52 protein-coding genes and 1 pseudogene (2 of these 53 running past the window's edge) are annotated in these 57671 nt (G+C 59.1%); 30 read left to right on the plus strand and 23 right to left on the minus strand.

Translation table 11 applies throughout. The features are described from left to right. Positions 1-1225: the 5' portion of a sensor histidine kinase gene (locus AACY42_RS12275; protein WP_339479605.1), read on the minus strand. 53 nt of this gene lie to the left of the window's left edge; 1225 of the gene's 1278 nt are visible here — the first part of the coding sequence; its start codon is at positions 1223-1225; its stop codon lies beyond the left edge, outside the window. Between the two features lie 267 nt (positions 1226-1492). Between AACY42_RS12275 and AACY42_RS12280 the strand changes: the two genes are divergently transcribed. Further along, positions 1493-2986, plus strand: coding sequence for a YifB family Mg chelatase-like AAA ATPase (locus tag AACY42_RS12280; protein ID WP_339479607.1), 1494 nt, complete (start codon positions 1493-1495; stop codon positions 2984-2986). Positions 2987-2992: 6 nt separating this feature from the next. Here AACY42_RS12280 and AACY42_RS12285 read toward each other — a convergent pair whose 3' ends face one another. The 3 genes from AACY42_RS12285 to AACY42_RS12295 form a co-directional block, all read right to left on the minus strand. After that, positions 2993-4207: an aldose 1-epimerase family protein gene (locus AACY42_RS12285; RefSeq protein WP_339479609.1), complete on the minus strand. Its 1215-nt coding sequence runs from the start codon at positions 4205-4207 to the stop codon at positions 2993-2995. A 239-nt stretch (positions 4208-4446) separates the two neighbouring features. Beyond that, positions 4447-6423 (minus strand): methyl-accepting chemotaxis protein, encoded by a 1977-nt coding sequence (locus AACY42_RS12290; protein ID WP_339479611.1) that lies wholly within the window; start codon positions 6421-6423, stop codon positions 4447-4449. 183 nt (positions 6424-6606) lie between these two features. After that, complete coding sequence (locus AACY42_RS12295) at positions 6607-7527, minus strand: LysR substrate-binding domain-containing protein (protein ID WP_339479612.1); 921 nt, start codon at positions 7525-7527, stop codon at positions 6607-6609. Positions 7528-7685: 158 nt separating this feature from the next. Here AACY42_RS12295 and AACY42_RS12300 point away from each other — a divergent pair, with 158 nt between their 5' ends. Beyond that, complete coding sequence (locus AACY42_RS12300; protein ID WP_339479721.1) at positions 7686-9080, plus strand: NorM family multidrug efflux MATE transporter; 1395 nt, start codon at positions 7686-7688, stop codon at positions 9078-9080. Positions 9081-9185: 105 nt separating this feature from the next. On the opposite strand, the gene AACY42_RS12305 is transcribed toward AACY42_RS12300, so the two are convergent. Further along, positions 9186-10856 (minus strand): putative bifunctional diguanylate cyclase/phosphodiesterase, encoded by a 1671-nt coding sequence (locus AACY42_RS12305; protein WP_339479614.1) that lies wholly within the window; start codon positions 10854-10856, stop codon positions 9186-9188. Positions 10857-11128: 272 nt separating this feature from the next. Between AACY42_RS12305 and rep the strand changes: the two genes are divergently transcribed. Next, positions 11129-13138 carry a DNA helicase Rep gene (gene rep / locus AACY42_RS12310; RefSeq protein WP_339479615.1) on the plus strand — a complete coding sequence of 670 codons (2010 nt, stop codon included), beginning with the start codon at positions 11129-11131 and terminating at the stop codon, positions 13136-13138. Between the two features lie 67 nt (positions 13139-13205). After that, positions 13206-13778 (plus strand): xanthine phosphoribosyltransferase, encoded by a 573-nt coding sequence (locus AACY42_RS12315; protein ID WP_014340844.1) that lies wholly within the window; start codon positions 13206-13208, stop codon positions 13776-13778. Between the two features lie 120 nt (positions 13779-13898). Here AACY42_RS12315 and AACY42_RS12320 read toward each other — a convergent pair whose 3' ends face one another. After that, positions 13899-15821 carry an acetyl-CoA hydrolase/transferase C-terminal domain-containing protein gene (locus AACY42_RS12320; RefSeq protein WP_339479616.1) on the minus strand — a complete coding sequence of 641 codons (1923 nt, stop codon included), beginning with the start codon at positions 15819-15821 and terminating at the stop codon, positions 13899-13901. A gap of 742 nt (positions 15822-16563) precedes the next feature. Between AACY42_RS12320 and lanM the strand changes: the two genes are divergently transcribed. The 4 genes from lanM to AACY42_RS12340 all read left to right on the plus strand — a co-directional run bounded on the left by lanM (position 16564) and on the right by AACY42_RS12340 (position 21973). Next, positions 16564-19497: a type 2 lanthipeptide synthetase LanM gene (lanM, locus tag AACY42_RS12325; protein ID WP_339479617.1), complete on the plus strand. Its 2934-nt coding sequence runs from the start codon at positions 16564-16566 to the stop codon at positions 19495-19497. Positions 19498-19757: 260 nt separating this feature from the next. Then, positions 19758-20375, plus strand: a complete 618-nt coding sequence (locus AACY42_RS12330; RefSeq protein ID WP_339479618.1) for a hypothetical protein — start codon at positions 19758-19760, stop codon at positions 20373-20375. Continuing rightward, a complete protein-coding gene (locus AACY42_RS12335; RefSeq protein ID WP_339479619.1) occupies positions 20368-21246 on the plus strand; it encodes a hypothetical protein in 879 nt (292 codons plus the stop codon). The genes AACY42_RS12330 and AACY42_RS12335 overlap by 8 nt, the downstream gene beginning before the upstream one ends. Further along, the gene (locus AACY42_RS12340) at positions 21239-21973 is read left to right on the plus strand and encodes an AAA family ATPase (RefSeq protein ID WP_339479620.1); all 735 of its coding nucleotides are present in this window, start codon (positions 21239-21241) and stop codon (positions 21971-21973) included. The genes AACY42_RS12335 and AACY42_RS12340 overlap by 8 nt, the downstream gene beginning before the upstream one ends. Positions 21974-22042: 69 nt before the next feature. Here AACY42_RS12340 and AACY42_RS12345 read toward each other — a convergent pair whose 3' ends face one another. The 5 genes from AACY42_RS12345 to dadA all read right to left on the minus strand — a co-directional run bounded on the left by AACY42_RS12345 (position 22043) and on the right by dadA (position 26117). Further along, positions 22043-22456 (minus strand): c-type cytochrome, encoded by a 414-nt coding sequence (locus tag AACY42_RS12345; protein ID WP_339479723.1) that lies wholly within the window; start codon positions 22454-22456, stop codon positions 22043-22045. A gap of 183 nt (positions 22457-22639) precedes the next feature. After that, positions 22640-23188 carry a cupin domain-containing protein gene (locus tag AACY42_RS12350; RefSeq protein ID WP_003206841.1) on the minus strand — a complete coding sequence of 183 codons (549 nt, stop codon included), beginning with the start codon at positions 23186-23188 and terminating at the stop codon, positions 22640-22642. Positions 23189-23316: 128 nt separating this feature from the next. Next, positions 23317-24390, minus strand: coding sequence for an alanine racemase (gene alr / locus AACY42_RS12355; protein ID WP_339479621.1), 1074 nt, complete (start codon positions 24388-24390; stop codon positions 23317-23319). Positions 24391-24487: 97 nt separating this feature from the next. Continuing rightward, positions 24488-24841, minus strand: coding sequence for a RidA family protein (locus AACY42_RS12360; RefSeq protein WP_339479622.1), 354 nt, complete (start codon positions 24839-24841; stop codon positions 24488-24490). After that, positions 24813-26117 (minus strand): D-amino acid dehydrogenase, encoded by a 1305-nt coding sequence (gene dadA, locus AACY42_RS12365; protein ID WP_024618128.1) that lies wholly within the window; start codon positions 26115-26117, stop codon positions 24813-24815. Before dadA ends, AACY42_RS12360 begins: the two co-directional genes overlap by 29 nt. A gap of 155 nt (positions 26118-26272) precedes the next feature. Here dadA and AACY42_RS12370 point away from each other — a divergent pair, with 155 nt between their 5' ends. Then, positions 26273-26761 carry an Lrp/AsnC ligand binding domain-containing protein gene (locus AACY42_RS12370; RefSeq protein WP_003206849.1) on the plus strand — a complete coding sequence of 163 codons (489 nt, stop codon included), beginning with the start codon at positions 26273-26275 and terminating at the stop codon, positions 26759-26761. An 84-nt stretch (positions 26762-26845) separates the two neighbouring features. On the opposite strand, the gene AACY42_RS12375 is transcribed toward AACY42_RS12370, so the two are convergent. Next, positions 26846-27199: a YkgJ family cysteine cluster protein gene (locus AACY42_RS12375; protein WP_339479627.1), complete on the minus strand. Its 354-nt coding sequence runs from the start codon at positions 27197-27199 to the stop codon at positions 26846-26848. A 145-nt stretch (positions 27200-27344) separates the two neighbouring features. On the opposite strand from AACY42_RS12375, the gene AACY42_RS12380 reads away from it, so the two are divergent. Further along, positions 27345-28658: an NAD(P)/FAD-dependent oxidoreductase gene (locus tag AACY42_RS12380; RefSeq protein ID WP_339479628.1), complete on the plus strand. Its 1314-nt coding sequence runs from the start codon at positions 27345-27347 to the stop codon at positions 28656-28658. A 114-nt stretch (positions 28659-28772) separates the two neighbouring features. On the opposite strand, the gene AACY42_RS12385 is transcribed toward AACY42_RS12380, so the two are convergent. After that, complete coding sequence (locus tag AACY42_RS12385; RefSeq protein WP_339479630.1) at positions 28773-29018, minus strand: DUF1127 domain-containing protein; 246 nt, start codon at positions 29016-29018, stop codon at positions 28773-28775. A gap of 179 nt (positions 29019-29197) precedes the next feature. Between AACY42_RS12385 and AACY42_RS12390 the strand changes: the two genes are divergently transcribed. Together AACY42_RS12390 and AACY42_RS12395 are read left to right on the plus strand one after the other, a co-directional pair. Continuing rightward, positions 29198-30631 (plus strand): aminotransferase-like domain-containing protein, encoded by a 1434-nt coding sequence (locus tag AACY42_RS12390; protein ID WP_339479631.1) that lies wholly within the window; start codon positions 29198-29200, stop codon positions 30629-30631. A 61-nt stretch (positions 30632-30692) separates the two neighbouring features. After that, a complete protein-coding gene (locus AACY42_RS12395) occupies positions 30693-32258 on the plus strand; it encodes a phospholipase D family protein (protein ID WP_339479633.1) in 1566 nt (521 codons plus the stop codon). Between the two features lie 22 nt (positions 32259-32280). Here AACY42_RS12395 and AACY42_RS12400 read toward each other — a convergent pair whose 3' ends face one another. Both AACY42_RS12400 and AACY42_RS12405 read right to left on the minus strand, forming a co-directional pair. Further along, entirely contained in the window at positions 32281-33423 is a 1143-nt protein-coding gene (locus AACY42_RS12400) for an MFS transporter (RefSeq protein ID WP_339479634.1), read from the minus strand. A gap of 50 nt (positions 33424-33473) precedes the next feature. Continuing rightward, positions 33474-34967, minus strand: a complete 1494-nt coding sequence (locus AACY42_RS12405) for an aldehyde dehydrogenase (RefSeq protein WP_339479636.1) — start codon at positions 34965-34967, stop codon at positions 33474-33476. A gap of 233 nt (positions 34968-35200) precedes the next feature. Between AACY42_RS12405 and AACY42_RS12410 the strand changes: the two genes are divergently transcribed. Further along, positions 35201-35563: a cupin domain-containing protein gene (locus AACY42_RS12410; protein WP_339479638.1), complete on the plus strand. Its 363-nt coding sequence runs from the start codon at positions 35201-35203 to the stop codon at positions 35561-35563. 171 nt (positions 35564-35734) lie between these two features. Beyond that, positions 35735-35980, plus strand: a complete 246-nt coding sequence (locus tag AACY42_RS12415) for an I78 family peptidase inhibitor (RefSeq protein WP_339479640.1) — start codon at positions 35735-35737, stop codon at positions 35978-35980. A 75-nt stretch (positions 35981-36055) separates the two neighbouring features. On the opposite strand, the gene rpmG is transcribed toward AACY42_RS12415, so the two are convergent. Next, positions 36056-36211 carry a 50S ribosomal protein L33 gene (rpmG, locus tag AACY42_RS12420; RefSeq protein WP_003177274.1) on the minus strand — a complete coding sequence of 52 codons (156 nt, stop codon included), beginning with the start codon at positions 36209-36211 and terminating at the stop codon, positions 36056-36058. An 11-nt stretch (positions 36212-36222) separates the two neighbouring features. After that, on the minus strand, positions 36223-36456 hold the full coding sequence (gene rpmB, locus AACY42_RS12425; protein ID WP_003177273.1) for a 50S ribosomal protein L28: 234 nt from the start codon (positions 36454-36456) through the stop codon (positions 36223-36225). 437 nt (positions 36457-36893) lie between these two features. On the opposite strand from rpmB, the gene AACY42_RS12430 reads away from it, so the two are divergent. Continuing rightward, positions 36894-38480 carry an ABC transporter substrate-binding protein gene (locus AACY42_RS12430; protein WP_339479643.1) on the plus strand — a complete coding sequence of 529 codons (1587 nt, stop codon included), beginning with the start codon at positions 36894-36896 and terminating at the stop codon, positions 38478-38480. Positions 38481-38551: 71 nt separating this feature from the next. Here the strand turns inward: AACY42_RS12430 and radC are convergent, their stop codons facing one another. Beyond that, positions 38552-39226, minus strand: a complete 675-nt coding sequence (gene radC, locus AACY42_RS12435) for a RadC family protein (protein WP_339479645.1) — start codon at positions 39224-39226, stop codon at positions 38552-38554. 145 nt (positions 39227-39371) lie between these two features. On the opposite strand from radC, the gene coaBC reads away from it, so the two are divergent. From coaBC to argB, 4 genes and pseudogenes are all read left to right on the plus strand, one after another. Then, positions 39372-40580 (plus strand): bifunctional phosphopantothenoylcysteine decarboxylase/phosphopantothenate--cysteine ligase CoaBC, encoded by a 1209-nt coding sequence (gene coaBC / locus AACY42_RS12440; protein ID WP_003206865.1) that lies wholly within the window; start codon positions 39372-39374, stop codon positions 40578-40580. A gap of 4 nt (positions 40581-40584) precedes the next feature. Continuing rightward, entirely contained in the window at positions 40585-41040 is a 456-nt protein-coding gene (gene dut / locus AACY42_RS12445; protein WP_339479646.1) for a dUTP diphosphatase, read from the plus strand. Between the two features lie 252 nt (positions 41041-41292). Next, positions 41293-42696 (plus strand): annotated as a pseudogene (locus AACY42_RS12450) (phosphomannomutase/phosphoglucomutase); the annotation flags it as partial. Between the two features lie 28 nt (positions 42697-42724). Next, positions 42725-43630, plus strand: coding sequence for an acetylglutamate kinase (argB, locus tag AACY42_RS12455; RefSeq protein ID WP_339479648.1), 906 nt, complete (start codon positions 42725-42727; stop codon positions 43628-43630). Positions 43631-43838: 208 nt separating this feature from the next. Here argB and pyrE read toward each other — a convergent pair whose 3' ends face one another. Further along, on the minus strand, positions 43839-44483 hold the full coding sequence (gene pyrE / locus AACY42_RS12460; protein ID WP_339479650.1) for an orotate phosphoribosyltransferase: 645 nt from the start codon (positions 44481-44483) through the stop codon (positions 43839-43841). An 82-nt stretch (positions 44484-44565) separates the two neighbouring features. Here pyrE and AACY42_RS12465 point away from each other — a divergent pair, with 82 nt between their 5' ends. Beyond that, entirely contained in the window at positions 44566-45345 is a 780-nt protein-coding gene (locus AACY42_RS12465) for an exodeoxyribonuclease III (protein ID WP_013694557.1), read from the plus strand. 95 nt (positions 45346-45440) lie between these two features. Here AACY42_RS12465 and gltS read toward each other — a convergent pair whose 3' ends face one another. From gltS to rph, 3 genes are all read right to left on the minus strand, one after another. Continuing rightward, positions 45441-46649 (minus strand): sodium/glutamate symporter, encoded by a 1209-nt coding sequence (gltS, locus tag AACY42_RS12470; RefSeq protein ID WP_339479651.1) that lies wholly within the window; start codon positions 46647-46649, stop codon positions 45441-45443. Positions 46650-47011: 362 nt separating this feature from the next. Next, entirely contained in the window at positions 47012-47380 is a 369-nt protein-coding gene (locus tag AACY42_RS12475) for a DUF4870 domain-containing protein (RefSeq protein ID WP_339479653.1), read from the minus strand. A gap of 31 nt (positions 47381-47411) precedes the next feature. Next, positions 47412-48134 (minus strand): ribonuclease PH, encoded by a 723-nt coding sequence (gene rph, locus AACY42_RS12480; RefSeq protein WP_003177262.1) that lies wholly within the window; start codon positions 48132-48134, stop codon positions 47412-47414. A gap of 274 nt (positions 48135-48408) precedes the next feature. On the opposite strand from rph, the gene AACY42_RS12485 reads away from it, so the two are divergent. From AACY42_RS12485 to AACY42_RS12510, 6 genes are all read left to right on the plus strand, one after another. Further along, a complete protein-coding gene (locus AACY42_RS12485) occupies positions 48409-49272 on the plus strand; it encodes a YicC/YloC family endoribonuclease (protein WP_339479654.1) in 864 nt (287 codons plus the stop codon). A 12-nt stretch (positions 49273-49284) separates the two neighbouring features. Then, positions 49285-49905 carry a guanylate kinase gene (gmk, locus tag AACY42_RS12490; protein ID WP_053126561.1) on the plus strand — a complete coding sequence of 207 codons (621 nt, stop codon included), beginning with the start codon at positions 49285-49287 and terminating at the stop codon, positions 49903-49905. 167 nt (positions 49906-50072) lie between these two features. Then, on the plus strand, positions 50073-50336 hold the full coding sequence (gene rpoZ / locus AACY42_RS12495; protein ID WP_003177259.1) for a DNA-directed RNA polymerase subunit omega: 264 nt from the start codon (positions 50073-50075) through the stop codon (positions 50334-50336). Positions 50337-50396: 60 nt separating this feature from the next. After that, positions 50397-52502: a bifunctional GTP diphosphokinase/guanosine-3',5'-bis pyrophosphate 3'-pyrophosphohydrolase gene (spoT, locus tag AACY42_RS12500; RefSeq protein WP_339479657.1), complete on the plus strand. Its 2106-nt coding sequence runs from the start codon at positions 50397-50399 to the stop codon at positions 52500-52502. A gap of 36 nt (positions 52503-52538) precedes the next feature. Next, positions 52539-52919: a RidA family protein gene (locus AACY42_RS12505; RefSeq protein ID WP_003229509.1), complete on the plus strand. Its 381-nt coding sequence runs from the start codon at positions 52539-52541 to the stop codon at positions 52917-52919. Between the two features lie 55 nt (positions 52920-52974). Beyond that, positions 52975-53715 carry a hypothetical protein gene (locus AACY42_RS12510; RefSeq protein ID WP_339479660.1) on the plus strand — a complete coding sequence of 247 codons (741 nt, stop codon included), beginning with the start codon at positions 52975-52977 and terminating at the stop codon, positions 53713-53715. A gap of 73 nt (positions 53716-53788) precedes the next feature. On the opposite strand, the gene AACY42_RS12515 is transcribed toward AACY42_RS12510, so the two are convergent. Beyond that, positions 53789-54646 (minus strand): SDR family oxidoreductase, encoded by an 858-nt coding sequence (locus AACY42_RS12515; RefSeq protein ID WP_339479662.1) that lies wholly within the window; start codon positions 54644-54646, stop codon positions 53789-53791. A 187-nt stretch (positions 54647-54833) separates the two neighbouring features. On the opposite strand from AACY42_RS12515, the gene exbB reads away from it, so the two are divergent. The 4 genes from exbB to AACY42_RS12535 all read left to right on the plus strand — a co-directional run. After that, positions 54834-55805, plus strand: coding sequence for a tonB-system energizer ExbB (gene exbB, locus AACY42_RS12520; protein WP_339479664.1), 972 nt, complete (start codon positions 54834-54836; stop codon positions 55803-55805). A gap of 6 nt (positions 55806-55811) precedes the next feature. After that, positions 55812-56240, plus strand: a complete 429-nt coding sequence (gene exbD, locus AACY42_RS12525; protein ID WP_339479666.1) for a TonB system transport protein ExbD — start codon at positions 55812-55814, stop codon at positions 56238-56240. Beyond that, positions 56237-56989, plus strand: coding sequence for an energy transducer TonB (locus tag AACY42_RS12530; RefSeq protein WP_339479668.1), 753 nt, complete (start codon positions 56237-56239; stop codon positions 56987-56989). Before exbD ends, AACY42_RS12530 begins: the two co-directional genes overlap by 4 nt. A 345-nt stretch (positions 56990-57334) precedes the next feature. Continuing rightward, positions 57335-57671, plus strand: partial view of a hydrogen peroxide-inducible genes activator gene (locus AACY42_RS12535; RefSeq protein ID WP_339479669.1) — the 5' portion only. 584 nt of this gene lie beyond the right edge of the window; only the first 337 of its 921 coding nucleotides appear in the window; it begins with the start codon at positions 57335-57337; its stop codon lies beyond the right edge, outside the window.

A 57671-nucleotide genomic window follows, 5' to 3' on the forward strand; every position in this document is an offset into this window, starting at 1 on the left:
CCAGGATAAACAGCGCGCCCCTGCCCGGCCCGGCGCTCTGCACGGTCAGATCGCCGCCCATCTCGTGCGCAGCCAGAATGCAACTGTGCAGGCCAAAACCATGGCCTTCGGGGCGCGTGGTGAAGCCATGCTCGAACACCCGCGCAAGATTGTCCTGCGATATCCCCTCGCCATTGTCCTCGACCTCAACCCGCACGCGCCTGTCATTAACGGCCTTCAGGCGCAGAATGATCTGCGGCGGTCGGTTCGCACCCGCGTCCAGCGCCTGCTTGGCGTTGTTGATCAGATTGACCAGGATCTGTAGCACTCGGTGCTTGTCCAGCGGCATTTGCGGGATATCGCTGAACGCCTTGATCAGCGTGATGTGGTGACGGGCCAGGGACACATCGCAAATGCGCACGACATCCTCGAGCAGCTCTCGCAACGAGCCCAGCTCCAACACGCTGGCGTTGCCGGCATAGGATTGCTGGGTGGCGACGATTTCCTTGATGTGGTCGATTCTGCGGGTCAACTGCGCCAACTCGGCGATCATGCCCTGCTGCTCGACGGCCAACGCGTCGGCCAGCTTGTCGAGATAGTCGGGTAGCGCGCGACCTTTCGGGTCGCTGCTGATGAAGTCACCGAGGTCATCGGGATGCTCCTTCATCAACTGGGCGACCTTGGCCACCGCTGGCCCCTTGGAGGTGTGCACCTTCTCGTACAGGACCTGGGCTGACACATTGACGCTGTTGAGCACATTGCCCACGTTGTGCAGCACATTGGTGGCAATCTCCGCCATGCCGGCGCGGCGCGCGGTGGTGACCAGTTCGGCTTGCGCCTCGCGCAACTCGTCGTTGACCTTGGCCAACTGTTGCGGGCTGGGAATTCTCAGGGCCGTCGGCACCAACCGGACCAGCAGGATGGCGGTAATCACCGAGGCAATCGCAGTGATCACCTTGACCAGCGCCATCAGCCAGTAATAAGGCTGCCAGATGGTCAGGATTTCCATCACATGGCTGGTCCCGCAGGCCAGGATAAACACACCAAAAGCCGCCAGCATCCAGTCAAACGGCACGTCCTTGCGCTTGTGGATAAAGTACAGGAGCGTGAAGGGGATGGTGACATAGGACAGGGCGATCAAGCTGTCGGCGATCACGTTGGTCCACAGCAGATCCGGGCGCCACATGTAGCAATGTCCATGGGGCATGAAGCGCTTGTCGGTTAACAGAGCCAGCAGATCGTTCATGGCCACTTCCTCGTTGTGCCGTTGATACCGCCAAGTGCCGACTGGGCAAATCGCAGTCTAGCAGAGGGTCCTTCCCGGGCATTTTGGGTGGTCAGGTGAGGCGGCGATATCCGCTACCGCATCGCGCTTGGCCCCCCTCGGCTGCCACCCATTGTCGAAACATCCTGCCAAAAACTTCTCCCTTCAATTGCCGCGCCCAAGTTCATCCCCACGACTAACCTTCCAGAGCCGCAGGATGCGGCGCCCTATTCACTCAAGGAATGATTCATGTCGCTTGCCATCGTCCACAGCCGCGCCCAAGTAGGGGTCGAGGCTCCTGCCGTTACCGTTGAAGTCCACCTGGCCAATGGCTTGCCGTCGCTGACGATGGTTGGTCTGCCGGAGGCGGCGGTGAAGGAAAGCAAGGATCGAGTGCGCAGCGCGATCATCAATTCGGGGCTGAACTTCCCGGCTCGGCGCATCACCCTAAACCTGGCGCCAGCGGACCTGCCAAAGGACGGCGGACGCTTCGACCTGGCCATCGCCTTGGGGATCCTGTCGGCCAGCGTGCAGGTGCCAACCCTGACCCTGGACAACGTGGAATGCCTCGGTGAACTGGCATTGTCCGGCGCGGTACGACCGGTGCGCGGGGTATTGCCCGCGGCGCTGGCGGCGCGCAAGGCCGGGCGCATGCTGGTGGTGCCGCGGGCCAATGCCGAGGAGGCCTGCCTGGCCTCGGGGCTGAAGGTGATTGCCGTGGACCACCTGCTCGAAGCGGTGGCGCACTTCAATGGGCACACGCCGGTCGAGCCTTTCGTTTCCAATGGGCTGCTTTCGGCCAGCAAGCCCTATCCCGACTTGAACGAAGTACAAGGCCAGGCCGGGGCCAAGCGGGCCTTGCTGATTGCCGCCGCGGGGGCTCATAACCTGTTGTTCAGTGGGCCGCCGGGCACCGGCAAGACACTGCTGGCGAGCCGCCTGCCGGGGCTGTTGCCACCCCTGGCCGAGAGTGAGGCCCTGGAGGTCGCGGCCATTCAGTCGGTGGCCAGTTGCGTGCCGTTGAGCCATTGGCCGCAGCGTCCGTTTCGCCAGCCGCACCACTCGGCGTCCGGCCCGGCGCTGGTGGGTGGCGGGTCAAAACCGCAACCGGGGGAGATCACCCTCGCCCACCATGGCGTGCTGTTTCTGGATGAACTGCCGGAATTCGACCGTAGGGTACTGGAGGTCTTGAGAGAGCCGCTGGAGTCTGGGCACATCGTGGTTTCTCGCGCCCGTGACCGGGTGCGTTTTCCGGCTCGTTTCCAGTTAGTGGCAGCGATGAATCCCTGCCCCTGTGGATATCTTGGCGAACCCAGCGGCCGTTGCTGCTGTACACCGGACATGGTGCAGCGCTACCGCAACAAACTCTCCGGCCCGCTGCTGGACCGCATCGATCTGCACCTGACCGTCGCCCGGGAAGCCACGGCGTTGAACCCCAAGCGCGAAACCGGGGACGATACCGCCACGGTCGCCGAGCAGGTGGCCGAGGCCCGGGAGCGCCAGCACAAGCGCCAGGGCTGCGCCAACGCCTTCCTCGATCTGCCGGGGTTGCGTCAGCATTGCAAGTTATCCACAACCGATGAAACCTGGCTGGAAACCGCCTGCGAACGGCTGACCCTGTCGTTGCGCGCCGCCCACCGCTTGCTCAAGGTCGCCCGGACACTGGCAGACCTGGAGCAAGCGGGGTGCATCCGCCGCGAGCATCTGGCCGAAGCATTGCAGTATCGGCCGACTAGCCCCTGAACCGCCTTATGGTTTGCTCAGGTCCACCAACGGTGTTTCCCGGACTTCGGTTTTCTGACCGTTCTGAATGGCGTCGATGCGCTTGAGCGCCTTATCCACAGCGCCCTTGTCCGCCAACAGGCTGTAGTGGATCTGGAACTGCTTGTGCTCTTTCGGCGCAATGGTGGGGACCAGTCCCAGGGGGCGCTGATACCGGCGGTTATAGGAAAAACTGGTGCCTGGCTCCAACCCGGTCACGTAGCCCTGGCCTTGGGTGTCGGTGTTTTTCCACAGGGAGAACACCGGAAGCGTGCTGGTGTTGAAGCCCACCGACACACCGAGGCTACCGGCCTTGTTGTGCAGCACGGTGAGGGTGTCGCCCTTGGCGTCAGCGTATGGCACGACGTTATAGACGGTTTCGTCGTAATCCTTGGTGGGGCCCCGGTAGGTTTGCCAATCGGACAAATCACCCTTGGCCTTGTCGTTGAACGGCGAGATCTGCTTGACCGGTGCCGCGAAACGAGCGCCCTGCTCCAGGAACGGTGTACTGAAGTTGCTGTGGTAGAGCGCTTGGTATTCCTTCGGATAATCGCCGTTGTTGGTCAGCGTATCGCTGAGCGCGAACGTTACGCTGCCGGGCTCGGTGACCAGTTCGGTCTGCACCGAGAAATCGACCTTCTTGAACGCCTGCTCCTTCAACTCGCCCCGCAGGGTGATGGCGTAGGGTGGTTTTTCATCGATGTGCAAAGTGACTTTGTTGGCAGGAATGTTGGCAGCGCGACCATGCAGGGTCAGCAGCTCGCCATTGTCCATGCCGGGATGGCCGACCCATTCGTAGCCGCAGCGGGTGACCAGCTCGTTGAAGCCTTCGAGCCAACCCAAGCCGCCTCGGCCGTTGAGCTCGATGAACGCCGGGTTGACCACTTCCTTGACCGGAGAATCCCAACCCATGCGCACATCACCGACTGACGCCTGCAGCACATTCATGCCACGGGTCGGGACGACCGAAAGCTTCAGGGTGCCGTTGTCGATGTCGACCACACTGACGCCTTCCTGCCGACCACCGTGCAGGGTGCGCATCGTCACGGAAAAGGGCTTGTCGGTCTTCACGCCGAGTTGCTGGCTGGTGATTTGCCAGGGTTGGGCGGCTTTGTCCGTATCCAGCAGGACGTAATCCCAAGCCATCGCCTGGGAGGCAGCGCCCAAGGCGCCAAGGGTGATGAGGAGTTTGAGCGGAGTCATGGTCACGACCTTTATTGGAGTTGTGCGGTTTTTATAGACTTGAAGAAACGTTTCAGCAAGCTTAAAAACAGCAAATTCCCTAAAAAGGGAGTGACTCCAGAGTGGCAGCTTCTATGGGAGCGGGCTTGCTCGCGAAAGCGGTGGGTCAGTGGGCAGAGACGTGGCAGGAAAGCCGCCTTCGCGAGCAAGCCCACCACCCTAATCTCGGGGGGAGCTTGCAAGCGCAGGTCACAGAAGCCTCAGCGGAACCGATCAACCTCTTGGCGCAGGTCCTGGGCCAGTTTTTCCAGTTCCTTGGCGGTGAGTGCCAGGTTCGAGACTACTTGGCGCTGTTCGCTGTTGGCCATGGCGATGCTTTGCAGGTTGCTGCTGAGCAGGGTCGCGGTGCTGCTTTGTTCCTGGGTGGCGGTGGTGATCGCCGCAAACTGCTGGCCCGCCGAGCGGCTTTGCTCGTCGATGCGCGCCAGGGCCGTGGCCACGTTGGCGTTGCGCGACAGGCCTTCCTGCATTAACAGGTTGCCCTGCTCCATCGTGCTGATGGCATTGCCGGTTTCCTGCTGGATGCTGTTGATCATGCTGGAAATTTCGTCAGTGGCCTGGCGGGTGCGGGAAGCCAGACTGCGGACTTCATCGGCCACCACGGCGAAACCACGACCCTGCTCGCCTGCGCGGGCAGCTTCGATGGCGGCGTTCAAGGCTAGCAGGTTGGTCTGCTCGGCGATCGAGGTAATGACCCCCACGATGCCGCCGATCTCCTGGGAACGCTGGCCCAAGGTATTGATGACCGTGGCGGTGCTGTTCAGCGCGCCGGCAATTTGCTCCAGGGACGACGATGCTTCGTCCATCGAGGTCCGGCCAATGCGGGTTTGCTGGGCGTTTTCCTGGGCCAGGCGTTCGGTGTTGCCCATGTTGTCGGCAATGTTCAACGAGGTTGCGCTGAACTCCTCCACTGCGCCGGCCATGCTGGTGATTTCGCCGGATTGCTGCTCCATGCCTTCATACGCCCCGCCGGACAACCCGGACAGCGCCTGGGCACGGCTGTTGACCTCCTGGGAGGCCTTGCGGATGTGCTCGACCATGGTCGACAAGGCCTGGCTCATCTGGTTGAAAGCACGGGCCAACTGACCGATCTCATCATGGCTCGACACATTCAGGCGCACGCTCAGGTCGCCGGCGCCCAAGGCTTCGGCCTGGCGTACCAGGTCCCCAAGCGGCGCCAGTTTGCTGCGCAGCAACCACATTGCCGAGCCGACCGCCAACAACATCGCCAGCAGGCTGCCAATGGCCAATTGCGTACCGACGCTCCAGGTCACGGCGCGAATCTCGGTTTTCGGCATGCTCGCCACCACCGCCCACGGCCCATCTTCGAACGGTACGGCAACGCTGTAGAAATCTTCGGCGGTATCGCTCCAGAAGGCGCCCTTGCCCGGTTTCTTGACTAGGCCAACGATGGTCGCGCTCGCCTGGTCCAGTGCCTGCACGCCGGCCGGCGGCACCAGCCACTTGTTTTGTTCGTCCAGCAGGGCCAACGAACCGGTCTGGCCAATGCGGAAGCGCTTGAGGTTCTCGAACTGCGCGTTCTGCGCATCGGTGTAGTCGAAGCCTACGTACAGCACGGCAATGATCTTGCCGCTGCTGTCGCGTACGGGCGTGTACTGCGACATGTAGAAGCGTCCGAAAAGCAAGGCTCGGCCAATGTAGCTCTGCCCGCTGATCACCGGACCGTAGGCAGGCCCGGCGCGGTCGAGCACGGTACCAATGGCCCGCGTACCGTCCTGCTTGGCCAATGACGTGCTGACGCGGATAAAGTCGTCGCCGTTACGCACGAAGACCGTCGCCACCCCGGCGGTCATGTGCTTGAACTCATCAACTTCCTTGAAGTTGTTGTTCAACACTTCACTGCCCAGGCTCAAGCCTGGGGTTTGTACACCCGCCACCGTCACGGGCTGGTCTGGATGCACGTTCAGGCCAGCGCTGAAGCGCTGTTCGAACAGTCCGGCCAACCGCTGGGTGCTCTCACGCAGGGTGCTGTGGAAGGTATTGAGCTGATCGGCCATCAGGCGCGCTTCGCTGGCCAGGTGCTCTTCGCGGGTGATGAGGTTGGCAGCGTCCAGCGAACGTAGGGCGAAGACGGTACTGCCGGAGATCACGACCGCCAATATCACAGCGAGGGCAAGGCCTAGTTGTGAGGCGATCCGGGCACGGGGTTGAGACATGACGGCTCCTGGCCGAGAGACTGGATCATCCTGATCACGCTCGCACACTCGGCATCTTATTCGGTGAGGTAAGTTAGCCTTTCTGAACGAAGGTTCCATCTTCACGGCTTCGGCGGCAAAGCCAAATACTTGAGCGGCCTGGAAGGATTAATGTTAATTAGCCATCATTCCAACTGCAACGTTTCAGCCCAGACGCTGCACGTCGGGTAATTGCATGGCCTTCACCTCACCTTGGAGGAAGTCGCTGAGCCGGCGCAAACGTTCACCTCCCGGCCGGGTTTTCGGCCAGACCAGGTAATAGTGTTCACCGCTGGCGACAGCCGTCGGCCATGGTAGGCTCAGGCGTCCCTGGGCGACATCCTCGGCCACCATCAACAGGTCGCCCATGGAGATCCCATAGCCACGTGCCGCCGCGATCATGCCCAGCTCCAGGGTATCGAACACCTGCCCTCCCTTGAGCGAGACCTTGTCGGACAGCCCCATGCGTTGCAGCCAATTACGCCAGTCCCGGCGATCGGGCGTGGGGTGCAGCAGTTCGGTGCTGGCCAACCGCGCCACATCCCAAGGCTGATCATTCAACAGATTCGGCGCGCCCACCGGAATCAACTCCTCGGAAAACAGCAAACTGGCTTCCCAGTCCGCCGGAAAATGCCCGCTGCCCAGCAATACGGCGCAATCGAAAGGCTCGACGTTGAAGTCCACCGAGTCGATGTCCATCCAGGCACTGGTCAGTTGCACCTCGTTGCCGGGCTGCAAATGCCGGAAGCGACTCAAGCGCGCCAACAACCAGCGCATGGTCAGCGTGGAAGGCGCTTTCATGCGCAGAATGCCATCCTCGCCACACAAGGTGTGGCAGGCCCGCTCCAGCGCCATGAAGCCCTCACGTACGCCCGGCAACAGCAAGCGCGCCGCCTCGGTCAATTGCAGGTTGCGGCCGCTGCGCAGGAACAGCCGACAGGCAAAGTGATCTTCCAGCGTGCGAATGTGCCGGCTGACGGCGCTCTGGGTGATCGACAGCTCTTCAGCGGCCCGGGTGAACGAGCTGTAGCGCGCCGCGGCTTCGAATGCCCGCAGCGCATAAAGAGGAGGAAGACGACGGGGCATCGCAAAAGCTCCATGGCGTTATTTGCAAACCCTACCAGAAACACGTTCAGCATGAGTTTTAATCATGCCAGCGATCTTTTTTATCCCTTTGTGCAATCCGCCGAGAGCGCCGAGAATCGCTGCTTTACTGCCTTGTTTGAACATGGAGCGTGATGATCATGCGGCATCCGGTGCGTACCGAACTCTGGGCCATCCTGCGGCTGGCGGGGCCGTTGATTGCCTCGCAGTTGGCGCACATGCTGATGGTGCTCACCGACACCCTCATGATGGCGCGCCTGAGCCCCGAAGCCCTGGCCGGCGGCGGGCTCGGGGCGGCCACCTACTCGTTCGTGTCGATCTTCTGCATCGGCGTGATCGCCGCAGTCGGCACCCTGGTCGCGATCCGCCAGGGCGCAGGCGATGTCGAAGGCGCCACCCGGTTGACCCAAGCCGGGTTATGGCTGGCTTGGTTGATGGCGTTGATGGCCGGGTTGCTGCTGTGGAACCTCAAGCCGGTGCTGCTGATGTTTGGCCAGACCGAAACCAACGTGCTGTCCGCCGGACAGTTCCTGCTGGCGCTGCCATTCGCCCTGCCCGGCTACTTGAGCTTCATGGCCCTGCGCGGTTTCACCAGCGCCATCGGCCGGGCCACACCGGTCATGGTGATCAGTCTCGGCGGCACGGTGGCCAACTTCCTGCTCAACTACGCGCTCATCACCGGTATGTTCGGCCTGCCGAAACTCGGCTTGATGGGGATCGGCCTGGTCACGGCCATCGTCGCCAACTGCATGGCCCTGGCGCTGGCCTGGCATATTCATCGGCACCCGGCCTACCGCGCCTATCCATTGCTCGACGGCCTGTCGCGGCCCAATCGCCAATACCTCAAGGAACTGTGGCGCCTGGGCCTGCCGATTGGCGGCACCTACGCGGTGGAGGTCGGGCTGTTTGCGTTCGCCGCGCTGTGCATCGGCACCATGGGCAGCACGCCGTTGGCTGCCCACCAGATCGCGCTGCAAATCGTCTCGGTGGCGTTCATGGTGCCGGCCGGTATGTCCTACGCCATCACCATGCGCATCGGCCAGCACTATGGTGCCGGGCAACTGCTGATGGCGCGCCTGGCCGGTCGGGTTGGAATTGGCTTTGGCGCGGCCGTCATGCTGACGTTCGCCATGGTGTTCTGGTTGCTGCCCGATCAATTGATCGGCTTGTTCCTGGACCACGACGACCCGGCGTTTCGCGAGGTCATCAACCTGGCCGTCAGCCTGCTCGCGGTGGCGGCGTGGTTCGAACTGTTCGATGGCACGCAAACCATCGCCATGGGCTGCATTCGCGGCCTCAAGGACGCCAAGACCACCTTTCTGGTCGGCCTGGGTTGCTATTGGCTGGTCGGCGCGCCGGCGGCGTGGTGGATGGCCTTCCATCTGAACTGGGGGCCGACCGGCGTCTGGTGGGGCCTCGCCCTGGGGCTGGCCTGCGCGGCCGTGAGCCTGACGCTGGCGTTTGAATGGAAGATGACGCGGATGATTCGCAGTGAACCTGGGCTGAAGCGTTTGGAAAGCATCCAAGCCGACTGAGCTTCCCTATGTGTGGGGCTTGCTCGCGAAGGCGGTGTATCAGTCAGAAATATATCGACTGACCCACCGCCTTCGCGAGCAAGCCCGCTCCCACAGGGTTTTGAGTCAGCTGATTTCCAGCATCGACTGCTGATCACCCTCGAACGTCAAGTACTCAACCAACTCCGGCAACGGCAACGGCTTGCTGATCAGGAAACCCTGCACCTGGTCGCAACCGAAACCGCGTAGCAGGTCCAGTTGCTCCCGGGTTTCCACACCTTCGGCCACCACTTCCAGATTGAGGTTGTGCGCCAGGTTGATCATGGCGTGCACCAGTTTTCGGTTCTCTTCGCGCCGTTCCATGCCGCCGACGAAGCTCTTGTCGATCTTGAGCAAGGCGATCGGCAGGCTATTGAGGTGCACGAACGAAGAGAACCCGGTGCCGAAGTCGTCCAGGGAGAAGCGCACCCCCAGGCGACCCAGGGCATCCATGGTCTGCTTGACCATTTCGCTACGGCGCATGACGGCGGTTTCGGTGAGTTCAAACTCCAGCCATTGCGCCTCGACACCCCGCTCGGCAATCAGCCGGCTCAAGGTCGGCAATAACTGGCTGTCCTGGAACTGTCGGAACGACAGGTTGACCGCCATGTGCAACGGCGCCAGCCCCCGCTCGCGCAGGGCCTGCATGTCCCGCAGTGCCCGGGAAATCACCCAGTAGCCCAGCGGCACGATCAGGCCGCTCTGTTCGGCCAGCGGCACGAACTCACTCGGCGGCAGTAAGCCACGTTCGCCGTGACGCCAGCGTACCAGCGCTTCGAGGCCAACAATGTGGCCGCCATCGAGGTTCAGCCGTGGCTGGTAATGCAGCTCCAGCTCGTCGCGGCGCAATGCCCGGCGCAGTTCGCTTTCCAGGTCGGCGAGGCTGCGGGCGTTGCGATTGATGCGCTCGTTGAAGATATGAAAGGTACAACCCTGGGTACTCTTGGCCTGCTGCATGGCGATGTGGGCGTGCCACATCAGCGGATCGGCGCCGGCCTGGGCGCGAGCGTGGGCAACGCCCAGGCTGCAGCCAATCAGCAGGCTTTCACCGTCCACCCAATAGGGTTCGGCCAAGGCTTCGGTAATACGCTCGGCCATCCACTCGGCCCGCTGTGGCGCGCGGCGGGTGTCGATCAGCAGGGCGAATTCATCGCTGCCCAACCGCGCCAATTGATCGCCGGCCTCGAGCGAGCTTTTGAGCCGTGACACCACTTGCAGGATCAAGCGGTCACCGGCCTGGTGGCCGAGGGCGTCGTTGGCGTGACGGAAGTTGTCCAGGTCCAGGTGACCGAGCGCCAGGCCACGGCCGTCGTTTTCCGCCAGGCGCGCCGCCAACAGCGTCTGGAAACCCTGGCGATTGGCGATGCCCGTCAATGGGTCCTGTTCGGCGAGGCGCTGCAAGGTGTTTTCCAGCACGCCGCGTTCGCGCACATGGCGCAGGCAACGACGCAGGGTCGCACTGTCGAGGACATCACGCACCAACCAGTCGCTCACGCCGTCGGGGGCAACCGCCGGCTCGTGCTCAAGCAACAGGATCGTCGGCAGGCTGCAACGGCCCGGTGCCGGCTGCAACGCCGCAATGGTCAGTAACACCGCGTTGCGATTATCTTCGAACAGGCTGCTGACTGACTCCCAGCTCGGGGCGCTGATCAACACGACCGAGGGCCCCAAGGGCGCCAGGCACTCGCGCAATATTGCTGACCACGCAGGCTCTTGGGCCAATAACAGCAAACGCAAGGGTTCGACAGGCGTTGACAAGCTGACTCCCTAGACTCTGCAAGGTGGTGGCGCCGGGCATTATGACGTGCCAATGAGCAATGACCAATGCCAATGGTTCTCAAACACGCGGTTTCAGTGGTTTTTTTCCACTCCAAATCCCGCGCAGGACGCAATCGGCCCCACATCCTGCGTGAAAGTAACGGAAGCGGCAAATGACAATGCACTGTGCGTCACAAGTCGGACAGAGCAGCACAATTCTCAGAGCCTGTTAAAATGCCGGCCCATTTCGCAAACGACTCCCTGACTCTGTCATGTCCCGACTCAATCCCCGGCAGCAAGAAGCCGTGAACTATGTCGGCGGCCCTCTTTTGGTGCTCGCCGGTGCAGGCTCCGGCAAGACCAGCGTAATCACCCGAAAGATCGCGCACCTGATCCAGAATTGTGGCATCCGCGCCCAGTACATCGTCGCCATGACCTTCACCAACAAGGCCGCCCGGGAAATGAAAGAACGGGTCGGCGGCCTGCTGCGCGCCGGCGAAGGCCGCGGCCTGACGGTCTGCACCTTCCACAACCTGGGCCTGAACATCATCCGCAAGGAACACGCGCGGCTGGGCTACAAACCGGGCTTCTCGATTTTCGACGAGACCGACGTCAAGGCCCTGATGACTGACATCATGCAGAAGGAGTACTCGGGCGACGACGGCGTGGATGAGATCAAGAACATGATCGGCGCCTGGAAAAACGACCTGATCCTGCCGCCACAAGCCCTGGAAAACGCCCGCAACCCCAAGGAACAGACCGCCGCCATCGTCTACACCCACTACCAGCGCACGCTCAAGGCGTTCAACGCGGTGGACTTCGACGACCTGATCCTGTTGCCGGTCAAGCTGTTCCAGGACCACGCCGACATTCTCGAGAAATGGCAGAACAAGGTCCGCTACCTGCTCGTCGACGAATACCAGGACACCAACGCCAGCCAGTATTTGCTGGTGAAGCTGCTGATCGGTACGCGCAACCAGTTCACCGTGGTCGGCGACGACGACCAGTCGATCTATGCCTGGCGCGGCGCGCGGCCGGAAAACCTGATGTTGCTCAAGGAAGACTATCCGTCGCTCAAAGTGGTGATGCTGGAGCAGAACTACCGCTCCACCAGCCGCATCCTGCGCTGCGCCAACGTGTTGATCTCCAACAACCCCCACGAGTTCGAAAAGCAACTGTGGAGCGAGATGGGTCACGGCGACGAGATCCGCGTGATCCGTTGCCGCAACGAGGATGCCGAAGCCGAGCGCGTGGCCATGGAAATCCTCAGCTTGCACCTGCGCACCGACCGGCCGTACAGCGATTTTGCCATCCTGTACCGCGGCAACTACCAGGCCAAGCTGATCGAGCTGAAACTGCAGCATCACCAGATCCCTTATCGCCTGTCGGGGGGCAACAGCTTTTTCGGACGCCAGGAAGTGAAGGACCTGATGGCCTACTTCCGCCTGATCGTGAACCCGGACGATGACAACGCCTTCCTGCGGGTGATCAATGTGCCGCGCCGGGAAATCGGTTCGACCACCCTGGAAAAACTCGGCAACTACGCCACCGAACGCAAAATCTCGATGTACGCCGCCACCGACGAAATCGGCCTGGGCGAGCACCTGGACAGCCGCTTCACCGACCGGCTGGCGCGCTTCAAGCGCTTCATGGATAAGGTCCGCGAACAGTGCGCCGGGGAAGATCCGATTTCTGCGCTGCGCAGCATGGTAATGGACATCGACTACGAGAACTGGCTGCGCACCAACAGTTCCAGCGACAAGGCTGCCGACTACCGCATGAGCAACGTCTGGTTCCTGATCGAGGCGTTGAAGAACACCCTGGAAAAAGACGAAGACGGCGACATGACGGTCGAGGATGCCATCGGCAAACTCGTACTGCGCGACATGCTCGAGCGCCAGCAGGAAGAGGAGGACGGTGCCGAAGGTGTGCAGATGATGACGCTGCACGCCTCCAAGGGCCTGGAATTCCCCTATGTATTCATCATGGGCATGGAAGAAGAAATCCTGCCGCACCGCTCCAGCATCGAGGCCGACACCATCGAGGAAGAACGGCGCCTGGCCTATGTCGGGATTACCCGAGCCCGTCAGACGCTGGCCTTCACCTTCGCCGCCAAGCGCAAGCAATACGGCGAAGTGATCGACTGCGCCCCCAGCCGCTTTCTCGATGAACTGCCGCCGGACGACCTGGCCTGGGAAGGCAACGACGACACGCCGACAGAAGTCAAAGTCGTTCGCGGCAACAGTGCCCTGGCCGATATACGCGCGATGTTGAAGCGTTAGAATCGACTCCTTTTCACCACGCTTTTTACCCAATCCAGACGCCGAAGGCGTCACCAGAGGAGGCTTCATGGAAGCCCTGCACCAGAAAATCCGCGAGCAAGGCATCGTGCTTTCCGATCAGGTCCTGAAAGTCGACGCGTTCCTGAACCATCAGATCGACCCGCAGTTGATGAAGCTGATCGGCGACGAATTTGCCGCGTTGTTCAAGGACTCGGGCATCACCAAGATCGTCACCATCGAAGCCTCAGGGATTGCCCCGGCGATCATGACCGGGCTGAACCTGGGCGTACCGGTGATCTTCGCCCGCAAGCAACAGTCCCTGACCCTGACGGAAAACCTGCTGTCGGCCACCGTGTATTCGTTCACCAAGAAAACCGAAAGCACCGTCGCCATCAGCCCGCGGCACCTGACCAGCAGCGACCGGGTGCTGATCATCGATGACTTCCTGGCCAACGGCAAAGCCTCCCAGGCGCTGATCTCCATCATCAAGCAGGCCGGCGCGACCGTCGCCGGGCTGGGGATCGTGATTGAGAAGTCATTCCAGGGCGGTCGCGCGGAACTCGATGCCCAGGGCTACCGGGTTGAATCGTTGGCGCGGGTGCAGTCGCTGGCCGGTGGGGTTGTGACCTTCATCGACTGATCACTCATTCAACCCTGTGGGAGCGAGCCTGCTCGCGATAGCGGTCTGTCAGACACATTGGCGTAACAGACACTCCGCTATCGCGAGCAGGCTCGCTCCCACAGTGGAATGTGCACGCCGTTATGGCGCAGTCGCCTTGAGCCCCGCCAGCAGCAACCGCTGGCCCAACTCCTCCTTCAGCCCCTCAGGGCTGGCCAGCTGCATCCGCTCCAGGTGCCCGGCAAACTCCCAGGGCTCCGGCGCATCCAGGGCGGCCTTGCCCAGTTCCAGGATCTCGGTGAGCTTGAACTTGCTCTTGAGCCAGTTCAGTGCCCGCAGCAGGTCCCGCTCGACCTCATCGAAATCACACCCCAGCGGGTATTCGGGAAACAGAGCCGGATGCCGCGCCTGGATCGCCTGCAAGCGTTCCGATGTGTTGTCGGCGAACCGCGGATCGAGACGGAAGTTCTTCGGCAGCTTGCCGGCGCTTTGCGCCTGCTCGATCAGCCCGGGCTGGAAGCGTGAATCGCTGATATTCAGCAACGCCTCGATCACATCGGCGTCGGTCTTGCCTCGCAGGTCGGCGATGCCGTATTCGGTCACCACGATATCGCGCAAGTGCCGCGGAATCGTGCAATGGCCGTACTCCCAGACGATGTTCGAGCTGATCTCGCCCCCGGCCTCACGCCAACTGCGCAGCAGCAGGATTGAACGTCCGCCCTCCAGCGCATGGCCCTGGGCAACGAAGTTGTACTGCCCGCCCACGCCGCTGAGCACCCGCCCGTCTTCCAACTGATCGGACACTCCGGCCCCCATCAGGGTCATGGTGAAGACCGTGTTGATGAAACGGGCATCGAGGCGCTGCAGGCGCTTGAGTTGCTCCTGGCCGTGCAGCTCGTTGATGTAACTGATGCGGGTCATGTTGAATTCGCGGAGGCGGCTTTGCGGCAACTCGCGCAGGCGCTCGTAAAAACTGCGCGGGCCGAGGAAGAATCCGCCGTGTACGCAGATGCCATCGGGTTGCGCCGCCTCGTCGAGGGTCCCGGCGTTGGCCCGTTCCTGGGTCGGCTCGTCGGGGTAGACCTTGCGCCGGATGATCCCGGCCTCGGCCAGCACCAGCAAACCGTTGACGAACATTTCACTGCAACCGTACAGCCCTTTGGCAAACGGCTCGACCCCACCCTCGCGCTCGATCAGTTGCGCCCACTGGCTAAGGTTCAGGTCCGCCAGCAACGCCTGGTAACCGGCGTTATCAGCCTGACGCGCCAGCAGCGCCGCCGTCAATGCATCGCCCATGGCGCCGATGCCGATCTGCAGCGTCCCGCCATCGCGCACCAGGGTACTGGCGTGCAGGCCGATCAGATGGTCCTGCAAGCCCACCGGCATGTTCGGCGTGGAAAACAACGTGTGGCTGTCCTTCTCGTCGATCAACAGGTCGAAAGTGTCGATGCCGACTTCCGCGTCACCCGGCATGTACGGCAAATCGTTGTGCACCTGGCCGACCAGGAGGATGGTTTCTCCGGCGGCCCGGCGCTTGGCGATCATCGGCAGCAGGTCGAGGGTGATGTCCGGGTTGCAGCTCAGGCTCAGGCGATCCGGATGCTGTGGCTCGCTCGCCACCAATTGCGCCACCAGGTTCAAGCCGGCAGCGTTGATATCCCGGGCCGCGTGGCTGTAGTTGCTGCTGACATAGTTCTGCTGGGCCGACGCGCTGTGCAACAGGCTGCCGGGCTGCATGAAGAACTGCTCGACCCGTATGTTGGGTGGCAGGCTGTCCTGATGCAGGTCGGCCAGGTAATCCAGTTCGGGATAGTCGCCGAAGACTCGTTCGATAAAGGGCTCGAGGAAGCGCTTCTGCAGGCCATCGCCCAGTTTCGGCCGGCCCAGGCTCAGGGCCGTGTAGATGGTCAACTGTCGCTCGGGCAGTTGTGCGATGCGCCGGTACAGCGCGTTGGCGAACAGGTTGGGTTTGCCCAGCCCCAGAGGCATGCCCAGATGAATATGCGCGGGCAAGCGCTCGAGCACGTCATCCACCGCTTGTTCGATTGAACACAACTGCACCATCGCACCCTCCTGGACATTCCATGAATGTGGGTTGGACCGAGCTTGCCGGGTCTTGGTTGCGATGAACAGTGGGTAAAGAAGAAATTTATCAACTATTCAGATACTTGCATCGTTTCTTCATGAATCAACCTCAATTACCCCTTATATCCACTCAGAACTATCCTACGCCACATCCTACAAACACGCTTCAAACAAAGAAACCACCCACACATATAGATCATCAGACCCCACACTAAAATTACGAGCTTCATTCGACTATACCAGCCGCTTCCGATTGATCCCAATTTGATTGGGACTAATATCTATAATTAGAAATTCAGAACAATCTCCACACCGCAAAAGAGCCATGGAAAAAACTTGTCATCCCCAAACAGCTTAAAGCGAGGTTTTCATATGGATAGCTCCTAACGTCAATTGCCCAGCATGCCGACTCGCAACAACTAAACCGCGAATAAGAACGCGGTTCAGCCAAACCCAATAAGGATAATATTGAGGTGTACACATGCAAATTGACTTACAAGCGATTCAGAGCGCCCGGACAAATCTGTTCATTACTAGCGCTCCGATTTCGTCACTGGTAATTCAGGCCTATAGCAATCTGACTGCCGCATCGAGTGGTACTCGCCCCTGCACAAGCTGCTGCACTCAGTGTTGGAACCAATGCTGCTTTGCCACATACGGCTAATCGCTAAAGAGGTGGCCGACTCACTGTCGGCTACCTCCATACTCTTTTGGAACAATCATGACAAAACCTTTAGACTTCCTAAAAGCGCCCGCACTAGCGGACATGATCAAACTTCATACCGACTGTCCTGTCTGGCCGTATCTAGCATACTACATACAACAAAGCAAACAAGCATTTAAAGAAATTAATGGGCTGTCCGACAACGACAAATCGACAATCATTAATGGATTCCTTTGCAATCTAGCCTCCAGAATTACAGCAGCATCAAATAATGTTCTGTTCACTGAACGTGATATTTTTGAAAAAACCGTTCCTCTTGGGAAAATAACAGTTAGAGAACATTATGAAATTCTAAAAAAAACCGCACCTTACCTATTGAATATATTAACGGCCTATCCGGAACTGGATAGGTTATTAGAAAAAATGACAGACAATTTTATCGATCAAAGCTTTCGCCTAGCAAAAAACCTCTGCAACGACAAAAACTCCTTATGCAAAATAGTTAACATTCATCAGTTCCACACCTTGAAGCGATGTGATGTCTCGGAGGGCGAAACTCACAACGGATCCGCAACCGTATGCATATTGACGTTTTGTAACGGCGAACGAATAGTTTACAAGCCAAGAAACCTAGAGCTCGAATGTGCGGCGTCTACATTACTAAAAAATCTATCTGATAGCGCAGGTGAAGACTACGCCGACTGGACAATCCCTAGCTATATTGTTGGTTCAACACATGGATGGACACAGTATGTAGAACAACAGCCAGCCGACTCTGCAGATCACGTGACTCAATTCTATAAGAGGTCCGGTTTTTTACTTGGCTTCTGCACCGTATTTACTGCATCCGACATTACATCTGACAATCTTATCGCCCACGCAAATAGCCCAATCCCTATCGACTTGGAAACAATTTTTTATAACGTTCTTAATACTCCTAGCATACCCAAAGAAATACGATGGAATTCCACTCAGACCAGCATGCTCCCCAATTGGACTTGGAAGGGGACGGATGGGATAGGAGTGGACTTAAGTGCACTAGGAGGATTAAAGGAACAGTACGTAAGTTTAAACTTATATCAACACATAGAAGACAAACAAGGCAACGACAACTTTGGTATGGACGGAGTAAAAATCCTACCGGGAGAAAATGTGCTATATCGGAGTGGCGAGACCGTTAAACCGTGGGAGTATCAGGAGGAAATAATAGAAGGGTTCCAGTATTTTTTTCGCTTGGTAGCCGAGCACAAGGCGTCGATTATCGAAAAAATTAACAACCTCGCAAATCTGCCCTGTAGGTACGTACCTAGAGCGACAGCGACATATCATTACGCCATTCAATGCTCACTTCATGCATCGTTAATGAGCTCCACCGAAAACCGAAGAGCTTTTCTAAAAAAAATACTTGATAACGACACCGCACCGGCCATTGGCTTTTTGGACGCAGAAATACAAGCATGTTTAGATTTAGACATTCCATACGCAAAAAGCCAAGTTGGTAAACTTGAATTCACTGAGCCCTTTTACTCTGGCGAAGGGTATCTGAGTGATATCGATTATCTAGATGGATTATCCAATAGCATCGATTATCTGAAAAACCTATCAGAGGGTAGACAGGCTTTTGAGATCAGCTTAATAAAAAACACGTTGATCGCGATGCAAAACATGTACGAACATGATAAGAACCTCACTGATCATAAATTTCGCCAACATGACTGTCTGGATGAGGTAGACAATCACAGTTTAGGTTCGATACTACACACTGTCCAACAAGCACAAGATAAAAATATCGATTTTATAAAAAATCAGATCACAACCGAATTATCCTCCAATGGTTTATGGCTAGGATTTCACGCGTCACCGGGTGGGTATATAGAATACTCAGAACTAGGTGAAGACTATTATTACGGTTTAACCGGGATCCTCTATGGATGCACCCTGGCCAGTAAATGGGTAGCTATACCACAAGCAGTGATTCGCGCATTACTGGACCAAGTATATATAAGAGTTCACACAAAGCTTACCAACCCAGGCGCCCATCTAGGCGGATTCCACTTTGGTCTTTCGTCTGCGATCTTGCCATTGTATATCAGCCTCTCCTACCATAACGACAAACGATGCGAAGACTTATTACTCGGGTATAAAACTTACCTAAACTCTGTCCTCAATGAAAGTTGGTGGCAAAAATATTTCTGGGGAAATGACCTGCTTTCCGGGACATTTGGAACACTGACGGTGACCACCAAACTTTACGAACTCACCAACGATCCGGTTTTCTCCTCACTAAGCAAAAGACTTTACACCAAAATCGAATCTGAGTTAGGCACCATCAACGGGCGTAGGATAGTAACTTTCGACAAATCCATAACCACTCGCGATGACGGGTTACTCAGCGGCATATCTCACGGCGTTATGGGTTGCGCATATGCAATTTTTTACTTCAATAAAGCCATCATGAACAGCAAATCGACTCACTCGATCTTCTTAGATTTATTAAACTGGGAATTGTCTGAGTTCGATGTCGACATTGAAAACTGGAAAGACTACCGCAGAAGGTCTATTGACTCCTCACTTGGGGAGTTTGCTTGGAGCCATGGCCTACCTGGAAATTACCTAGCACTCCATTACTTCGCCTCCGAAGGCGTTGAGGACGCAGCCAATTTTTTAGCGAGGTATCCTACCGATAAAATATTTTCTTACGAAAATTTACTCAAGCGAAAACGCCCCATTAATGACTCTCTTTGTCATGGAGCATATGGGCTATTGAATTTAATAAAAAAATTAAATCCAGACACCCCACCTGATCATCGAATTTATATCTGGGCCAACGTACTAAATCTGGCAGAACATGATGTCCGCGAGTTAAGAACCAGATCGGCCGACCCTTTGGGTTTGTGGGTGGGGAAGGTAGGCTCACTACTGGGATCAATAGGGGTACTTAATAATGACTTTGAATTTCCATTTCTCGCCCACGAGATGAAGCACATATAACAATGATTTCAAATCTGAGGATAATTTTAATGGGGATGGCCGTTGCATTTACCAGCATCGCTTCCCCATATTTAATAGGCATGACAATCAACTCTTACACTAATTACGGAGAAATTAATAAGCTCGTTATTTTTGCGATCTGCTTGTTCATCGTAATGAGTCCATGCGCGAGATTAGCGTCAAACCTATACACCCAAAAACTTTCTGCACTTACTCGAAAACGGCTGAAATCCAGGCTAACAAACGTGATAATTCCCAATATGACTATTTCAAGCTATGGCGAAGCAATCGATTTGATCGACGGTGATGTGGAAGGCGCAATCTACTTGTATCACAACATTTACCTGGACATCACCCTAAACCTCGGAATCCTTCTACCCTCTCTCTTTATCATTTTCTCCTACAACTCCCTGATCATCATCGCACCACTGGCTGCAATTTTGTACATCATCATAATTAAATTATTTTTCCGAAAGTTATATTTACGTTCACATGAGGAATACGTCGAGACAAACACCCATCTAATTTGCAGTATCAGCACAGCGAAAAGTAGTGTTCCACGGTCAAACTTCGATGACCTTCAAAAAAACTGCAATACGATCAGGCTTCTTTCATTATTTGCTAAAGGCAAAATATCACTTCTTGAATTTTTCTCTAACCTCCATTATTTGCTTGGTATCATTTTATTATTTTACCTTGGATCTAGCCTTACCACTGAAGGCACGTTGCCTATCGGTGATTTCGTTTCAGCAGCTATCTATTTAGAGCGGGTGCTTCTGCCGACAGCCTCGCTCATCAGCATCTATTATGCTACCAGCGAGGCGCGCTATCGTCGGAAGCGGATTAACCAATGCCTGCAGGGAACGCTTGATGAGTAATATCCTAAGACGACACTTAACAATACTAACATTTGTCATCCTGTGCCTTATCTTATCGGTCGGTTGTCAACTGCTCATACCGCATATTATTTCGGAGGGAATATCAAAAATAGCTGATACGACTTACATCATGAACCTATTACAGAGCCTAGTATTTATTTTTATCGCAAAAGGCGTTTTGCAAGGAATCACAGATAGCCTTAACACCTACATTGAAACAACGTTGCGAATGGACCTAATCAAATACATTTATGAAAACCACAACCACACAACATACGGTGCTTTCATGACACGTATAACAGAGGATGCAGAACGTATAGCAGCAGCGATATCGAGTTCTCTTTACTTTCTTGGCTCTACTCTGTTGGCGCTGTCCACCTCTTATTTACTTATAGTCGAAACCCCTTACTTTCTATTACCTTTATCAATTATTTGGTCGATTACAGCATACCAATTAAAAAAACACTCATCAGCTACCGCCAGGTGCTACAAAACTGAAATAAATAAAGAAGAGCAGTATAAGCTGTCAACTCTAAAGCTAATCGAGCACTTTAGATCCATTTCGCGCAATGACATGCATGCGCGATACTATTTACACCTTGACGAAGCGATAGCGGCCCGCTATGAGTATCAAAAACTAAATTTGCTAATCTGCTTTGCCCCTGAATTCTTGATTGCCACCACCACTGTATTAATCATTGTATTTATTGCAATCGCCTCTCCCGAATTTTTTGGATCAAAATACATTTACTACCTTGGGTACTTAGGACTATTCTCAATGGCAAGTCGTCACTCCCTTGAAACTGCACTCTCTTTGATAGGGGTCAATGAATCCGTAAAACGAGTTTTCAAAGGTACAAAACATGAATAATTTTTATCTACGGGAAGTCCGCATAAAGCCCGGAGTCAGTACTCGCCCTTGTTTACGTAATTTATTTCCGATCACCTTTTCTCATCGTATAACAATAGTTATAGGTGAAAATGGGTGCGGAAAATCTACATTGCTAGAGGGCATTGCTGTCAAATTGGGATGCAATCCTGAGGGAGGAGGAAAGAACTTCATATTTAAAACAGAAGACACTCATTCTGACCTTCATCAAAAACTAATACTGTCGAAGGGACACATCAAGGAAAAAGACCTATTTTTTTATAGGGCAGAAACTTTCTATAATCTGAACACAGAAATCCGGCGCCTGGATGAAGAACGGAGTTTTGGACCTGAGATAAAGACTTATTATGGTGGCCAAGACTTACACACCATTTCTCACGGGGAAGCCATGGAAAAACTTTTTCAATGCAGATTCAATAATAAAGGGCTTTATATTCTCGACGAGCCTGAAGCTTCTTTATCCCCACAACGGCAGCTGGCTTTCATTCTGCGAATCTTTGAACTTGCCAACCAAGGAGCGCAGTTTATTATTGCAACCCATTCACCAATAATCATGTCAATGCCGGGATGCGAGCTACTTGAGATAGCTGATGGGACACTCAATAAAATACAACCGACTGAAACAAGCGCCTATAGCATCTATAAGTCGGTCTTGAATTCGTCAGGTGATTTTTTAAGAAAGCTGGTCTTTGCCAAGGAAGATAATTGAATGTGTTCGTGTTCAAATTCAGCCAGCCAAAAGCGGACCTTACGGCCCGCTTTAAACCTGATTGATTTTTTAAAGACCAGACATCTCTTTGATGGCGCCCTTGAGCTCTTCATCCGAGCAATCGGCGCAGGTGCCTTTTGGCGGCATGGCGTTGATGCCGGTAATGGCCTTGGCCAGGATGCCGTCGAGGCCGCCCTGGTGATCGGCGCGCTCTTTCCAGGCTGCCGTGTCACCGATTTTCGGCGCACCCAGCAGGCCGGGACCGTGGCAAGCATTGCAATGTTTGGCAATGATATCTTTCGACGCCTTGGCACCGCCAGCGCCGCCCGCGGCAGTGGCAACCTCCATACCTTTGCATTCTTTCCCCTGGACGCAGACCTGGCCAACGGGTTCGAGGCGCTTGGCGATTTCGTCGGTGGTCGCCGCTTGGGCACTGACTGCCCATAGGGCCAATACGGTTGCTGGTGCAGCCAGCATTTTCATAATTAGGTTCACGCGTACACCCTCAATGGTGGCTAGTCACGCCTGCGGCCACGGTTTGCAGGCGGGCGCAAGTATAGCGGTAAGCCCGTCACACTGAAACAACCCCAAAGTCGCAAGGGTCTTGTTTGCAGTGACAACGCATTCCCTGGGCGCCTTTGCCGTGCGGGGCCGGCGCCGTTTTTTCTAGAAATTGGCCGGTGTGGCTGCGCTGATCAGTCGCGCCGGCACGTCGAACGGATTACGGAAACGGTGGGGCTTGGTGCTTTCGAAATAGTAGCTGTCGCCAGCCTCGAGCACGAAGGTTTCGACGCCAACTACCAATTCCAGCCGCCCTTCCACCAGGATTCCGGTTTCCTCGCCCTCATGGGTGAGCATCTCTTCACCGGTATCGGCACCCGGCGGATAGATCTCGTTGAGGAAGGCGATCGCCCGGCTCGGATGCGCCCGGCCCACCAGCTTCATGGTCACGGCACCGTCGGAGATGTCGATCAGTTCGTTGGCTTTGTAGACGATCTGGGTCGGTTTCTCCTGAAGAATTTCCTCGGAGAAAAACTCGACCATGGACATGGGAATCCCGCCAAGGACCTTGCGCAGCGAGCTGATCGAGGGGCTGACGCTGTTCTTCTCGATCATCGAAATAGTGCTGTTGGTGACGCCCGCGCGCTTGGCGAGTTCACGCTGGGAAAGGCCTTTGAGTTTACGAATGGATTGCAGTCGTTCACCGACGTCCAATGCTGGAGCCTCCAGGGAATCAGGTTGTGAGGAAAGTGACCGTTATCATGGCGACAGCGTTCAGTATTTACAACACTTTGACCCGAATCCTGTGCGGTGAAGCGACTTTCGGTCGTTGGCGCCGTGCATCAATGCCCGGAATAGAGCCGTGGCACCCGCCGCAGGTTGCAGAAAATCTGATAGGGGATCGTGTCGGCGGCCTTGGCAACGTCGCTGGCAAGGATGTGCTTGCCCCACAACTCAACGGTCGAGCCGAGCCCGGCCTGGGGGACATCGGTCAAGTCGACACACAGCATGTCCATCGACACGCGTCCGACCAGTTGGCTGCGCTGCCCATCCACCAGCACCGGTGTACCGGTGGGCGCCTGGCGTGGGTAGCCGTCGGCATACCCCATGGCGACCACGCCGACCCGGGTCGGTTGCGTGGTCATAAAACGGGCACCGTAGCCCACCGGTTCGCCGGCGGGCAATTCGCGCACGCTGATGATCTTCGACTCCAGGGTCATCACCGCTTGCAGGCGCGAGGCGGCGGCGTTGGGCTCATCAAAGGGCGTGGCCCCGTAGAGCATGATGCCAGGGCGTACCCAGTCGCTGGGTATCTGCGGCCACCCCAGCACGGCGGGTGAGTTTCGCAGGCTGATCTGCGCCACCAGGCCCTGGCGGGCTTTGTCGAAGGTCGCCAGTTGCTCGGTGCTGCTGGGGTCGTGCAGTTCATCGGCACGGGCGAAGTGGCTCATCAAGACGATCTTCGCCACTTTGCCGCTGGCCAGCAGGCGACGGTAGGCCGCCTGGTAATCCGCCGGATGCAGGCCGACCCGGTGCATGCCGGAATCGAGCTTGAGCCAGACAGTGATCGGCTGGCTCAGCGCGGCTTTTTCAATCGCTTCGAGCTGCCACAACGAATGCACCACGCACCAGAAATCATGCTCGACGATCAACGGCAGCTCACTGACCTCGAAAAAACCCTCCAGCAGCAGGATCGGCCCACGGATCCCGGCGGCCCGCAGTTCCAAGGCCTCTTCGATGCAGGCAACGGCGAACCCGTCCGCCGCGTCCTGCAGCGCCTCGGCGCAACGCACTGCGCCGTGCCCATAGGCGTCGGCCTTGATCACCGCAAGGGCCTTGGCCCCCGTGACTTCGCGGGCCAATTGGTAGTTGTGACGCAGGGCTTGGAGATCGATCAGGGCACGGGCAGGACGCATGGCGGCGGACTTCTAGGCGGTCATGAATAAAAAACCGGTGCTGGCTGACAGCATGAACCACCAACAGCACCGGGAGAGGGATCGTTTGGGCCGATATTTAAGGCAGCGCGGCCACGACGGACAGCTCCACCAGGATCTCCGGCTCGCACAGCTTGGCTTGCACTGTGGCACGGGCCGGGGCGACGCCCATGGGCAACCAGTTGTCCCAGACAGCGTTCATGCCTTCGAAGTGGGCCTCGATGTCCTTCAGGTAGATCGTCACCGACAGCAAACGATTCTTGTCGGTTCCGGCCATGTCCAGCAATCGCTCGATATTGACCAGGCTTTCGCGGGTCTGCTGCTCAATGCCGGCGGTCATGTCGTCGCCGACCTGCCCGGCCAAGTAAACGGTGCCGTTGTGCACGACAACCTGGCTCATGCGGTCATTGGTGAGCTGGCGCTGGATTGACATGTTTTGCGGACTCCTGGTGTTTGCTGCCATAACGGGAAATATCGAGGCCTTCGGCGCTGATCTGGGGTTTTTTCTTCGCCATCAGATCGGCCAACAGGCGACCGGAACCACAAGCCATGGTCCATCCGAGGGTGCCGTGGCCGGTGTTCAGGAACAGATTCTTGAAGGGCGTGGCCCCCACGATTGGCGTGCCGTCCGGGGTGGTCGGGCGCAAGCCGGTCCAGAAGCTGGCCTGGGCCAGGTCGCCGCCCTGAGGATAAAGGTCGTTGACGATCATCTCCAGGGTTTCGCGCCGACGCGGATTGAGGGACAGGTCAAAACCGGCGATTTCCGCCATGCCGCCCACCCGAATGCGGTTGTCGAACCGGGTGATCGCGACCTTGTAGGTTTCGTCGAGAATGGTCGAAGTCGGCGCCATCGCCGGGTTGGTGATCGGCACGGTCAGGGAGTAGCCCTTGAGCGGATACACCGGTGCACGAATCCCGAGGGGCTTGAGCAGTTGCGGCGAATAGCTGCCCAGGGCGAGGACGTAGCGGTCGGCGGTTTCCAGCTTACCGTCGATCCAGACACCGTTGATGCGGTCACCGGCGAAGTCCAGGCGCTGGATATCCTGGCCGAAGCGGAATTGCACACCGAGCTTCTCGGCCATTTCCGCCAGGCGCGTGGTAAACATCTGGCAGTCACCAGTCTGGTCGTTGGGCAGGCGCAAGGCGCCAGCCAGAATGTCGGTGACATTGGCCAAGGCTGGTTCAACCCGGGCAATGCCCTCGCGGTCGAGCACTTCGAACGGCACACCCGACTCTTTCAACACCGCGATGTCTTTTGCCGCGCCATCGAGCTGGGCCTGGGTGCGGAACAGTTGGGTGGTCCCCAGGCTACGGCCCTCGTAGGCAATGCCGGTTTCGGCGCGCAGCTCGTCGAGGCAGTCACGGCTGTACTCGGACAGGCGCACCATGCGCTCCTTGTTGATGGCATAGCGGCTGGCGGTGCAGTTGCGCAGCATCTGTGCCATCCACAGGTATTGGTCAATGTCGGCAGTGGCCTTGATCGCCAGCGGCGCATGCCGCTGCAGCAGCCACTTGATGGCCTTGAGCGGTACGCCCGGTGCCGCCCACGGCGAGGCATAACCCGGCGACACCTGGCCGGCGTTGGCGAAACTGGTTTCCATGGCAGGCGCCGGCTGACGGTCGACCACCACCACTTCAAACCCGGCACGGGCCAGATAATAAGCACTGACGGTACCGATGACGCCGCTACCCAAGACCAGAACGCGCATGTTGTTGCCCTCATCGCGGATAACCGCTGACGTTTGTTGTACATAGCTTTGATGGGGGCAGTGTAAAAAAGATTAGCCAGTGCTTTTCACTATATAAACACCTATATTTGGCGAGAATTCTCGGCAAAAACCCTTTTCACGGAGGCGCATCACCTGTGCGTACCAACACTCAGACCAAACGTGAGCTGGACAAGATCGACCGCAACATCCTGCGCATTCTCCAAGCGGATGGGCGGATTTCCTTCACGGAACTGGGGGAAAAGGTTGGACTCTCCACGACGCCCTGCACCGAGCGGGTGCGGCGCCTGGAGCGCGAGGGCATCATCATGGGCTACAACGCCCGGCTCAATCCGCAGCACCTGAAGGGGAGCCTGCTGGTGTTTGTCGAGATCAGCCTCGACTACAAATCCGGCGACACATTCGAAGAGTTCCGACGCGCCGTGCTGAAACTGCCTCACGTGTTGGAATGTCACCTGGTGTCAGGGGACTTCGACTACCTGGTGAAAGCACGGATTTCCGAGATGGCGTCATACCGCAAGCTGCTGGGGGACATCCTGCTCAAACTGCCCCATGTGCGCGAATCCAAGAGCTATATCGTGATGGAAGAGGTGAAGGAGAGCTTGAACCTGCCGATTCCAGACTGAGCCTGGATCCACCTTCCTTGAACAAGCAGAGATCCATTGTGCGCGAGCTTGCTCGCGAAGGCCGCGACTCGGTATCCCTATCTGCTAGACCAACACCTGCCGAGTGCTGGCCATGTACTCATGAATCTGCTTCTCGACCCGCGGATGAATCAGTTCCACCGGCCGCCGTCCATTGGGACACGGTAACGTCGCGGTGGTGCCGAACAGCCGGCAGATCAGCGGGCGCTCGTCGTAGACGGTGCAACCGTTGGGCCCCAGGTGCACGCAGTCGAGCGCGTCCATGGCCGCGTCCTGTTCGGCGCGGGTCTTGCGGGGCAAGCGGGCCATTTCCTCGGGCGAGGTGGTCACCGGACCGCAGCAGTCATGGCAGCCCGGCACGCACTCGAACGAGGGAATCTGCTGGCGTAGCGTGCGGATTGTTTGACTGTTGCAACTCATTGGGGCGATTACCGAAGGAGACGGCCCAGGATTCTGCCTTAAAAGCCGCGCACCAGACAGCACTCGCCGACCGGTGTTGCCCAGCGGGGAATCCCCGGCTTATGCTCCGTAAGATTTCTCAAACACAAGAATCAGGATTACGCACATGAACGCCCGTGTTCAGCAACCTGTCCCGAGCCACGCGCACGCCGCCTCTTATTACGCCGCCAGCAGCCTGCCGCAACCGGACCATCCGCTGCTGCAGGGTGAATTGCTGGCGGATGTCTGCGTGGTCGGCGGCGGGTTCTCCGGGTTGAACACGGCGATCGAACTGGCCGAGCGCGGCATGAGTGTGGTGCTGCTGGAAGCGCACCGGATCGGCTGGGGCGCAAGCGGCCGCAACGGCGGCCAATTGATTCGTGGCGTCGGTCATGGCCTCGACCAGTTTGCACCGATCATCGGCGCCGACGGCGTGCGCCAGATGAAGCTCATGGGCCTCGAGGCCGTGGAAATCGTCCGACAGCGCGTCGAACGCTTTCAGATCCCGTGCGACCTCACCTGGGGTTACTGCGACCTCGCCAACAAGCCCAGCGACCTGGAAGGCTTCGCCGAAGACGCCGAAGAACTGCGCAGCCTGGGTTATCGCCACCCGACCCGACTGCTGCAAGCCAACGAAATGCACAGCGTCGTGGGTTCGGACCGTTACGTCGGTGGGTTGATCGACATGGGCTCGGGCCATCTGCATCCACTGAACCTGGCCGTGGGCGAAGCTGCCGCCGCGCAGCAACTGGGGGTCAGGCTATTCGAGCAATCGGCGGTCACACGTATCGACTACGGTCCTGAAGTGAAGGTGCACACCCAACAGGGCTCGGTCCGTGCCAAGACGCTGGTGCTGGGCTGCAACGCCTACCTCAATGGACTCAATCCGCAACTGGGCGGCAAAGTGTTGCCCGCCGGCAGCTACATCATCGCCACCGAACCTTTGAGCCAGGCCCAGGCACAGGCGCTGTTGCCGCAGAACATGGCGGTCTGCGATCAACGCGTGGCCCTGGATTACTACCGGCTTTCGGCGGATCGACGCTTGCTGTTTGGCGGGGCCTGTCACTATTCCGGCCGTGACCCACAGGACATCGGCGCCTACATGCGTCCAAAGATGCTCAAGGTCTTCCCGCAGTTGGCGGATGTGAAAATCGATTATCAGTGGGGCGGGATGATTGGCATTGGCGCCAACCGTTTGCCGCAGATCGGCCGGCTCAAGGATCAGCCCAACGTCTATTACGCCCAAGCCTATTCCGGCCATGGGGTGAACGCCACGCACCTGGCCGGCAAATTGTTGGCCGAAGCGATCAGCGGGCAGCACAGCAGCGGTTTCGATCTGTTCGCCCAGGTTCCGCACATGACGTTCCCTGGCGGCAAGCACCTGCGCTCGCCGCTATTGGCGCTGGGAATGTTGTGGCATCGCTTGAAAGAGTTGGTCTAAAGAGCTTCAACACCACTGACAACACGATCGCGGGCAAGCCTTGCTCCCACAGGTCACCTTCAATCTGTGGGAGCAAGGCTTGCCCGCAACCGCAGCCTCAGGAACCACACCGTTTCAAAGCCGCCAGAACGGCTTGAGCCCCTCCTCCCGCGCCTGCTCCCGACTCAGCCCAATATCACGCAACTGTTCGGGTGTAAGGTCCAACAAGGCTTGGCGTGTATGCAGACGAAGCCAGAACAGGGCCCAACGGCTCAGGCCGGATGGCGGATTGCGCAACATCGCGCTGCGCAGCCCCTTCTCCTGCCCTGCCGCCAGTTCCTGACTGTGTAACGTCAGCCGCACATCGCTCAAGCCGTTCATTTTGATCGCTCCTGTTTACTTGGGTAGCCAGAGGTTTCATGATGCGCGGACGGCCAAAAGCAATACAGATTCAACTAATTCATTTTATAAGCATACAGATTCGGTATTTCCGCGACTGAATCGTCATTTTCCACCCCAACTGTATCGGTTGCAGTGGTCCATCTCATCGGGAGCGCACCATGACCCTCTACGTGAACCTCGCCGAATTGCTCGGCACCCGCATCGAACAGGGCTTCTACCGCCCCGGCGACCGGCTGCCATCAGTGCGGGCATTGAGCACGGAACATGGGGTCAGCCTGAGTACGGTGCAGCAGGCCTATCGCGTGCTGGAAGACAGCGGGCTGGCGATGCCGAGACCCAAGTCCGGCTATTTCGTACCCGTGAGCCGAGCATTGCCCGACCTGCCGGTGGTAGGCCGTCCGGCCCAGCGCCCAGTGGATATTTCCCAGTGGGACCAGGTGCTGGAGCTGATCCGCGCGGTACCGCGCCCGGACGTGGTGCAACTGGGACGCGGCATGCCCGATATCCATTCGCCGACCATGAAACCGCTACTGCGCAGCCTGGCGCAGATCAGCCGCCGACAAGACATGCCCGGTCTGTATTACGACAACATCTACGGCAACCTCGCGCTGCGTGAGCAGATCGCCCGGCTGTCGCTGGACTCCGGCTGTCAACTGGGCTCCAACGATTTGATCGTCACCACCGGCTGTCACGAGGCCCTCTCGGTCAGCATCCGCGCCACCTGCGAACAAGGCGATATCGTCGCGGTGGACTCACCCAGTTTTCACGGGGCCATGCAAACCCTCAAGGGCCTGGGCATGAAGGCGTTGGAAATCCCCACCGACCCGCTCACCGGCATCAGTCTGGATGCACTGGAACTGGCGCTGGAGCAATGGCCCATCAAGGCCATACAGTTGACCCCCAGCTGCAATAACCCGCTGGGCTACATCATGCCCGACGCCAATAAACGCGCCCTGCTGAACCTGGCACAACGCTTCGACGTGGCGATCATCGAAGATGATGTGTATGGCGAGTTGGCCTACACGTACCCTCGCCCGCGCACCATCAAGTCCTTCGATGAAGACGGCCGTGTCCTGCTCTGTAGTTCATTTTCCAAGACCCTGGCTCCCGGCCTGCGCATTGGCTGGGTCGCGCCAGGCCGGTATCTGGAGCGGGTGCTGCACATGAAATACATCAGCACCGGCTCCACCGCGCCACAACCACAGATCGCCATTGCCGAATTTCTCAAGGGCGGGCATTTCGAACCCCATTTGCGCCGGATGCGTACGCAATACCAGCGCAATCGCGACGTAATGATTGATTGGGTCAGCCGCTATTTTCCGCCGGGCACCCGAGCCAGTCGCCCGCGGGGCAGCTTCATGTTGTGGGTCGAGTTGCCAGAAGGCTTCGACACGCTGAAGCTCAATCGGGCCCTGCTCGACCAAGGCGTGCAGGTCGCCGTTGGCAGCATCTTTTCGGCATCGGGCAAGTACCGCAACTGCCTGCGAATGAACTACGCTGCCAAGCCAACGCCCCAGATCGAAGAGGCCGTACGCAAGGTCGGAACCGCCGCTATGGCATTGTTGAACGAAACCCAGCGCGACGTCGTCTGAACTTTACCCAGGGAAGCAGCACCCAACAGCCGATCAACGTGAACAAGCGGAACGATTCTACGTGAGATCCAGACCGATCCTGCCTGCGCTGCTGTTAGTCATCTCACTGCTGAGCGGCTGCGCCAGTCTTGATGTCACTCGCGAGCCCTCCCAAGCCTTACCGGCCGCCGAATCTTCGTTCGGCCGCTCGGTCCAGGCTCAAGCTGCCGCCCATGAAGGGCGCTCGGGCTTTCGGCTGCTGTCGGACAGCACCGACGCGTTCATTGCCCGGGCCGAGTTGATCCGCCACGCCCAAGGCAGCCTGGACTTGCAGTACTACATCGTCCACGACGGCATCAGCACGCGGATGCTGGTGGATGAATTGCTCAAGGCCGCCGACCGGGGCGTGCGCGTGCGCATCCTGCTGGACGACACCACCAGCGATGGCCAGGATCAGATCATCGCGACCCTCGCCGCTCATCCGCAGATCCAGATTCGCCTGTTCAACCCGCTGCACCTGGGACGCGCCACTGGCGTGACCCGCAGCCTCGGGCGCCTGCTCAACCTGTCACAGCAACACCGCCGGATGCACAACAAGTTGTGGCTGGCGGACAACAGCATGGCCATCGTCGGCGGCCGTAACCTGGGCGACGAGTATTTCGACGCCGAACCCAACCTGAACTTCACCGACATCGACCTGCTCGGTGTCGGCCCGGTGGCCGAACAATTGGGGCACAGCTTCGACCAATATTGGAACAGCGCTCTGAGCAAACCCATCGAACAGTTCCTGTCCCATCGCCCCACACCCAAGGACCTGGCCAACAACCGCCAGCGCCTGCAAGAGTCCCTGGAGCAGACCCAAAAGGAGAATCACGCGCTCTACCAGCAGTTGACCGCCTACAAGACCCAACCGCGCCTGGACACTTGGCGCGATCAGTTGATCTGGGCCTGGAACAAGGCGCTGTGGGACGCGCCCAGCAAAGTCCTGGCCAAGGATGAGCCGGACCCGCAGCTGTTGCTGACTACACAACTGGCCCCCGAGCTGACGGGCGTCAGCAAAGAGCTGATCATGATTTCCGCCTACTTCGTCCCCGGCCAACCAGGTTTGGTGTACCTGACCAGTCGCGCCGATGCCGGTGTGTCGGTGAGCCTGCTGACCAACTCCCTGGAAGCCACCGACGTGCCCGCCGTGCATGGCGGCTATGCGCCGTACCGCAAGGCCCTGCTGCAACATGGTGTACGGCTGTTCGAACTTCGCCGACAACCGGGCGACACCGGCAGCAGCCCTCACCTGTTCTACAGTAAGTCCTACGGCGAATCGGACTCCAGCCTGCACAGCAAGGCGATCATCTTCGACCAGCAGAAATCGTTCATCGGCTCGTTCAATTTCGACCCGCGCTCGGTGCTGTGGAACACCGAAGTCGGCGTGCTGGTGGACAGCCCCGAACTCGCCAGCCAAGTGCGCGAACTGGCCTTACAGGGCATGGCGCCGGCCCTGAGCTATCAGGCCAGACTGGAGGATGGAACGCTTGTATGGACCACCGAAGACAACGGGCAGACGCACGATCTAGACCGCGAGCCGGGCAGTTGGTGGCGCCGGTTCAATGCCTGGTTCAGCACGATGATCGGGCTGGAGCAAATGTTGTAAGCCTGCACAAACCGTCGCGGGCTCAGGCTGTTTGTGTCGCTCCGAACGCCCCTTGGCGCAACAGCAGGATCACTAGACCAAACGCCCCTGCGGCCATGAACAAAGGCAACGCATGCCCGCTGATCCACTGGCTGCCCGCTCCCGCCGCCAGTGGGCCGATCAGGCAACCAAGGCCCCACAGTTGCGCGACATGGGCGTTGGCCCGCACCAGCGCATCGTCGCGGTAACGCTCGCCGATCAGGATCAACGACAACGTGAACAAACCGCCGGCACTGGCACCGAACAGCACCCACAGCGGCCAGATCAACAGGGTATCGATCAACAGCGCAACCGCCAGGCTCGATAACATCAGCGCCACCGCACAGCCCGTCAACAGCGCCCGGCGAGACACGCGATCAGCCAGAGCGCCGATGGGCAACTGCAACAAGGCATCACCGACCACCACGGTGCTGACCATCGCCAGCGCTATGTCGGCAGTGAAACCCTGACGCAGGCAATACACCGGCAGCAGCGTGAGAATCATGGCCTCGAACGCGGCGAACAACGAAACCGCCCAGGCAATCGCCGGCAAACCTCGGCAAAACGTCCACAAATCGCCGAACGTGACGCTGCCGGCCTCGCTGCTCGGCGCACCGCTACGGCCCAGCAACAGCAGGGGTGCGATCAGCAGCAGGCCGACGCCGACCCAGAATCCATAGTCATGATCAGTCCCCAGCGCGCCCAGCAGCAGCGGGCCGGACAACTGGCTCAGGGCGTAACTGCTGCCGTACAGCGCCACCAGTCGGCCACGCCATTTCTCAATGACCAACTGATTGATCCAGCTTTCACCGAGAATGAACACCAAGGTCAGGACCACACCAATGACCAGGCGCAGCAGCAACCAGACAGGATAGCTGGGCAACAGCGCCAGCAACCCGATGGACACTGCGCCACCCCACAGGCACAGGCGCATCAACGCCGCCGTGCCGAACCGCGCCGCCAACCGGCTCGACACCTTGGCTCCGAGCAACACCCCCACGGCCGGCATGGCGGCCATCACGCCAATGGCGAACGAGCCATAGCCCCAACCCTCCAGGCGCAGCGACACCAGCGGCATACTCACGCCCAAGGCCAGGCCGACACTCAGGACAGACGCCAACACGGCGAAATAGGTCGCCCAACGCATTTCCACGCTCCTGTGGAGGGCTATCAATCTCAGCCATCCCACAAAAGGGATCAGAGCTTGATCCAGGTCGACTTCAGCTCGGTGTATTTGTCGAACGCATGCAACGACTTGTCGCGACCATTGCCCGATTGCTTGAAGCCACCGAACGGCGCGGTCATGTCGCCGCCGTCGTACTGGTTGACCCATACGCTGCCGGCACGTAGCGCCTTGGCGGTCAGGTGGGCCTTGGAGATGTCCTTGGTCCATACCGCTGCAGCCAGGCCGTACGGTGTGTCATTGGCGATCTCGATAGCCTGCTCGGCAGTGTCGAAAGCGATGACTGATAACACCGGGCCGAAAATCTCTTCCTGGGCAATTTTCATCGCGTTGCTCACGCCATCGAAAATCGTCGGCTCGACGTACGTACCGCCTGTTTCCTCAAGGATGCGCTTGCCGCCGGCCACCAGTTTGGCGCCGTCGCTGTGCCCGGCCTCGATGTAGGACAGCACGGTGTTCATCTGCTGGGTATCGACCAGAGCGCCGACATTGCTGGCCGGGTCCAGGGGGTTGCCAGGTTTCCAACCCTTTAGGGCTTCGATCACCAGTGGCAGGAACGTGTCCTTGATAGAGCGCTCCACCAACAACCGCGAGCCGGCGGTGCAGACTTCGCCTTGGTTGAAGGCAATGGCGCTGGCGGCGGATTCGGCGGCGGCTTGCAGGTCCGGGGCATCGGCGAACACGATGTTCGGGCTCTTGCCGCCAGCTTCCAGCCAGATACGCTTCATGTTGGATTCGCCGGAGTAAATCATCAGTTGCTTGGCGATTTTGGTAGAACCGGTGAACACCAGCGTATCGACGTCCATATGCAGGGCCAGGGCCTTGCCGACAGTGTGGCCGTAGCCTGGCAGCACGTTCAGCACGCCTTTGGGAATGCCAGCCTCGATCGCCAGTGCGGCGATACGGATGGCCGTCAGCGGAGATTTTTCCGACGGCTTGAGCACCACCGAGTTACCGGTGGACAGCGCCGGGCCGAGCTTCCAGCAGGCCATCATCAACGGGAAGTTCCAGGGCACGATAGCGCCCACGACACCCACCGGCTCGCGGGTCACCAGGCCCAACTGGTCGTGGGGGGTGGCCGCCACTTCGTCGTAGAGTTTGTCGATGGCTTCGCCGCTCCAGCTCAAGGCTTGGGCCGCGCCGGGAACGTCAATGTTCAGGGAATCACTGATCGGCTTGCCCATGTCCAGGGTTTCAAGCAGGGCCAGTTCTTCGGCGTGCTCCTTGAGCAGGCCGGCAAAACGAATCATGGTGGCTTTGCGCTTGCTGGGTGCCAGGCGTGACCAAACGCCAGAATTGAAGATGGCGCGAGCGTTTTCGACCGCACGCTGGGCGTCGGCGACGTCACAGCTGGCGACCTTGCCCAGCAGGCGGCCATCGACCGGACTGAGGCAATCGAAGGTTTCGCCGGACACCGCATCGGTGTACTCGCCGTTGATGAAGGCGCGGCCTTCGATCTTCAGGTCGCGGGCGCGTTGTTCCCAGTCAGCACGAGTCAGGGTGGTCATGCGTGTGTCCTCCTCTTATTGAGTACGAGCGCCGCGCAATGCGCAGCGCTCAAAAGAATTCTGCCCGGCCAGTCTGTTTGCGACGCTATTTTCGACACGGGCACCCGCCACCCTAAACCAGCGGCCGGGCAAGTTTCAATATATTTGACACAACGCCGGCAAACGGCCTTGCGATGTTCGTTTTAATAAACATAGACTCGAAACCTTCCAAGCGATTACTGGGGATCACCCGCATGAGCATTCAGGACATTGTCGATTTCAGCCAGACCAACACCACCGCCGAACGCTATCGCCCGGACCCGGCCAAGGTGTTCAAGGGCGACCCCGAACAAACTGTGTTCAACCACTACAGCAGCCCCTGCGGGCAAATGAATGCTGGCGTATGGGAAGGCGCCGTCGGCCAGTGGACGGTCAACTACACCGAGCATGAATACTGCGAGATCGTTCAGGGCGTTTCCGTGCTGCGGGACAACGATGGCAATGCCAAGACCCTGCGGACCGGCGACCGCTTTGTGATCCCGGCCGGGTTCCAGGGCACCTGGGAAGTGCTGGAGCCGTGCCGCAAGATTTACGTGGTGTTTGAAGCGCGAGCCTGAGCTGCACCGTAAAAGACAGTGACACTTAATCGTTGGTCAACGGCTGCGGCAACGATTAAAACGCTTCACAGGCACCACGCAATTTATCGTCGCCGCGGCACGCGCAGGATGCGCGACCAACCCGACCGGTGAGTGCCTGAACTTCAATAGATATCAGCAAGGAGGCTAAAAATGCCGAACCAAAACAACACCGTTGTCGTGCCCACGCCACACGATCAATGCGACATCGCTGTCGCCCAGTACACCATTGGCCAAAAATACACCCCCGAGCTGCGTGAAGAAGTTCGCGCCCTGGCCAACGGGGCCCAGGTTCGCGCCGCAGGCCCAAAACACCCTACAACCTACGACCTGCGCCCGCGACGCATCAACCTTCTAACCGATGACAATGGAATTATCGTCGGCGTTAAATGCGGTTGATCCACAAGACAAACGCAAACAAAAAAGGGCCCGTATCTCACGATACGGGCCCTTTTTTGTAAGAGGGAAAATCAATTACTTGATTTTGCCTTCCTTGTAGATCACGTGCTTGCGAACAACCGGATCATATTTCTTGATCTCGATTTTGTCCGGGGTAGTACGCTTGTTCTTGTCGGTAGTGTAGAAGTGACCAGTACCGGCGCTCGAGATCAAACGAATCAATTCACGCATGATTAGCTCCCTTAAACCTTGCCATCGCGACGAAGTTCGGCCAGCACGACACTGATGCCACGCTTGTCGATGATACGCATGCCCTTGGCAGATACGCGCAGACGCACAAAACGTTTCTCTTCTTCAACCCAGAAGCGGTGATGCTGCAGGTTCGGCAGGAAACGACGACGGGTTTTGTTGTTTGCGTGGGAAATGTTATTCCCAGTCACCGGACCCTTACCGGTAACTTGACAGACTCTCGACATGCCTCAGCCCTCTAAAACCACATGCCCAACCCGGCATGGGTTGGCCGCTTAATCTCTCAGTCATTTGGCGCTAGGCGCCGCGTTTCTTTAAGGGTCTTACCGGCTACACCTACAGTGAAGGAACCGGGCCCCTAGAAAAGAGCGCTGCTTTATACCAGAAAGACCACAGTGCAACAACAGCAGATGTGATTTGCCTTCAGGGCGAATCACCGACCAGCCGCCCCGGACGGCGGGCGCAAAGGCTGGCACAGCCCCTTACCGCTCGTCGCTGCACGCAGTTTTTTTTTGCCCGCGGCGACTTTTAGCCCATCCACGCGCCGTCGCAGAGTGCCGGAAAATGCAAAAAGGGGATAGTCATTTAGCGGCGAGCCCACTAGGGTAGGCCTTTTCCAGACTGCACTCGCAGATGGGCCTTCGACTTGCACAGGAAACCGACCATGCGCCTCGCTGCCCTACCATTGTTGCTCGCCCCTCTGCTGATCACCCCACAGGCCTTGGCCGCCGCTCTGAGCGTCTGTACCGAAGCCAGCCCGGAAGGGTTCGATGTCGTCCAATACAACTCCCTGACGACCACCAACGCCTCCGCCGACGTGCTGATGAACCGCCTGGTGGACTTCAACACCACCAGCGGCAAAGTGGTGCCCAGCCTGGCCGAGCACTGGGAAGTCTCCACCGATGGCCTGGCCTACGTGTTCAAACTGCGGCCACAGGTCAAGTTTCACCACACCGACTACTTCACGCCGCGCCGCGACCTGACTGCCGAGGACGTGAAGTTCAGCTTCGAACGCATGCTCGACCCCGCGAACCCATGGCACAAGGTTGCACAAAGCGGCTTTCCCCACGCCCAATCCATGCAATTGCCAGCGCTGATCAAAAAAATCGACGCGCTGGACCCGCTGACCGTGCGTTTCACCCTCGATCACGCCGACTCGACCTTCCTGGCGACGTTGAGCATGGGCTTTGCCTCCATTTATTCGGCCGAATACGCCGATCAGTTGCTCAAGGCCGGCACGCCGGGAAAACTCAACAGCCTGCCAATCGGCACCGGTCCGTTCATTTTCAACAGATTCCAGAAAGATGCTTCGATTCGCTACAAGGCCAACGCTGATTATTTTGACGGCAAGCCCCAAGTGGATCCCTTGATCTTCGCCATCACGCCGGACGCCAACGTGCGCCTGCAGAAGCTGCGTCGCAACGAATGCCAGATCGCCCTGTCGCCCAAGCCGCAGGACGTACAAGCCGCCAAGCAAGAACCTAGGTTGAAGGTCGAGCAGACCGACGCCTTCATGACCGCGTTCGTGGCGATCAACAGCCAGCATCCGCCGCTGGACAAGCCTGAGGTGCGCCAAGCCATCAACCTGGCCTTCGACAAGGCCAGCTACCTGAAGGCTGTCTTCGAAGGCACCGCCGAAGCCGCCAATGGCCCCTACCCGCCCAACACCTGGAGCTACGCCAAAAGTCTGCCCGGCTACGCCCATGACTTGGCCAAAGCCCGCGACCTGCTGGCCAAGGCCGGCTTGAAGGAAGGCTTCCAGACCACCATCTGGACCCGCCCCTCCGGCAGCCTGCTGAACCCCAACCCCAGCCTCGGCGCACAACTGCTGCAGTCCGACCTGGCGCAACTCGGCATCCAGGCCGAGATCCGGGTGATCGAATGGGGCGAACTGATCCGTCGCGCCAAGGCCGGCGAACATGATTTGCTGTTCATGGGCTGGGCCGGCGACAACGGCGACCCGGACAACTTCCTCACGCCACAGTTTTCCTGCGCGGCGGTCAAGTCCGGCACCAACTTCGCCCGCTACTGCAGCCCCGACCTGGACAAACTGATCACCGCCGGCAAGACCACTGGCGAACAAGGTGTGCGTACCAAGCTCTATGAACAGGCCCAGGCCCAGATCCAGCAACAGGCCCTGTGGCTGCCCCTGGCCCACCCGACCGCGTTCGCCCTGACCCGCAAGGAGGTGCAGGGTTACTCGGTCAGCCCGTTTGGGCGCCAGGATTACTCCAAAGTCAGCCTCAAATAACCCCAGCCCCACAGAGCCTCCCCTGCGGGAGCAACGTTTGCTCCCGCAGAATTATTTCAGCCTGACTTTGCCTACATCCACCCACGCTCCGCCATCGACAACGGCTCCCCATCGCCAACGATGAAATGATCGAGCACCCGCACATCGATCAACTCCAGCGCCTCCTGAAGCCGCTCAGTGAGCACCCGGTCGGCCTGGCTGGGCTCGGTGTTGCCGGAGGGGTGGTTGTGGCACAGGATCAGCGCGGCGGCGTTGTGGGCCAAGGCCCTTTTGACCACCTGCCGGGGATGAACACTGGCGCTGTCGATGGAGCCGCGAAACAGCGCCTCGAAGGTCAGTACCTGGTGCTTGGAATTGAGAAACAGGCAACCGAACACCTCGTGGGGCTCGTGACGCAGCATCGATTTCAGGTACTCACGAACCGCCAGCGGGTTTTCCAGCGCGGGTTTTTCCCGTGCCCGTTCAGCCAAGTGCCGACGGCTCATTTCCTGAACCGCTTGCAACTGGGCAAACTTCGCCGGCCCGAGCCCCATATGATTACTGAATGTGATCTGATCAGCTTCAAGCAGCGCGCGCAGGCTGCCAAATTGCATCAATAGTTGTCGCGCCAGATCCACCGCGCTTTTGCCCGACACGCCGGTTCGTAAAAAAATCGCCAGCAGCTCGGCGTCCGATAGACTCCCCGCCCCTAGCGCCAATAACCGCTCCCGTGGCCGCTCGGCCGCGGGCCAATCGCGAATACTCATGACATCTCCCTGATTGTGGGCGCCGCTGTTCCGTAGCGGTCGCTGTGATATCGTAGCCCATCTTTTTTGCAGGCGATTTGCACCCTGGCAGGCTGCTGCCAAGGGGTTCGCCCTGCACTGACCACTGAAATCGAAAGGCAGGCCTATGCAGCGGCTGTATCGGAAACGCATCGTTCTGGGCGTCGGCGGCGGCATTGCCGCCTACAAGAGCGCCGAGCTGGTTCGCAGGCTTATCGACCAGGGCGCGGAAGTACGGGTCGTCATGACCCGCGGTGGCAGCGAGTTCATTACCCCGCTGACCATGCAAGCCCTGTCCGGACACCCGGTCCACCTGGATTTGCTCGACCCGGCGGCCGAAGCCGCGATGGGCCATATCGAACTGGCCAAGTGGGCCGATCTGGTGCTGATCGCCCCAGCCACTGCCGACTTGATCGCCCGCTTGGCCCAAGGCATCGCCGACGACCTGCTGACCACCCTGGTGCTCGCCACCGACGCGGTGGTCGCCGTGGCGCCAGCCATGAACCAGGCCATGTGGCGCGACCCGGCCACCCAGGCCAACCTGCAATTGCTGGAGAGCCGCGCCCTGAAAGTCTTCGGCCCGGCCTCCGGCAGCCAGGCCTGCGGCGATGTCGGCATGGGCCGCATGCTCGAAGCAACCGACCTGGCCCAGTGCGCCGCCGACTGCTTCCAGCGCCAAGCCCTGACCGGCAAGCACGTGCTGATCACCGCCGGACCGACCCAGGAAAACATCGACCCGGTGCGCTACATCACCAACCACAGCTCCGGGAAAATGGGCTTCGCCCTGGCCGAAGCCGCCGTGGAAGCCGGCGCCCGGGTGACGCTGATCACCGGTCCCGTGCACTTGCCGACACCGGACAGGGTCACGCGCATCGACGTGGTCAGCGCCCGGGACATGCTCGCAGCCTGCGAAGCGGCGATCCCCTGCGACCTGTTCATCGCCTCGGCGGCGGTGGCGGACTACCGCCCCGAAGTCGTCGCCCCGCAAAAATTGAAGAAAGACCCTACAAGCGGCGACGGCCTGCTACTGCAAATGGTGCGCAACCCGGACATCCTGGCCAGCATTGCCACCCGTCCCGACCGCCCGTTCAGTGTCGGCTTTGCCGCCGAGACCGAACACCTGCTCGATTACGCCGCACGCAAGCTCAAGGACAAAAACCTCGACTTGATCGTCGCCAACGACGTGGCCAACCCGAGCATCGGCTTCAACAGCGAAGAAAACGCCTGCAGTGTGATCGACCGCCAGTTGCACGCCACACTTTTTGCCCAGACCAGCAAGAGCAAGATTGCCCGCCAGCTGATCACTTTTATCGCCGAACGTCTGAACCAGGTTTAATGTCATGCACGCCCTACAAGCCAAGATCCTCGATCCACGCATCGGTAACGAATTTCCGCTGCCGCAATACGCCACAACGGGCTCCGCCGGCCTCGACCTGCGGGCAATGCTCAAGCAGGACACAATCCTGGAGCCGTGCCAGACCCTGCTGATTCCTACCGGTCTGTCGGTGTACATCGGCGATCCGGGCCTGGCGGCGCTGATCCTGCCGCGCTCGGGCCTGGGTCACAAGCACGGCATCGTGCTGGGCAACCTGGTGGGCCTGATCGACTCCGACTACCAGGGCGAACTGATGGTGTCGTGCTGGAACCGCAGCCAAACGGCCTTCAAAATTGCCGTGGGCGACCGCATCGCGCAGTTGGTGCTGGTGCCGGTGGTCCAGGCCCACTTCGAACTGGTCGAAACGTTCGACGAAAGCCAGCGCGGCGCGGGTGGTTTCGGGCATTCCGGCAGCCATTGACCGGTGGTTTTCGGGCCGGGCGCGCTGCCCGGCCTGTTTGTGAAGCGTGTGTTTCAGGACAAAAAATGCGCGATGGCTTTCTGCTAGGTTTCCCACCCGGAATCAGTGTATTAGGCGAGCGCGGCCGGGGTAACGCTGTCTCATGGCACTTTCCCACCACGAACTCTCTGTCAAAAACGCCGTCATACCCTTCAGCTTGAGCCCGCCGATGCTAACCGTCGGCCTGTCCAGTCACTTTCCTGATAGAGCGCCCCGCCCATGAACACCCCAGCCGCAATCGCCCCGATCTTCCCTGACAGCATCTTCCGCGCCTACGACATCCGTGGCGTGGTACCGGAAACCCTCACCGCCGAAACCGCCTACTGGATCGGCCGCGCCATCGGCTCCCAAAGCCTGGCCCAGGGCGAACCGAATGTGTGCGTCGGCCGTGATGGCCGCTTGTCGGGTCCTGAGCTGGTCGCACAGTTGATCAAAGGCGTTGCCGACAGTGGCTGCCACGTCAGCGACGTGGGCCTGGTGCCGACCCCGGCGCTGTACTACGCCGCCAACGTGCTGGCCGGCAAATCCGGGGTAATGCTCACCGGCAGCCACAACCCGTCGAACTACAACGGCTTCAAGATCGTCATCGCCGGCGATACCCTCGCCAACGAGCAGATCCAGGCCCTGCACACCCGCCTCAAGACCAACGACCTGAGCAGCGGCCAGGGCAGCGTGACCAAGGTCGATATCCTCGAGCGCTACAACGACGAGATCGTCAAGGACGTGAAACTCGAACGTCGCCTGAAAGTGGTGGTCGATTGCGGCAACGGCGCGGCTGGCGTGATCGCCCCGCAACTGATCGAAGCCCTGAACTGCGAAGTCATCCCGCTGTTCTGCGACGTGGACGGCAACTTCCCCAACCACCACCCGGACCCGGGCAAGCTGGAAAACCTCGAAGACCTAATCGCCAAGGTCAAGGAAACCAACGCCGACCTGGGCCTGGCCTTCGATGGCGACGGCGACCGCGTGGGCGTGGTGACCAATACCGGCAGCGTGGTGTTCCCGGACCGCCTGCTGATGCTGTTCGCCAAGGATGTGGTGGCGCGCAACCCGGATGCCGAGATCATTTTTGACGTCAAGTGCACCCGTCGCCTGGTGCCGCTGATCAAGGAATATGGCGGTCGCCCGCTGATGTGGAAAACCGGTCATTCGTTGATCAAGAAAAAAATGAAACAAAGCGGCGCCCTGCTGGCCGGCGAAATGAGCGGCCACATCTTCTTCAAGGAACGCTGGTTCGGTTTTGACGACGGCATCTACAGCGCCGCGCGCCTGCTGGAAATCCTCAGCAAGGAGAAATCCACCGCCGAAGAGCTGTTTGCAACCTTCCCGAACGATATTTCTACGCCAGAAATCAATATCCATGTGACCGAAGAGAGCAAATTCAGCATCATTGATGCACTGCACGACGCTCAATGGGGCGACGGCGCCGAACTGACCACCATCGATGGTGTGCGGGTCGACTATCCCCACGGCTGGGGCCTGGTTCGCGCATCCAACACCACACCGGTGCTGGTACTGCGTTTCGAGGCCGACAACGAGGCCGAACTGCAGCGCATCAAGGATGTGTTCCACACCCAACTCAAACGTGTTGCACCTGATCTCCAACTACCGTTTTGATTTTTTTCAAGCACTACCGGAGCCCTGAATGACCCTCGAACGCGAAGCCGCCGCCAACACCGCCAAGGTCCTGTCCGAAGCGTTGCCTTATATCCGACGCTACGTCGGCAAGACCCTGGTGATCAAATACGGCGGCAACGCGATGGAAAGCGAGGAGCTCAAGACCGGCTTCGCCCGCGACATCGTGCTGATGAAGGCCGTGGGCATCAACCCGGTGGTCGTACACGGTGGTGGCCCGCAAATCGGTGACCTGCTCAAGCGCCTGTCGATCGAAAGCCACTTCATCGATGGCATGCGCGTGACCGACGCGCAGACCATGGACGTGGTGGAAATGGTCCTGGGCGGCCAGGTCAACAAGGACATCGTCAACCTGATCAACCGTCATGGCGGCAGCGCCATCGGCCTGACAGGCAAGGACGCCGAGCTGATCCGGGCGAAGAAACTCACCGTCACCCGCCAGACACCGGAGATGACCCAGCCGGAAATCATCGACATCGGTCATGTGGGCGAAGTGGTCGGCATCAACACCGACCTGCTGAACCTGCTGGTCAAGAGCGACTTCATTCCGGTCATCGCCCCCATCGGCGTGGGCGCCAACGGTGAGTCGTACAACATCAACGCCGACTTGGTGGCGGGCAAGGTGGCCGAGGCACTGAAAGCTGAAAAGCTGATGCTGCTGACCAACATCGCCGGCCTGATGGACAAGTCGGGCAAAGTCCTGACCGGGCTGTCGACCCAGCAGGTCGATGACCTGATCGCCGACGGCACCATCTACGGCGGCATGCTGCCGAAAATTCGTTGCGCGCTAGAAGCGGTACAGGGCGGCGTCGGCAGCTCGCTGATCATCGACGGTCGGGTACCGAATGCGATCCTGCTGGAGATTTTCACCGACACCGGTGTGGGTACGTTAATCAGCAATCGCAAGCGTCCCTGATAGCTGAAGCACCAAAATCGCGATCTTTGACAGTTTCAAGTGGATTCGAAACATGAAGTCCACTTTGCGCTGACAGGGCTCGCGATTTTTTTTGCGGGCAAGAAAATATCTGGGTTTTCGGGCAAGTGGATGCCGTACTGCGCGCCTTTCATTTATGGGAGTGAAGATCCACTGAAAAACCAAGGCCCTGTTTCCAGGGCCCTGGTTTTCAGACGCCGAACTGCGCCCGATAAGCCTCAACCGCCGGCAGGTGCTGCTTGAGCTGCGGATCGTCGGCCAAAAACTCCAGCACCTGGCTCAGTGAAACAATGCTGATCACCGGAATGCCAAAGTCACGCTCCACTTCCTGGATCGCCGACAGCTCACCGTTGCCGCGTTCCTGGCGGTTCAGAGCGATCAGCACGCCAGCGGCCTTGGCGCCTTCCTGGGAACCGATGATCTGCATCACTTCACGAATGGCCGTACCGGCAGTGATGACGTCGTCGATGATCAACACGTCGCCAGTCAGCGGCGCACCCACCAGGCTACCGCCTTCGCCATGGGCCTTGGCTTCCTTGCGGTTGAAGCACCAAGGCAAGTCGCGACCGTGGTGTTCGGCCAGGGCGACGGCAGTGGTGGCGGCCAGCGGGATGCCTTTGTAGGCCGGGCCGAACAGCACGTCGAACGGGATACCGCTCTCGACGATGGCTGCCGCATAGAAACGCCCCAGTTGCGCCAGGGCGGAACCGCTGTTGAACAGGCCGGCATTGAAGAAGTACGGGCTGGTGCGCCCGGACTTGAGGGTGAACTCACCGAAGCGCAAAACGCCGCGATCGATGGCAAAGCGAATGAAATCGCGCTGATACGCCTGCATGAAAAAAGCCTCAAATACCGCGGATTTAGCTAAATAGGTAGACGGCGTGTATCATACACGCACGTGATTTTTGGGGCCATTTATGCGGATCATCAGTGTGAACGTCAATGGTATTCAGGCTGCAGTGGAGCGAGGTTTGCTCAGTTGGCTGCAAGCACAGAATGCCGACGTCATCTGCCTGCAGGACACCCGCGCCTCCGCCTTTGAACTGGACGATGCAGCCTTCCAACTGGATGGTTACTTCCTTTATGCCTGCGATGCCGAAGTCCCCGCCCAGGGTGGCGTGGCTTTGTACTCGCGGCTGCAACCGAAGGCTGTCATCAACGGTCTCGGTTTCGAGACGGCGGACCGCTACGGGCGCTACCTGCAAGCCGATTTCGACAAGGTCAGCATCGCGACCTTACTGCTCCCTTCAGGGCAGAACGGCGATGAAGATTTGAATCAGAAATTCAAGTTGATGGACGACTTCGCCCGTTATCTGGATAAACAGCGACGCAAACGTCGCGAGTACATCTATTGTGGCTCGCTGTACGTGGCGCAACAGAAGCTGGATATCAAGAACTGGCGCGACAGCCAACAATCTCCTGGCTTCCTGGCGCCGGAACGGGCCTGGATGGACGAGATCATTGGCAACATGGGTTATGTCGACGCACTGCGTGAAGTCAGCCGTGAAGGCGACCAGTACAGTTGGTGGCCGGACAACGAACAGGCCGAGATGCTCAACCTCGGCTGGCGCTTCGACTACCAGTTGCTGACACCTGGGTTGCGCCGCTTCGTACGCAGCGCCCGCCTGCCGCGCCAGCCACGGTTCTCGCAGCATGCGCCGCTGATCGTGGATTACGACTGGACGCTGACCATCTAAGCGTATCGACGACATCCCCAGGTCGACCGACCAAAGAAAATGCCCGCATCGCAAGATACGGGCATTTTTTATGGCGCGCGCCACCGCTCGGAATATCAAGCCACGGCAAAAAACGGCAGAGCAAGGTACAGCTTGATGACGATGACGTTAATGATATCGATGAAGAACGCCCCCACCATTGGCACCACCAGAAACGCTATCTGTGAAGGCCCATAACGCTGCGTCACTGCCTGCATATTGGCAATGGCCGTCGGCGTGGCACCCAACCCAAAACCGCAATGCCCTGCCGCCAAGACGGCTGCATCGTAATGACTGCCCATGATTCTGAACGTCACAAAAATCGCAAATAGCGCCATGACCAATGTCTGAGCCGCCAGAATGATGAAGATCGGCAAGGCCAACGACGCCAAATCCCACAATTTGAGTGACATCAAGGCGATCGCCAGAAACAGTGACAGACTGACATTGCCGAGTACGGACACTTCTCGCTCAAATACTTGATACAAGCCAAGCGCCGAAAGCCCATTGCGCAGGACCACCCCCACGAACAAGACGCAAACAAACGTCGGCAACTCGAATGCGGTGTCGTGGAGCTGCCCGTTCAAGAGCGTACCAGCCAACAGGCTGACCGCGATCAGGGCGAGCGTTTCGATAAACGAAAACGGCGTAATCGAGCGCTCTTTGTTCGGCTGTTCGAAACCCTTGGGCACCCGGGGCTTTTCTGACTCAAGGCCAGCGGGTGACTGGACACGCTTGATGAGCAGGCGCGCAACCGGTCCTCCGATCAAGCCACCCAACACCAAGCCAAACGTCGCGGAAGCCATTGCAAGTTCGGAGGCGGAAGCCAGACCGAACTTTTCACCGAACACTGTCCCCCACGCCGCGCCCGTGCCGTGACCGCCCGCCAAGGTGATCGAGCCCGTCAGCAACCCCATCAACGGATCGAGCCCCAGCGCTTTTGCGAGCCCAATACCCATGGCATTCTGGACCACCAACAGGCCGACGACCGCCAGCAGGAAAATCCCAACGACGCGACCGCCTTTCTTCAGGCTGGCGAAGTCTGCGCTCAGGCCAATCGTGGCAAAAAATGCCAGCATTAACGGTGTTTGCAGTGAAGTATCAAATCGAACTTCAACTTCAAGCCCCCGTAAAACCAGGAGAACCAGGGCAACTACCAGCCCGCCCGCCACAGGCTCAGGGATATTGTAGGTGCGTAGAAAACCAACACGTGTAACAAGTCCGCGCCCCAACAAAAGCACTAGAGAGGCCGCGACAAGTGTTCCATAGAAATCGAGCTGAAACATGAGTGTTTATTCTTTGAATATATATTCAGAGGCGAACTTTTTACCTGGACACGCCTCTTGAACAGGTTGATAGCCTCAACACTGATTATCTTTGATTTCAAGGACCTTCAATGGTCTGAATATATCGAAATATTTCTGAGGGAATATAACTTGGCGCAACTTTATCAATCGAGATGTCTTGTTGCCAAGCTTAGAGGCCACACTGAAAGCGTGCAGTTGTGACTAGAAGTGTATGAGCGATATATGCGCACGATAACGCTCTACGCAACGGAGCACCGCACATAAAGAGAAACAATTATGACTTCAAAAAAGACAATGCCCCGATAAGCCGGGGCATTGTTCCTGAATCGCAGCACTGATCGTTATTTGACCAACCGCCAAGTAAACGGATACCGATACGGCTGCCCTTCATTGGCCTTCACGCCACCGATGATGGTCAACACCAACGCGCCAATGGCCACCAGCCCGAACAAGAAGAAGCCGATCACCACGACCATCAGCAGCAGGCAGATCGCCGAGGCAATCGCCACGGTGATCTGGAAGTTCAGCGCTTCCTTGCCCTGGGCATCGATGAACGGGTCGGATTCACGTTTGAGCTGCCAGAGCACCAGCGGCCCGATCAGCGTGCCGAACGGGATCCAGATCCCCAACAAGGCGGACAGGTGACAAAACATTGCCCATTGACGCGCCTCTTTACTCGGCTGGGGCAGTAGGATTGGCTCATCACTCATGACGCTCTCCTTGTCTTGAATCGGGGATCGATCAGTCAGCCAAGGCGGCCTTTTGCAGTTCGAATATCTCGTTCATGCCTTTCTTCGCCAACTCCAGCATAGCGTTCAATTCTTCCGGCTGGAACGGCGCGCCCTCGGCAGTGCCCTGGACTTCGATGAAACCGCCGGCACTGGTCATGACCACGTTCAGGTCAGTCTCGGCGGCGGAGTCTTCCAGGTAATCCAGGTCCAGCACCGGCTCGCCCTGGTACATGCCCACGGATACAGCGGCGATCATTTGCTTGAGCGGGTCGCCGCCCTTGAGGCCGCCGCGCTTCTTGATCACTTTCAAAGCATCGACCAGGGCGACCATGGCCCCGGTAATGGACGCAGTACGCGTGCCGCCGTCGGCCTGGATCACGTCGCAATCGACATACAGCGTCACGTCGCCCAGCTTGGACATGTCCAGCGCAGCACGCAGCGAGCGGCCGATCAAGCGTTGGATTTCCAGGGTACGGCCGCCCTGCTTGCCACGGCTGGCCTCACGCTGGTTCCGCTCACCGGTGGCGCGCGGCAGCATGCCGTACTCGGCTGTCAGCCAGCCTTGACCCTGACCCTTGAGGAACCGTGGCACGCCGTTTTCGACACTGACGGTGCAGATGACCTTGGTATCACCGAATTCGACCAGTACAGATCCCTCGGCGTGTTTGGTGTAGTTGCGGGTAATGCGGATCGAGCGAAGCTGATCGGCAGCGCGACCACTTGGACGTTTCATAGGGAATACCTGTACAGAGGACGGAAAACTGCCGAGCATTATAGAGCCGTGAACCGTCATAGGGCAGTTAAACGTAGCGCAGTTCTAAAAAGCCGGCGCAAGCGAAGCCTCGCAAAGACCCGCCCGACGGGTTGCTGCGCTTTGTCGCAAGCGCGGTTGGGGGCATGCGCTTCACTGCGCTACAATCCTGCGCCTTTGCTGCCCTTGGGCTTTTAATTTACAGATTCCAGGCCCACGACCACCGTCGTGCCGGCCTGCATTGCGAGGAACCTCCATGGTGCACAGCATGACCGCCTTCGCCCGCGTCGAAAAAGCCGGGGCCCAAGGCACGCTGAGCTGGGAACTGCGCTCGGTCAACAGCCGCTACCTGGAGCCGCACCTGCGCCTGCCCGAGTCTTTCCGCGAGCTGGAAGGGGGCGTGCGCGAAGCACTGCGCCAGGGCCTGTCCCGGGGCAAGCTGGAATGCACCCTGCGTTTCACCGAAGAAAGCACCGGCAAAACCTTGCAAGTGGACCGCGAGCGCGCCGCGCAATTGGTCGCCGCAGCCGAAACCGTTGCCAGCCTGATCAAGAACCCCGCGGCCCTGAATCCACTGGAGGTCCTGGCCTGGCCCGGCGTGCTGGTGGGCGACGCGAGCGACCCACAGGCGCTGAACGCCGAGGCGCTGGCGTTGTTCAACCAAGGCTTGAAGGAACTCAAGGCCGGCCGCGAGCGCGAAGGCGCGGAGTTGGCCCGACTGATCAACGAGCGCCTGACCTCCATTGAAGAAGACGTCAGCACCCTGCGTGAACTGGTCCCGCAGATGCTCGCCACCCAGCGCCAGAGAGTCCTCGACCGTTTCACCGATATGAAGGTCGAGCTGGACCCGCAACGCCTGGAGCAGGAAATGGTCATGCTCGCGCAAAAGAGCGACGTGGCCGAAGAACTGGATCGCCTGAGCACCCACATCATTGAAGTTCGCCGGGTGCTCAATTCCGGTGGTGCGGCCGGTCGCCGCCTGGACTTCCTGATGCAGGAACTCAACCGCGAAGCCAACACACTGGGCTCCAAGGCCTTCGACCCGCGCAGCACCCAGGCGGCGGTCAACCTCAAGGTGTTGATCGAGCAAATGCGCGAACAAGTGCAGAACATTGAGTAAGGCTAACCCGACATGACCCACAGCACCGGCACTCTCTACATCATTTCCGCGCCCTCGGGCGCCGGCAAGACCAGCTTGGTCAAGGCCCTGATCGACGCCGAGCCGCAGATCCGCGTCTCGGTCTCGCACACCACCCGCGCCATGCGCCCGGGCGAAGTGAACGGCGTGAACTATCACTTCGTCGACCGCGAAGAGTTCGTGAAGATGGCTGAGCACGGCGACTTCCTGGAGCGCGCCGAAGTTTTCGGCAACCTCTACGGCACTTCGCAAAGTTATCTGCAGCAGACCCTCGATGAAGGCCACGACCTGATCCTGGAAATCGACTGGCAAGGTGCCGAGCAAGTGCGCAAGCTGATGCCCCAGGCCCGTTCGATCTTTATCCTGCCGCCGAGCCAGCAGGCCCTGCGCCAGCGCCTGACCAACCGTGGCCAGGACAGTGACGAAATCATCGAGGGCCGGATGCGCGAAGCGGTCAGCGAGATGAGCCACTACGTCGACTATGACTACCTGATCATCAACGACGATTTCGCCCACGCGCTGGACGACCTGAAGGCGATTTTCCGCGCCAGCCAGCTGCAGCAAAAACGCCAGCAGCAACGTTTCGGCAAATTATTGGCCGAATTGTTGGGCTGAACAGCTCTTCCCAAAACCGCTGTGACGGCTTTACATTGGTAGTCGCAGCGCGCCGAGGGGTTTGGTTAAAAAATCAGCGCTTCCCTAAACGCTGGTGTTTTTTTAAACTGTCGAGTCCGCTCGCCCAACCGGGCAGCGCGCATATTGCATTCGCTCCGAGGAATACCATGGCCCGCGTAACCGTTGAAGACTGCCTAGAACACGTGGAAAACCGCTTTGAGCTGGTCATGCTCTCTACCAAGCGTGCCCGTCAACTGGCCACCGGAGGCAAAGAGCCGTTGGTCCAGTGGGAAAACGACAAGCCTACCGTAGTAGCGCTGCGTGAAATCGCCGAAGGCCTGATGAGCTACGAGTTCATCGCCAACGCTGAAATCGTCGAAGACGAACCGCTGTTCGCAGCGTTCGAGGACGAGTCCAACGAGGCGGTCTAAGCCTATGCCTGGTCGACGTAGCACGGCGCGGGGTCACAGCAAACGGCAGGAGTCATCATCATGCCGAGCATAGACGCCCTCGCCGATCGCTTATCGGCCTACCTCGGCACGGACCAGGTCAACCTGGTCCGCCGAGCCTATTTCTACGCTGAACAAGCCCACGACGGCCAACGCCGGCGCAGCGGCGAGGCGTACGTCACGCATCCACTTGCGGTGGCGAATATTCTTGCCGACATGCACATGGACCATCAGAGCCTGATGGCGGCGATGCTGCATGACGTGATCGAAGACACCGGCATTGCCAAGGAAGCGCTGCAAGCGCAGTTCGGCGAAACCGTGGCCGAACTGGTCGACGGGGTCAGCAAACTGACCCAGATGAACTTCGAGACCAAGGCCGAGGCCCAGGCCGAAAACTTCCAGAAAATGGCCATGGCCATGGCCCGCGACATTCGCGTGATCCTGGTCAAGCTCGCCGACCGCCTGCACAACATGCGCACCCTTGAAGTGCTGTCCGGCGAAAAACGCCGGCGCATCGCCAAGGAAACCCTGGAAATCTACGCGCCCATCGCCAATCGCCTGGGCATGCACGCGATCCGCATCGAGTTCGAAGACCTCGGCTTCAAGGCCATGCACCCGATGCGTTCAGCGCGGATCAACCAGGCCGTCAAGCGCGCCCGGGGCAACCGCAAGGAAATCGTCAACAAGATCGAAGAGTCCCTGAGCCACTGCCTGGTCATCGACGGCATCGAAGGCGAAGTCAGCGGGCGGCAGAAACACCTCTACGGCATCTACAAGAAAATGCGCGGCAAGCGTCGCGCCTTCAACGAAATCATGGACGTCTACGCGTTCCGGATCATCGTCGACAAGGTCGATACCTGCTACCGCGTGCTGGGCGCTGTACATAATTTGTACAAACCGTTGCCAGGGCGCTTCAAGGATTACATCGCGATCCCCAAGGCCAACGGCTATCAGTCGCTGCACACCACGCTGTTCGGCATGCACGGCGTACCGATCGAGATCCAGATCCGCACCCGCGAAATGGAAGAGATGGCCAACAACGGCATCGCCGCCCACTGGCTGTACAAATCCAGCGGTGACGAACAGCCCAAGAGCACCCACGCCCGCGCCCGACAATGGGTCAAGGGTGTGCTGGAAATGCAGCAGCGTGCCGGCAACTCCCTGGAATTCATCGAGAGCGTCAAGATCGACCTGTTCCCGGACGAGGTTTACGTCTTCACGCCCAAGGGCCGGATCATGGAGCTGCCCAAGGGCTCCACGGCCGTGGACTTTGCCTATGCGGTGCACACCGATGTCGGCAACAGTTGCATCGCGTGCCGGATCAACCGCCGCCTGGCACCGTTGTCCGAACCACTGCAAAGCGGTTCCACGGTGGAAATCGTCAGCGCCCCGGGCGCACGCCCCAACCCGGCATGGCTCAATTTCGTGGTCACCGGCAAGGCCCGCACCCATATCCGTCACGCCCTGAAGCTGCAACGCCGCTCCGAATCCATCAGCCTCGGCGAACGCTTGCTGAACAAGGTGCTGAACGGTTTCGACAGCTCACTGGACAAGATCCCGGCCGAGCGCGTGCAGTTGATGCTCAACGAATACCGTCTCGAATTGATCGAAGACCTGCTCGAAGACATCGGCCTGGGCAATCGCATGGCCTACGTCGTCGCCCGCCGCCTGCTCGGCGAAGGCGAACAGCTGCCAAGTCCCGAAGGCCCACTGGCGATTCGCGGCACCGAAGGCCTGGTGCTCAGCTATGCCAAGTGCTGTACGCCGATCCCGGGCGACCCGATTGTCGGCCATCTGTCCGCCGGCAAAGGGATGGTGGTGCACCTGGACAACTGCCGCAACATCAGCGAGATCCGGCATAACCCGGAAAAATGCATCCAGCTCTCCTGGGCCAAGGATGTCACCGGCGAATTCAACGTCGAGCTGCGGGTCGAACTGGAACACCAGCGCGGCCTGATCGCCCTGCTGGCCAGCAGCGTCAATGCCGCCGACGGCAATATCGAAAAAATCAGCATGGACGAACGCGATGGCCGCATCAGCGTCGTTCAATTGGTGGTCAGCGTGCACGACCGTGTGCACCTGGCCCGCGTGATCAAGAAACTGCGCGCCCTGACCGGCGTTATCCGCATCACCCGGATGCGCGCATAGCGCCTCAAATAGCCACCTCATTATCAGGAGTCTTCAATGACTAAGACTGTTATCACCAGCGACAAGGCCCCGGCCGCCATCGGTACTTATTCCCAAGCGATCAAGGCCGGCAATACCGTGTACATGTCGGGCCAGATTCCACTGGACCCCAAGACCATGGAGCTAGTGGAAGGCTTCGAAGCCCAGACCGTGCAGGTGTTCGAAAACCTCAAGGCCGTGGCCGAGGCCGCCGGTGGTTCGTTCAAGGACATCGTCAAGCTGAACATCTTCCTCACCGACCTGAGCCACTTCGCCAAGGTCAACGAGATCATGGGCAAGTACTTCGACCAGCCTTACCCAGCCCGCGCCGCCATTGGCGTGGCAGCCCTGCCAAAGGGCTCGCAGGTTGAGATGGATGCCATCCTGGTCATCGAGTAATAAGGTCGGCGCAGCCTCCCCCGCTGCGCCGTTTTCGTCTTGAAAGGATTCCACCATGCGCAAAGCGCTTGCTCTCTCGCTGGCAGCCCTGCTTCTGGGCGGCTGCGCCAGCGACCCTGCCGACCGTGACATCAGCGGCACCTGGATCAACCAGGCGGCCATCGACGCTGCCGCCAGGGGCGGCCCGCTTCGCGAAGCGCTGCAGGGCTATGGCCCGAACCTGGAATGGGACGTCAACACCCGGGCCGGTCAGGCGCGCTACACCAACGGCTATGAAAACGTCGAAGGCAAATTGCTGGGCGAAGAAGACGGTGCGTGGAAAGTCGATTTTTACGGCAGCTCCGCCAGTGAACTGCAGCGCGACGGCGACCAGTTGAGCCAGGCCGCCACCGAGAACGAACCACAGCAGGTGTTCGACCGCGCGCAAGTCAAAGTCCCGGAAGGCGCGCCCATCGGCGCCAGTTTCGAGCGCGCGCTGTATGCCGCCTACCTTGGCGGCACCTGGAACATCGCCAGCGGCCCCGGCCAGGGCGCCACCGTGCAATTCCAGCCCGACGGCCAGATCAGCGGCCTGCCCGGCGTCGATCGGTACGCCTTGTGCCTGGCGGGCAGTTGCGCGTCCATGAGTGACGGCTACGACAACATCTGGCTGCAACAGAACGGGCTGGGCAACACCTGGATCTTTGCCCGAGACGGTAAGAGGCTGGAAATTTTCCAGACGATCAACGCGTCGCTGGCCGATGAAATACCTTCGCTCACGCCGGGTGATCGGAAGTGGGTGCTAGAAAAGCAGTAACGCGGATCCCCGTGGGAGGGAGCCTGTGGGAGCAAAGCTTGCTCCCACAGTTTGTTTTGGGGTGTCAGGCGAATCAGCAGCGCCCTTCCAGGATCGCCGCATAGCCCTCGCGAAAACTAGGATACCGCGGCGTCCAGCCCAAGGCCTTCGCCCGGGCATTGCTGCAGCGCTTGCTGCCGGCACGGCGCACGCTGGCATCTTCGGCCCACTCGGTAACGCCCATGTACTCCCGCAACCAGCCCACCACTTCGGCCAGCGGCGCAGGCGCGTCGTCGACGCCAATGTAGCAATCGTCCAGCACCTGCCCCTGACGATCAGCTTCCAGCAGGAACGCCAGCAAGCCGGCCGCATCGTCGGCGTGAATGCGATTGGCGTACAGCGGCGGGTCTATCACCACGCGATAACCTTGGCGCACCTGGCTCAGCAGCCACTCCCGACCCGGCCCATAGATGCCGGTCAGGCGCACGCGACTGGCCGCAATGCCACTGTCCAAGGCCACTTGTTCGGCTTCAAGCATCAGCCGACCGGAATAGCCGCCGGCCACGGCTGGCGAGGTTTCATCCACCCATTCGCCCTGCTGCTGCCCATAAACACTGCTGCTGGACACAAAAAGCAGGCGCTTGGGTCGCTGGCCATGCTGCTTCAACCAGCTCAACACATGCTGCAACCCTTCGACATAAGCCGTGCGATAGCCCGCCTCGTCATGGTCGGTAGCGGCAGCGCTGTACACCAGGTAATCCAGCGACCCGGTGGGCCAGTCGGCCGGGCATTGCTCACTGAACAAATCCCCCGCGACCCCAATGACGCCCGCCGGCAGGTTCGAAACCGTGCGCCGCAGGCCATAGACTTGCCAATGCTCGGCCACTAACTGGCTGGCCAGGCGGCCACCAATATCACCGCAGCCGGCGATCAAAACAGAAGGCGCGGACATCAAGAACTCCTCTGGCAAAGCCGCAGACTAGCCTTCGTGGGGGACGAGCGGCTAGCCATGTGAGAAAAAAGTTACTGTATTACTTTTGTTAACAAGAATTAATTGCAATAATGCCCGCCACTTTTGTTCTCGGCCCACGAGGCCCGGAAGAACATCAACCTTCTTTTTTCTCTCAGGTCCGGCCAGCATGAAACGCTCTCTATCCCCCGCTTCGCCAACCAATCGACCTCGTGCCTGGAGCACGGTAGCCGCCCTGCTGTTCAGCCTGCTGCTGGCACCTGCCGCCGCATTCGCTGATGCACAGACGCCCGCCACGCCCCCGGCCACCGCACCGGCTGCTGCCCAGGCACCGGCCGACCCGGCCGTTCCCGTTGCAACGCCCATCGCCACCGACCCGGCCCAAGCCATCGAGGCCGACGCACCAGAAGTGCTCGAAGCCGACAACTCCCTGGGCATGGCCCACGACCTGTCGCCATGGGGCATGTACAAGAACGCCGACATCATCGTGAAAATCGTGATGATCGGCCTAGCCATCGCCTCGATCATCACCTGGACCATCTGGATTGCCAAAGGCTTCGAGCTGCTGGGCGCCAAGCGTCGCTTGCGCGGTGAAATCGCCGCCCTGAAAAAAGCCACCACCCTCAAAGAAGCCAGCGCCAGCGCCGCGAAGGCAGGCACCCTCGCCAACCTGCTGGTGCATGACGCACTCGAAGAGATGCGCCTGTCGGCCAACAGCCGCGAGAAAGAAGGCATCAAGGAGCGCGTGAGCTTCCGCCTCGAGCGCCTGGTCGCCGCCTGCGGTCGCAGCATGAGCAGCGGCACCGGCGTGCTCGCCACCATCGGTTCGACCGCACCGTTCGTCGGCCTGTTCGGCACCGTGTGGGGCATCATGAACAGCTTCATCGGCATCGCCAAGACTCAGACAACCAACCTCGCCGTCGTCGCACCTGGCATCGCCGAAGCCCTGCTGGCAACGGCCTTGGGCCTGGTCGCAGCAATCCCGGCCGTCGTGATCTACAACGTCTTCGCCCGCTCCATTGCCGGCTACAAGGCCCAGGTCTCCGACGCTTCGGCCGAAGTCCTGCTGCTGGTCAGCCGCGACCTCGACCACCTGCCGCCCGAGCGTGGCTCGCAACCGCACATGGTGAAAGTGGGGTAATCGGCCATGGGCCTGCATTTGAAAGAAGGCGCAGACGACGATCTGGCCGAGAACCACGAAATCAACGTCACGCCGTTCATCGACGTGATGCTGGTGCTGTTGATCATCTTCATGGTGGCCGCCCCGCTCGCCACCGTGGACATCAAGGTTGACCTGCCGGCGTCAACGGCCAAGCCCTCGCCACGGCCGGAGAAACCGGTGTTCCTCAGCGTCAAGGCCGACCAGCGCCTGTTCCTGGGCGAAGACGAGGTCAAGGCCGAGAACCTCGGCGTGACCCTCGACGCCAAGACCCAGGGCAAGAAAGACACGACGATCTTCTTCCAGGCCGACAAAGGCGTGGACTACGGCGACCTGATGAGCGTGATGGACGCGCTGCGGGGCGCCGGCTACCTGAAGGTCGGCCTGGTCGGACTCGAGACGGCGCGGCAGAAATGATCACGACGCGCCAAAAGCTGACGCGTTACAGCGGTAGCCTGGTGGTGGTGCTGGGCGTGCATGCGCTCGCCATCGCCCTGGCGCTGAACTGGACATCGCGCCCGCCCATCGAATTGCCTCCCCAGGCAATGATGGTCGAGCTAGCGCCGGTACCAGCCCCGCCGCCACCGGCACCGCCAAAAGTCGTCACACCGCCGCAACCTCCCGAGCCGGTCGAAGAATTGCCGCTGCCCAAGCTTGCCGAAGCGCCGAAGCCGGAGATCTCCGTGCCCAAGCCAAAGCCAAAGCCAAAGCCTCAACCGCCCAAGCCCAAACCGGTGGAAAAAAAGCCCGAGCCACCGAAGGAAAAACCGTCGGAGCAGAAGCCCAGCGACACCCCGCCAACCCAGTCAGTGGCCGAGAAGTCCGCGCAACCGGCTCCTGGCCCGTCGCCTGCGCAATCGGCTGCCAAAGCCAATTGGCAGGGCACGCTGCTGGCGCACCTGGGCAAGTACAAGAAATACCCGCGCAGGGCCCAGCAGATGAACAAGGAAGGCACCAACCGCCTGCGTTTCGTGGTGGATGCCGAAGGCAACGTGCTGTCATTCGAACTGGTGGGCCGCTCCGGCACGGAGTCGCTGGACAAGGCCACCCTGGAAATGATCCGCCGCGCCCAACCGCTGCCCAAGCCGCCGGCGGAGCTGCTGACCAACGGCACCATCGAACTGACGGCACCGTTCGTGTACTCCATCGACAAGCGCCGGCGTTGATCCAGACCTGGCACCTCGATGGCATGGTGAATCTTGCTCCCGCTGGGCCTGTAGGAGCTGCCGAGCGGAGCGAGGCTGCGATCTTTCCCCTGGCGCTTGAGTCTCAAGCGTCAGGGGAAAGATCAAAAGATCGCAGCCTTCGGCAGCTCCTACACAAGCCCAGCGGGAGCAAGCTCCCTCGCCACAATGAGTACAACCGGCAGAAAGGCATCGAAAGATGCCTTTTTCATATCCGGCAACGACCCGACAGACATTGGACAGTGTCACACCGCCCCCCCAGTCTGATAACGTGCGTCTATCGATTGCAGCCGGTATGCTTGGCTCGCAACTTCACGGACGCTCGCCATGACCCTCACAGAATTACGCTACATCGTGACCCTCGCCCAAGAGCAGCATTTCGGCCATGCGGCCGAGCGCTGCCACGTCAGCCAGCCGACGCTGTCGGTGGGCGTGAAAAAGCTTGAAGACGAACTCGGTGTGCTGATTTTCGAGCGCAGTAAAAGCGCCGTGCGTCTGACCCCCGTGGGCGAAGGCATCGTGGCCCAGGCACAAAAGGTCCTGGAACAGGCCCAGGGCATTCGCGAACTGGCCCAGGCCGGCAAGAACCAACTGACCGCCCCGCTGAAAGTCGGCGCGATCTACACCGTCGGCCCGTACCTGTTCCCGCACCTGATTCCGCAAC

Source organism: Pseudomonas sp. RL_5y_Pfl2_73 (genome assembly GCF_963970515.1).
In the GTDB taxonomy this organism is placed as follows: Bacteria; Pseudomonadota; Gammaproteobacteria; order Pseudomonadales; family Pseudomonadaceae; genus Aquipseudomonas.

Bases quoted from the DNA above. Each gene is read 5' to 3' on its own strand.
- AACY42_RS12280 (WP_339479607.1), top strand. From the start codon at position 1,493: ATGTCGCTTGCCATCGTCCACAGCCGCGCCCAAGTAGGGGTCGAGGCT.
- AACY42_RS12285 (WP_339479609.1), bottom strand. From the start codon at position 4,207: ATGACTCCGCTCAAACTCCTCATCACCCTTGGCGCCTTGGGCGCTGCC.
- AACY42_RS12290 (WP_339479611.1), bottom strand. From the start codon at position 6,423: ATGTCTCAACCCCGTGCCCGGATCGCCTCACAACTAGGCCTTGCCCTC.
- AACY42_RS12295 (WP_339479612.1), bottom strand. From the start codon at position 7,527: ATGCCCCGTCGTCTTCCTCCTCTTTATGCGCTGCGGGCATTCGAAGCC.
- AACY42_RS12300 (WP_339479721.1), top strand. From the start codon at position 7,686: ATGCGGCATCCGGTGCGTACCGAACTCTGGGCCATCCTGCGGCTGGCG.
- rep (WP_339479615.1), top strand. From the start codon at position 11,129: ATGTCCCGACTCAATCCCCGGCAGCAAGAAGCCGTGAACTATGTCGGC.
- AACY42_RS12315 (WP_014340844.1), top strand. From the start codon at position 13,206: ATGGAAGCCCTGCACCAGAAAATCCGCGAGCAAGGCATCGTGCTTTCC.
- AACY42_RS12320 (WP_339479616.1), bottom strand. From the start codon at position 15,821: ATGGTGCAGTTGTGTTCAATCGAACAAGCGGTGGATGACGTGCTCGAG.
- lanM (WP_339479617.1), top strand. From the start codon at position 16,564: ATGACAAAACCTTTAGACTTCCTAAAAGCGCCCGCACTAGCGGACATG.
- AACY42_RS12330 (WP_339479618.1), top strand. From the start codon at position 19,758: ATGACTATTTCAAGCTATGGCGAAGCAATCGATTTGATCGACGGTGAT.
- AACY42_RS12335 (WP_339479619.1), top strand. From the start codon at position 20,368: ATGAGTAATATCCTAAGACGACACTTAACAATACTAACATTTGTCATC.
- AACY42_RS12340 (WP_339479620.1), top strand. From the start codon at position 21,239: ATGAATAATTTTTATCTACGGGAAGTCCGCATAAAGCCCGGAGTCAGT.
- AACY42_RS12345 (WP_339479723.1), bottom strand. From the start codon at position 22,456: ATGAAAATGCTGGCTGCACCAGCAACCGTATTGGCCCTATGGGCAGTC.
- alr (WP_339479621.1), bottom strand. From the start codon at position 24,390: ATGCGTCCTGCCCGTGCCCTGATCGATCTCCAAGCCCTGCGTCACAAC.
- AACY42_RS12360 (WP_339479622.1), bottom strand. From the start codon at position 24,841: ATGTCAATCCAGCGCCAGCTCACCAATGACCGCATGAGCCAGGTTGTC.
- dadA (WP_024618128.1), bottom strand. From the start codon at position 26,117: ATGCGCGTTCTGGTCTTGGGTAGCGGCGTCATCGGTACCGTCAGTGCT.
- AACY42_RS12375 (WP_339479627.1), bottom strand. From the start codon at position 27,199: ATGAGTTGCAACAGTCAAACAATCCGCACGCTACGCCAGCAGATTCCC.
- AACY42_RS12380 (WP_339479628.1), top strand. From the start codon at position 27,345: ATGAACGCCCGTGTTCAGCAACCTGTCCCGAGCCACGCGCACGCCGCC.
- AACY42_RS12385 (WP_339479630.1), bottom strand. From the start codon at position 29,018: ATGAACGGCTTGAGCGATGTGCGGCTGACGTTACACAGTCAGGAACTG.
- AACY42_RS12390 (WP_339479631.1), top strand. From the start codon at position 29,198: ATGACCCTCTACGTGAACCTCGCCGAATTGCTCGGCACCCGCATCGAA.
- AACY42_RS12400 (WP_339479634.1), bottom strand. From the start codon at position 33,423: ATGCGTTGGGCGACCTATTTCGCCGTGTTGGCGTCTGTCCTGAGTGTC.
- AACY42_RS12405 (WP_339479636.1), bottom strand. From the start codon at position 34,967: ATGACCACCCTGACTCGTGCTGACTGGGAACAACGCGCCCGCGACCTG.
- AACY42_RS12410 (WP_339479638.1), top strand. From the start codon at position 35,201: ATGAGCATTCAGGACATTGTCGATTTCAGCCAGACCAACACCACCGCC.
- AACY42_RS12415 (WP_339479640.1), top strand. From the start codon at position 35,735: ATGCCGAACCAAAACAACACCGTTGTCGTGCCCACGCCACACGATCAA.
- rpmG (WP_003177274.1), bottom strand. From the start codon at position 36,211: ATGCGTGAATTGATTCGTTTGATCTCGAGCGCCGGTACTGGTCACTTC.
- rpmB (WP_003177273.1), bottom strand. From the start codon at position 36,456: ATGTCGAGAGTCTGTCAAGTTACCGGTAAGGGTCCGGTGACTGGGAAT.
- AACY42_RS12430 (WP_339479643.1), top strand. From the start codon at position 36,894: ATGCGCCTCGCTGCCCTACCATTGTTGCTCGCCCCTCTGCTGATCACC.
- radC (WP_339479645.1), bottom strand. From the start codon at position 39,226: ATGAGTATTCGCGATTGGCCCGCGGCCGAGCGGCCACGGGAGCGGTTA.
- coaBC (WP_003206865.1), top strand. From the start codon at position 39,372: ATGCAGCGGCTGTATCGGAAACGCATCGTTCTGGGCGTCGGCGGCGGC.
- dut (WP_339479646.1), top strand. From the start codon at position 40,585: ATGCACGCCCTACAAGCCAAGATCCTCGATCCACGCATCGGTAACGAA.
- argB (WP_339479648.1), top strand. From the start codon at position 42,725: ATGACCCTCGAACGCGAAGCCGCCGCCAACACCGCCAAGGTCCTGTCC.
- pyrE (WP_339479650.1), bottom strand. From the start codon at position 44,483: ATGCAGGCGTATCAGCGCGATTTCATTCGCTTTGCCATCGATCGCGGC.
- AACY42_RS12465 (WP_013694557.1), top strand. From the start codon at position 44,566: ATGCGGATCATCAGTGTGAACGTCAATGGTATTCAGGCTGCAGTGGAG.
- gltS (WP_339479651.1), bottom strand. From the start codon at position 46,649: ATGTTTCAGCTCGATTTCTATGGAACACTTGTCGCGGCCTCTCTAGTG.
- AACY42_RS12475 (WP_339479653.1), bottom strand. From the start codon at position 47,380: ATGAGTGATGAGCCAATCCTACTGCCCCAGCCGAGTAAAGAGGCGCGT.
- rph (WP_003177262.1), bottom strand. From the start codon at position 48,134: ATGAAACGTCCAAGTGGTCGCGCTGCCGATCAGCTTCGCTCGATCCGC.
- AACY42_RS12485 (WP_339479654.1), top strand. From the start codon at position 48,409: ATGGTGCACAGCATGACCGCCTTCGCCCGCGTCGAAAAAGCCGGGGCC.
- gmk (WP_053126561.1), top strand. From the start codon at position 49,285: ATGACCCACAGCACCGGCACTCTCTACATCATTTCCGCGCCCTCGGGC.
- rpoZ (WP_003177259.1), top strand. From the start codon at position 50,073: ATGGCCCGCGTAACCGTTGAAGACTGCCTAGAACACGTGGAAAACCGC.
- spoT (WP_339479657.1), top strand. From the start codon at position 50,397: ATGCCGAGCATAGACGCCCTCGCCGATCGCTTATCGGCCTACCTCGGC.
- AACY42_RS12505 (WP_003229509.1), top strand. From the start codon at position 52,539: ATGACTAAGACTGTTATCACCAGCGACAAGGCCCCGGCCGCCATCGGT.
- AACY42_RS12510 (WP_339479660.1), top strand. From the start codon at position 52,975: ATGCGCAAAGCGCTTGCTCTCTCGCTGGCAGCCCTGCTTCTGGGCGGC.
- AACY42_RS12515 (WP_339479662.1), bottom strand. From the start codon at position 54,646: ATGTCCGCGCCTTCTGTTTTGATCGCCGGCTGCGGTGATATTGGTGGC.
- exbB (WP_339479664.1), top strand. From the start codon at position 54,834: ATGAAACGCTCTCTATCCCCCGCTTCGCCAACCAATCGACCTCGTGCC.
- exbD (WP_339479666.1), top strand. From the start codon at position 55,812: ATGGGCCTGCATTTGAAAGAAGGCGCAGACGACGATCTGGCCGAGAAC.
- AACY42_RS12530 (WP_339479668.1), top strand. From the start codon at position 56,237: ATGATCACGACGCGCCAAAAGCTGACGCGTTACAGCGGTAGCCTGGTG.